The following is a 57,671-nucleotide window of genomic DNA, read 5'->3' on the forward strand; positions in this document are numbered from 1 at the left end:
GGTCAAAGGAATATGTGATCAACAAAACATTAGATATTGAAAACAATAAGATCCATTTAAAAAAACTATCGATTTATCCCACAAGGATGAGGCTAGACTTTCAAGATGATGAGGGAAACACTAATCTAATATTGAGTTTTAAAGATTTGGTTATCCTTGATCAACAAGGAGAAATATATGAAAGATTAGCCGATGATCCCTATGCAGCCATCTTTAAGGATGAATGGGAGAGTATGTTTTTTCAAAGCAACTATTATAAGGATACTCGAGAGCTCTATTTAGTCGGAAAAGGAATAAGCCTTATTGATAAAAAACATCAAAATATCAAGATTGATGTAAAAGCTAATAGACTGTTAAGTTCCCTTGATAAAAATATGAAATTCCTAGGAGCAGAGCAGGTAGAGAGCATTGATGAACCAATAAGACAAGAGGGAAACTTTGTAAGAGTAAAGTTTGCTATAAAAGATAAAGAAGGGTCTAGTGCAGAAAATGGACTAGGAATTTATGATAATAGCTTCCACCATCAAGGATATATATCGAAAATCTTCGAGCCAGAGCATTTTCCTGACAGAGAATATAACTATGAGCTAACCTTTACCTTTGAAGCATTAGAAAATGCTCAGGATGTATTAGAACTAAAAATCTGGGATTACCCTATAAACATTGAGGATGAATTTAGAATAAAAATCAAGTAAATATTATTAACTTGTGAGCTAGAGGGATAATCTTCTAGCTCTTTTCATGACCAATTAGCAACACCAAAAAACTAAATTAATATCGGAAAATTGAAGGAAAATTAATATAGATACAGAAATAAATAATAAATAAGGAAGTCATCTATAAAAAATGACTGAATACTAAAAAATAGGTTGAGAGATGATTATTAATAATAGTAAGGAGATGCATAAGTTTCTAAAACAGTTAGTGTAGATATGAAACTTTTATCTTTTGAATAGCAGGATAAAAACCTGTTTTTTTATCACAAAATGAAGGAGGTACAAACATGCCCTGGTGTCCAAAATGTAAATCAGAATATAGAAAAGATATAAAAAGGTGCGATCAATGTGATATAGATTTAGTGAAAAAGTTAGAAAATGAGGAGCAAGAATTAAATAAGGATAATAGTGAAGAATTATTGATATCCCTTAGTGATAGTATGACAGCTGATATGATAGAAGCTAAGCTAGAGGATAGTGGAATTCCCGTATTAAAAAAGCATAAAGGAACAGGAGGGTTTTTAAATATCTATATGGGCTCATCAAATTTAGGAGTGGATTTATATGTCCCTTCAAAATTTCTTGAAAAAGCAAAAGAAGTAATTCATTTAGAATTATCTTGAAAAACGTAAAAAATAGTCTTATAATATGAAATATAAAAACATATTCTGGGCACAAATAAATAGGCGATGGTGCTCGCCTTTAAACATTGCAATAGCGCAATTAATGGCTCCTACTTAGATCAAAGATGCTCTAAGTAGGAGTTTTTTTGGTAAAGCTAGGTAAAACCAGTAGAAAAATTAAAATACTATAGAAAGGGACGATGTTTATGGCACTTAGTTTAAGTATTGTTATCTTAGCAGGATTATCCTTAAATAAATTATTTGAAAAAATTAATATTCCAGGATTATTAGGTATGCTTTTATTGGGTATTTTAATTGGACCTCATGGGGTGAATATTCTCAGCCAGGATATTTTAAATATATCGTCGGATTTAAGAGAAATAGCTCTAATCATTATATTAATACGAGCGGGCCTTGGAATAAAAAAGGAAACCCTAAAGCAAGTAGGAATACCTGCTATTAAGATGAGTTGTATCCCTGGATTAGTAGAAGGATTTATCATTGCTTTTGCAGCCCATTATATTTTTGATATTTCGTTAATTGAGGGAGGTATATTGGGATTTATTGTTGCTGCTGTATCTCCTGCTGTAATCGTACCCTCTATGCTAGGATTTATCGAAGCAAGAAAAGGAGAAAAAAAGGGAATTCCCACCCTTATATTAGCTGGAGCATCTATTGATGATGTATTTGCCATCACTGTTTTTTCCAGCTTTTTAGGAATATATGGTGGGGAAAAAGTAAATATTGCCATGACCATATTCCGAATACCTCTCTCTATCTTATTGGGGATTGGTATTGGTATGGGTGCATCCCTTATTTTATTAAGGATATTTAGAAAATATTCTATAAGAGATACCAAGAAGGTTTTGATTATATTGGCAATATCCATTTTCATAACTAGATTTGAAACTGTAGTGAAGAATTTTGTGCCAATAGCTGGACTATTAGGGGTTATGACTGTAGGTTTTATCCTAGCTGAAAAAAATCAAGGAGTAGCGAAAAGATTATCTGAAAAATTCAATAAAATTTGGGTGTTTGCTGAATTATTACTATTTGTTCTAGTGGGCGCTCAAGTAAATATATATGTGGCATTGGATGCAGGGTTAAAAGGGATACTTCTTATAATTATAGGGCTTATAGGAAGAAGTATTGGTGTATTAATATCATTAGCAAGAACAAACCTCAATTGGCAAGAAAAACTATTTTGTATCATCGCCTATATACCTAAGGCTACAGTTCAGGCAGCTGTTGGCGCCGTCCCCTTGGCCGCGGGTGTAGAATCAGGTGAATTAATTTTAGCTCTTGCAGTATTAGCAATTATCATTACAGCACCCATAGGTGCAATGGGAGTGAGAGTAGCAGGAGAGAGATGGCTAAGTAGTTAAAGAAAAAGCAAATTAAAACAAAACTAACGACGAAAAGTTAACGGATAAGGCATTTTTGCGTTTAAAACATGCTTTTAATGTATCTTTTAAAGGATTTTAAATCCCAGTTATAGAATATTGTAGATTAGATTAAGAATGAATTTATAGCAGTAATAATGTTTATATTTTCTATCCAAGTAGTTAAATAGGATGTATTAAATTCTTATTAAGGAGGAATTGGAAATGAATAAGATTACGTGTATTTGTTTAGGTGTAAGAAGCATGGAAAAATCAATAAAGTTCTATAGAGATAAGTTAGGATTTCAAACAGATGAAAAAGGAAATAATCCTGATGTAGTGTTCTTTAATACACCTGGAACAAAATTTGAATTATTTCCTTTAGAATTGTTAGCAAAAGACATTAGTGAAGATAATCCCCCAAAAATAGCAAATAGCTTTGCTGGAATCACATTGGCATATAATGTTGAACAAAAAGAAGATGTGGATAAGATTATCGCGTTAGCTAGAAATGCTGGTGCAGAAATAGTTAAAGAACCCCAAGATGTCTTTTGGGGTGGGTATCATGCGTATTTTGCTGACTTGGATGGCTATTACTGGGAAGTCGCTTGGGGTCCGAATTTTAAATATGATACTAATGGTATGCTTGTTCTTTAACAGGGAAGTCTTATAAGAAATCCTAATCTATTCAAAAAGTTAAATAGAATTTAGTGTGCGTATGATTTCTCTTTTATGTCATAATAGGGAGATAATGGGGAATAAAGACGAATATTATATGAGGTGAACAGGAGTGAAAATTGAATCAATAAATCAATCTAATATTGAGATTGCTTCCATTGTGTTTTCTGAAAGCTGGAAGTATTCTCATAAAGGAATTGTTTCAGAGGAATTTTGTTTGAAATTTACTCCTGGACGGCAAAAAAATGTATTGCAACAACATATATTTAAGGGACATCATTGTTTTATTGGTTTTCATAACAAAAAGGCGGTGGGTGTACTCATTCTTGACTACGATACAAATGAATTAATTTCTATTTATATTTCGCCGGATTCACTGCATAAGGGCTATGGTAGCCAATTGATTTCTTTTGCTTTAGACAAACTAGATAGTGAACGAGAAATAAATCTGATTGTGATGAATGTCAATAAAAACGCCAGAAAATTTTATGAAAAAAATGGGTTCCAATTTTGCGGAAAAACAAAGATTTTATCTAGAGAAAAAAATTTAAGTGAATTAACCTATAGCTATCGAGGCCTATAAGTATAGGAGAAAAATATACAGGAATAAAATTTTTAAGAAAGGGGCTTTAGGCAGATACTTTTATCTTTTTATGGCAATAATTATAGCCATTATTGAGAATGAATATAGGTGAATAGAGAAAACTATTATACAATAGGCTACAAATGGTTAAAATGATTAAAGCAGGGTAAGAAACTTTAGACAAATAAAGTTTTATAATAAAATGGAATAGGGAATAAGATGAAGAAAGGAAAGATGAGAAATGCAACTAGAAGTAAATCAAATTTATCACGGTTTTACACTTTTAGAGGAGAAAGAAATAAAAGAGTTGAATGGAATAGGACGACTTTTTCATCATGAAAAAAGCGGTGCTCAATTATATCATATAGAGAATGAGGATGATAATAAAGTTTTTTCCATTAGTTTTAGAACACCCCCCCAAGATAGTACTGGAGTACCTCATATATTAGAACATTCTGTATTATGTGGTTCCAGAAAATTCCCAACAAAAGAACCTTTTGTAGAATTGGCTAAAGGCTCGTTAAACACTTTCTTAAATGCCATGACTTTTCCTGATAAGACCATGTATCCCATCGCCAGTAAGAATGATAAGGACTTTCTGAATTTGATGGATGTATATCTAGATGCTGTGCTCTATCCCAATATCTATAAAAAACCAGAAATTCTGAAACAAGAAGGATGGCATTATGAAATAGAGGATCCCCAAGATGAGATTACATATAAAGGGGTAGTTTATAATGAGATGAAGGGAGCTTTTTCTTCTCCTGAGTCTGTATTGTTTAGAAAAGTACAGGAAGCCTTGTTCCCTGATTCTCCTTATGGAGTAGAATCTGGTGGAGATCCTGAAGTTATCCCTGAACTCACTCAAGAACAGTTTTTAGCCTTCCATAAAAACTATTACCATCCATCGAATAGCTATATTTATTTATATGGAAATGGAGATATAGTAAAGCATTTACAGTTTATTAATGAGGAGTATTTAAAAGATTTTGACAAAATTCAAGTGGATTCAGAGATTCCTTTGCAAAAGCCCTTTGAACAACCTAAAGAGTTGACTATAGACTACCCAATATCTAGGGGAGAAAGAGAAGAGGATAAAACTTTTCTTAGCCTGAGTTTTGTAGTAGGCAACTCTACAGATGCGGAACTTTATTTAGCTTTTGAGATTCTAAATTATCTTCTTTTACAAAGTAATTCTGCACCTCTAAAAAGGGCTTTAATAGACGCTCAATTGGGAAAAGAGGTTATTGGATCCTATGATGGTAGTATATTGCAACCCATCTTCAATATTGTTATAAAAAACTCTAATGAAAGTATGAAAGAGAAATTTAAACAAGTCGTATTTGAAACCTTAGAAAAATTGGTTAAGGAAGGAATCGATAAAAAACTTATTGAAGCAGCCATTAATATTAATGAATTTCATTTAAGGGAAGCAGAAGAAGCAGGATATCCTAAGGGATTGATGTATGGGATTGAAATCATGGACAGTTGGTTATATGGGAAAAAACCTTCAATGCATTTAGAATATGAAGAAAATCTAAATAAGATTAAGAAAGCTTTACAAAATGATTATTTTGAAAAGATCATAGAGAAATATCTATTAAACAATGCTCATAGTGCTTTATTGGTGGTAAAACCTAAAAAAGGATTACTCGAGGAAAAGGAAAGAGAAGTACAGAAAAAGCTAGTTAAATATAAGGCGCAATTATCCAAAGAAGAAATTGAGCAATTAATTAATGAAACTAAGAAATTACGTGAAATGCAGACTACTCCAGATTCTAAGGAAAATCTAAATAGCATACCTCTTTTATCTTTAGAAGATATTGACACAGAACCTGAAGAATTGCCTCTAATAGAAACAAAGGAAAGAGATATTGATTTATTGATACATCCTTTATTTACTAATAGCATAGCCTATGTACACATGTATTTTGATCTTAGTTCTATACCAGAAAACTTATTACCTTATGCATCCTTACTTTCTCAGGTGTTGGGTAAGATAGATACGGAACAATATAGCTATGAAGATCTAAGTAATGAAATAAACATTCATACTGGGGGAATACAATATGGTCTTCAAGCCTTTGGGGAAAATGGAACAGATGACCAATATTACCCTAAATTCATAGTAAACTCTAAGGCCTTAGTAGACAAAATTCCAAAACTACATTCATTAATCAATGAAATGGTTACAAAGACAAAGTTTGAAGAGGATAAGAGATTAAAGGAGATTATCCAAGAGACTGTATCTAGGTTAGAAAGAAGAATTTTAAGCCAGGGTCATGCAGTAGTGGCCAACAGACTATATTCTTATTTCTCCCCCATAGGTAATTATTTAGAAAGATTACAGGGGATTGACTATTATCAATTTTTATGCGGGCTGGAAAGTGATTTTGAGGGTAAAAAATCAGAGATAAAAGAAAATCTGGCGAAAGTAGCTCAATTAATCTTTAATAAAAATCAATTGTTAATTAGCCTTACAACCGATGAAAAGGATGTGGAGAACTTTACAAAACACCTCCCTACCTTAATCAATAATTTAAGTAACAAGGAAAATAAGGCTGTCCAATATTCCTTTGCGTTATCGCCTAAAAATGAAGGGTTTATGACCTCCAGCGAAATCCAATATGTGGGCAAGGGATACAACTTTAAGAAATTAGGATATTCTTATCATGGCTCTTTGCAGGTACTTAAGACTATTGTGAGTTTAGACTATTTATGGAATACCATTAGAGTGCGGGGAGGAGCCTATGGAGCTTTCTTTAATATAGGCAGAGACGGCAATATGTTTTTAGGTTCCTATAGAGATCCAAATCTAATTGAAAGCTTACAGGCCTACGATGGCACGGCGGAATATCTGAAAAACTTTAGTACAGATGAAAGAGAAATGAGAAAATATATTATTGGTACCGTCAGTCGATTGGATACTCCCCTGACCAATGCCATGAAAGGCGAGGTGGCAACAGCCAGGTATATTAGACACATTTTCCACGAAGATATTCGAAAAGAAAGAGAAGAAGTGTTGGGCACTACAGATCAAGATATTAGAGATGCCTTTAAATTGGTAGGAGATGTCATGAAGGAAAATTACCTGTGTGTGCTGGGCAATGAAAATAAAATATCGGCTAATAAAGAAGTGTTTAAAGAGTTAGTTGATTTATTTAAATAACCTAAAAATAATAAAGGAATGGGAAAAAATTTTCCCATTCCTTTATTATTTGTTAAAATACAAAGAGAATATAGATACCCCAATTCAGTTAAGGAGGATTTTCATTGCCCTATACATACATGGTGAAATGTAGTGATGGTACATATTATACAGGCTGGACTACTGATGTTGATAAGAGAACCCAAACCCATAATCGTGGCAAAGGTGCCAAATATACCCGTAGCAAATTGCCAGTGGAGTTAGTTTATTATGAATGGCATGATACCCGAAGTTTAGCCCAGAAGCGAGAAGCAATAGTAAGAAAGCTTAGTAGAAAAAGGAAGGAAGAACTGATAAAAACATTCAATGAAGGGAAAAATATTCGTAAAAATAAGGATAAAGGAGTGTAGGATTTTATGCTCAAGGCATTGTTTTTAGATCGAGATGGTGTCATTAATGACAATAAAAAACATGTAAATCAACCACAGGATTTAATTATTTATCAGGAAGCCAAAGAAGCTCTAAGTCTAGCTTATCAATCTGGATTTATCCTATTTGTGGTGACCAATCAAGGAGGAATAGAAAGAGGATATTTTAAGCCTGAGGATTTAGAAAGAATCCATCAAAGATTGAAACAAGAGTTATTTCCCTATTGTAAAATAGAGGAGATCGTGTATTGCCCTGATTTTAATAAAGACTCTCCTTGCCGGAAGCCCAACCCTGGAATGATAGTAGATCTTTTGAATAGATATCCCATTGATAGTAGAGAAAGCTGGATGATTGGAGATAGAAATACAGATATATTAGCGGGAAAGATGGCAGGTTGTAAAACCGCTAAAATAGGAGCAGCTTTTAAAGAAGCTGATATCCAAGGAGAAAATTTATTGGAGGTGGTACGACAAATACTATCCTGCTAAAAAAATGGTGGTTTAACATGCAACTTTTATTGAAGTGGAGCTATTAATGTATAAGAGAATATTCTTGCGGGAAAATATTATGTTATGATAAATGGGCAAATAGAATGATAAAGGAACATTTTACTTGACCACAAAGGAGAGAAAAACTTGAAAAGAACAATAGGCATTATTTTATTACTCATATTTCTATTTGGTTTTACGGGTATAGAAGCTTTGGCAACAGAGGACAACCAGCCCTCAATAACCGTAAGTGCAGAAGGCGCAGTGTTAATAGAACAGGGAACTGGAGAGGTTTTATTCCAAAAAGAGATGGATAAGAAAATGTATCCTGCCAGTACCACCAAAATTATGACGGCTTTATTAGCTATTGAATACGGAGATTTGGATGAGGTAGTTACTCTGGGAAAAGAAGTAGAAAGTATTTCAGAAGATAGTAGTAGAGCTGATTTATTTGCAGGACAAAAATTACCATTATCCCAACTACTTTATGGACTCATGTTGCCCTCAGGTAATGATGCTGCTAATGCCATAGCTGTACATATTGCAAAAAAGACAAGTAACAATCCTTCTCTAACAGAAGAGCAAGCAATAAAAGAATTTGCACAACTTATGAATAAAAAAGTCAAGGAAATTGGGGCAGAACATACACATTTTGTCAATCCCCATGGCTATCATGATGAAGACCATTATACTACTCCCTTGGATATGGCGATGATTTCTAGGGAAGCTATGAAAAATCAAATTTTTAGAAAGATCGTGAAAACTCCTCAGCTTTTCTACAGGACCTCTAAGGACTTAGAAAATAATGAAGAGGAAGAAAGATCCTGGCAAAATAGCAATGAGTTAATTCAACAGGGAAGTAGGAATTTTTACCCCTATGCCCAGGGCATCAAAACCGGTAGAACTACGTCAGCTGGGAGATGTTTAGTATCATCGGCAGTAAAGGAGGACGTAAATGTTATCGCAGTCGTGTTTAAAAGTACTGAAGGTGATGTATGGGGTGATTCTACTAAATTATTATCCTACGGCATAGAAAATTTTAAACATCACGTCTTTGCCCAAAAAGAGGAGATCATTACAAAAGTCAAAATAAAAAATGCCCATCCTAAAGACCCAAAGGAAATGGAAATCATTACCGAAAAGGATATAAAAGGCTTAATAAAAAAAGAAGATATTCCAAAAGTTAATAAAAAGATAGAGTCGGAGGATAATCAAGAGATTCAATCTAGCAAATTCCAAGCTCCTATTGAAAAGGGTGAAAAGGTGGGGGAAATTACTTACTTTTTAGGGGATAAAGTAGTTGCCAAGGGAAATTTAGTGGCAAAGGAAAGTATAAGAAAAAAAGGTTTTTTCAAAGCCTATTGGTGGATATTTATCCTTGCTTTGCCTATTCTATTTATTATTATGAATAGAAATGCACAAGCCAAAAGGAGAAAAAACAGGGCACGAAGAAAAAAGTATAGATTTAATGGACAAAAAAGAAACTAGTGCAAATTGCCTAGCTTCTTTTTTGTCTTTATTATTTTGAATAATATTCTATAATCTTTGAATCAATGATCTCTATAGGAAGTTCATCCCTTAGAGGCAGTCTGGTTAGTCTGCCAGAAAAATTATCGATATCCTTATCAAGATAAGGTAAGAAAGTATTTGAATTTTTAAAATTATCCGCAAAAATATCGTTTTTTCTGGAAGATTCTTTTAGGGAAATGACATCTCCTACATTGACAGCCAAGGAAGGGCGGTCAATTTTCTGGCCGTTTACTAAGATATGTCCATGCACCACCATTTGTCTTGCCTGTCTCAAGGATGAGCCAAATCCTAATCTATATACCAGATTGTCTAATCTCATTTCTAACATTTGAGTCAATACTTCTCCGGGATTTTGACGAGATTTTAATGATTTATTTACATAAATTCTAAACTGTTTTTCTAATAACCCGTAGTATGTCTTTAGTTTTTGTTTTTCTAATAATTGTTCTCCGTATTCTGAGTGCTTATGTTTTTTTACCCCTCTGTTTAATGCCTTAGGGTGTCCGAAAACATCAACACCAAGATGTCTTGATAATTTAAATCTAGGACCCATAGGTCTAGCCAATAGTATTCCTCCTTAAAATAATGAAAGTTAAATATTGACGTGCCAGCTAGCCTATAAACTAGAATAACATAATTATCCCTAAATGTAAATGATAATTATTATCAAATAAAAAAGATTACATCAAATATCGAGTAAAGATCTTGATTTTACGAGGAAAAAACAGCAAGTCAATAGAGCATTTCAAAAAATTACCAAGATATTTTTTGAATAGATAATTTCTTAAAAATTAAAAAGTTTTTTCTTAGTATTTTGATTTTTTTCAATAGTGGTTATTTTTTCTTTAATAACCTCTATATCTTTTTGGATATTCGTAATGGTATCTATCACTTCTTTCAAAGATGTGGAGTTTTCTTCTATAGAATTCAAAGCATTTATTAGTTCATTTTGATTTTCTACTATATCATTTTTTAAATTCATTAATGGATCCTCTTCAATATTTTGAGTATTTATTTGTTCCTTTTGCTCTACTAAATTACTGTTCACCTGCTGTTCATTTTCTAAAAATGATGATGATATTTTATCCGTTATAGATTGTTCATTAAGATTCTCACCTAAATAGAAATAAATATGGTCATCATTAATACTACCATAACAATGATGGATTTTATTATGGATATTCGTAGAGGTAATATTACAAAAATGCTTAATTAGATGAATTGGACGGTCATTTAATGAAACTTCATTTTCTAAATTCCAATTTAATCCATAATTTTCTGAGACAAGGCAATGAATTTTATCCTCTCCAATACATACAATATATAATTTGTTATTTTTTTCAAACATAATAGGAGGATAGCTGGAATTTGTTATTTTAGGCAGATTGATTTCTGTCCAATGATATTTGCTTTGTCTCATAGGAGAGAGCTGTTTATAAGTAAGTAAGTAATCATTATCGTCTAAACTATACCAAAGAACATGAATATTATCCCGGGAATCAATAAATAAATAGGGAGAAATATTGTCTATTTCAGAAGATGAAATTTTAGCAGGGGCTTTCACCCATTCTTTATTGAAAATATTATAAAAAGTATAGTAGATATGGTTGGTAGTATATTCTTTTGCTCTATAGATTAAGAATATATTTCCAAACTTATCTTTATCCAGATAGAAAGGAGTGAAGTTTTTTCCAGAGAAAACACTAAGAATAGTTTTTTTTGACCAGTAAGTTGAATCTTTGGTTATATGCTCAATACTCCATAGATTGGTATTGATTATATTAGTAAAAGCGTAAAATATACTAATATGACTTTCATGTATAAATAAATTCAAATATTTATATCGATTAGATCGAGGGTCCAATTTTCTAACTACATTTTCCTCCCAGGTTTTATTTAAATATACAGCATAGATTAGTTCTCCACTATTAAGCAAGTAAAGCAGATGAAGTTTATTATTCTTATCAATATTTGCTGCAAAATCTGCTACATTACTCTTTACTATTTTAGTGTTGGTATAGTTATTATCTGTCTTTAATTCATTAAAAATTAAATTATGTTGTTTATCTACATAAAAGATAAAAGACTGGTTTAATGAATCTTGAATGTAGGTATATTCTTGAATGTTTTTATTCATGATAATCGCTCCTTTATTTAAAATAAAAATAATATCACAAAGATCTCTTTAATTCATAATATGAAAGTAGAAATAGATTTATTAAATAAAAGGAGTGAAAAAGATGGAAAGGGATATAAATTTTAATCGTGATGATTGTAAAATGGAATTCGATATGCATCACATTAAAGAAGTGGATTGTATTGTAGTTGATAAAGTCTATTCCCAATATCAGGACAGAGAGTGTTTTCCACAGTTAGAACTTGAAATAGAAAGTGGAACAATTGAATGCATAAAATTTGCACCAGGTTACATTGTACCAGGTACACTAATTAAAAGTGATATGCCTAATAAACCACATTTCAGTAGAGTTAGATTTGAATTAAGAATACCTTATGAAATATTCATGGCAGATGGAACAACGTTAAAAGGAAATTTACCAGATATATATAAAGATATTGTAATGTTTGTACCAGAGGCACGAGATGAATTTGAATTTAATATTGTTGTAGATACTAGCTCCAATATATTGGCTGAACCTATAATAGATAAATGTCAAGTTACTTTTGCGGTAGGGGTTTTCATCGTAATAAAAGTTGTTGGCAAAGTGCAACTTTTAGTGCCTACATTTGGATTCTGTCCAGAGCCACCACAAAGTGTAGACTTTAGTCAAGAAAACGCCTGTGATGATTTTGATGACCATTCTTTCCCATTATTTTTCCCGCTACAATACGGGGATTTATTTGGAGGTGAAAAATAAGAGGAGCTAGCAGCTCTTATTTTTTGCATTTTAAATCTTGTTTATGTTTAGCTATTTAAAACCATATCGTGAGAAGTAACGATTAAATTCAAAATAAATATTGATAATTTAGGTACCTAAATTATCAACATTAATATACTGCTAGTAGAGAATGCTTAATTTGTATTCTAAAACTCATATTCGTATAGATGGAAAGGAGAAGATAATAATGACTGTTTATTACCAACCTGGTTATCAAACAGATAATAAGAAAAATGATGAGAAATGTTTTTCTAGATGTCATAGACAGGATGATTGTTGTCGTAAAGTAGATTGCAGTCCTGATAAAGTTGTATTTAAATGTAATAATATTAGTGGGGCTAGCGGTATATCGGTTATAGCTATAGGAGATACGGTTATGCCTAGAAATGTAGCAACTGTGTCAGTACCAGATTTGTGTTGCTTTAAAAGACCATGTACGAAAATAGACTTTTCTGCTATTATTACTTTTTCCGCAGCTATTGCTGTTGGGACAACGATAACATTTAGAGTATTTAAACGTTGTGGTTCAGGTGACGAAATACAAATTCAATCCTTTGACTTTACTCAAGGCTTAGCACTTGCAGTAGGAAGTTCAATACCTGTAAGCTTTAGTATCTGTGATTGTGATGGTTGTTTTGACGACGATTGTTGTGTATATAGGGTAGCAGTAGAAGCTACAGCAACTGTAGCATTGGCAACAGCTATAAATGTCAACCAAGGAACAATTTCTGCTTTTGCTGCAGACCTTTGTTAATTGGGGTTTTTAAAATATAGCTTAAAGATTGGCAAATAAATCATATGAAAGGGGCTAAATATAGCCCCTTAAAATAATTTTTACATGTATTATTTAAATAGTGAAAAACCTTTTTTAGTATTTTCATTCTTTTCAATCGTTGTTATTTTCTCTTTTATCAACGCTGTATCTTTTTTTATACAAGCAACTGCATCTATAACTTCATTTAAAGACAAGGAATTTTCTTCGATAGAATTCAAAGCATTCATTAGCTGATTTTGATTTTCCAATAAGAAAGTTTTAAAATCTATTAATGGATCTGTTGCGGTATTTTTTTTGTTAAATTCGTTTTTTAGATTTTTAGTATCTTTCTGTAATTCACGAACCATGTTGGTGTATTCTAAGGTATGGGATTTTGGGCCGATATTTTCGCCTGTTTTTACTATTGTTTTTAAAAATTCAGGTTTGATTTGTATTGGATTATTTGAATTTTTAAAAACAGAGGAAGTGTTTTGTTGTTTGTTTAGGCTATTGTTCTCTTTATGTAATTTTAGAATCATTTCATCTAATGATTTCATATACACCTTTGCATGTTCACTAGGAGGATTTTCAAAGATTTTCTCATTTTGTATCTGAACAAGATCTGTTAAAAATATCTCCTCTTTTTTATTCGTATTAGAAATAAAGTTTAAGTCACTAGAATTGGATAAAGCGTTTTGTTGAAATTTTTTATAATCCTCTTGTTTCAAAAAAAAGGAAATGGGGCAGGTTCGACCATTTTGTGCATCGAATAAAATATAGAAAGCTTTATTATTAAAATTTTGCTTTTCAGATAAATATCTGTAAAGCTTATATTGAGATATATGGGCAAGAACTTTACAAGAGGGATCCCATGTTTTTCCCATATTATTAGATTGTATATAATATAGCTTTTGTTCTTCTATCCAGAAAAGGGTAAGTTTATTTTCCACTAACCCAAAAAAGGGACAATAAATTTTGTTGCTGCAAGAATAAACTTCTATTTTCCTTTCCCACTGAGTCTCATTTAAGGGTGAAGTATTTTTACTAAGATAATGAATACGGTATATTCCATCTGTTGACGAAATGTAGCAGAGATGTATTTTATTTTCTACGATCCAAATATTAGGGGAATTTCCTTTTTTAAAAGGCAGAATATTTTGAGTCCATAGATTAGCTTCTTCATGAAATTGGAATAATTGTAGTTGTCTTTCTTGCTCATTCCAGCATTTACAAATCAAATAGATATTTCCCTCATCATCTTGTATACTCACATTCGTATCTCTAATCGGTTTTGTAGTACTTTCAAAAAAAACAATTTGGTTCCAGTAATTATTTTCCCAGAATAGATCTATAAAGAACCATTTATTTGTTGCTTTTTGTATGCTGTATAAAATATGAGTCTTATCTTTGTGGATATGTAAAGAAAGTAACTGAAGGGAATCCTTGTAGTTTTCTAAATCAAATAGTTTTAATATATTCCATTTTGCTCCATTAAAAAAATAATATAGTATTTCTCCAGATTTTTTTCTAAGGACTAGATGGATATCATTTCCTTTCCCTATATCCAGCAAAAAATCTTCAGTACAATCAGTAGTGAGTATTGCTGAGTGTATTTTTTTATATTGGTTGTTATAAACTTCATATAAAATTTCGCTTCTAGATGTGTATTGAAAGATCCAAAGGTTTAGAAAATTATCAGTAATACAATAAGCTTTAGACTGATTGTTTAACATAATTACACCTACCTTATAGAATAAATATTATGGGCTTAGGTCAATAGTTCCACATGAAAAATTCCATATCTTAAGCAATAGGTTTTCCAAATTCATTTGGAGTGGGATATTCAATGTTGTTACTGACTTTCAAGATTGGTATCAAGAACGGTATCAGTATAAGTTTTTATCCATTAATTATGGGTTTATTACATATATATGTATATGTAATGAGAATATAATAATTATAAAATAATGTAAGCACCACATAATTCCCATTTTGCGTTAGGATGAGGACTATGTGATGCTTACATTATTTTTCACTGTTTATATTATTTCTATTTTCCAATAAACATTTGTGTAACGGTAATTCCTGATGTAGATTTGTTTTGTACAATACCAATTCCCATGTGAGTATAGTTGGGATTTAATATGTTTTGTCGATGGCCTTCAGAGTTCATTAGAGCTTGATGGGCCTTAAGCATGGTTGAATTTTTTGCTATATTTTCTCCAGCGGTTCTATATTTGATACCAAAGCTTTTCATCATATCAAAGGGGCTTCCATAGGTTGGTGAAGTATGGGAGAAATAATTTTTGTCTACCATATCTTGAGATTTAATTTCTGCTACCTTTGCTACCTCTGTATCCATTTGTAGTGGAGCAACACCAGCTTTTGCTCTTTCACTGTTTACATATTCTAACATCTTTAATTCTTCAGCATTAACTGTGTTATTGGTTCCCCCACTTACAGGTGGTTTTGGATCTGGTTTATTTGGTTGTTCAGGTGTTGTTGGTTGTTCAGGTTTTGGATCTGGTTTATTTGGTTGTTCAGGTGTTGTTGGTTGTTCAGGTTTTGGATCTGGTTTACTTGGTTGCTCAGGTGTTGTTGGTTGTTCGGGCTTTGGATCTGGCTTGCTTGGCTGTTCAGGTGTTGTTGGTTGTTCGGGCTTTGGATCTGGCTTGCTTGGCTGTTCAGGTGTTGTTGGTTGTTCGGGTTTTGGATCTGGCTTACTTGGTTGTTCAGGTGTTGTTGGATTGCTTGGTTGTACAGGTCTATTGATAAATCTATGATTTAAAAAGTAAAAAATATTATTTGTATCTAAAAAACCCTTATAACTTCCGATTGTTCCTGCACTTAGCTTTATTGGTTGTATATGGTTGTCTGATGTATTATTTCCAGAACTGAAATAAAAGATTTGTGCACTAGCCATAGGTGCAAATACCATAAGTCCGACCAAGGCTAACACTATTGTTGCTACTACTCTGTTTTTCATTTAGGTCACCGCTTTCTTTTAGTTTTTTATGTATCCAGGCTGCAATGTGTTACAGTTTAGATACAAAATATTTACATGTTTAATAATAACTTAAAACAATATAGTATTGCAAGGTTTTAGAAGAAGAATTAAGGTGGTAATTTTTGTTAGGAGGATAAGATTCTTATCATGAAAATAATGAGGTATTGTGGACAAATGTCAAATTAAACTTTCTAAATTTATTTCTTTCAATTGTCTATACTATATATAGATATAAATCATCCTCTTTAAAAGTATGAGGAACTAATTAATTATTTAACAGAAAATATTGACATATTAGATAGCCTGTGATATTCTTTATTTGAATTCCGACTTAACAGCTCGGGATTTAAGAAGGAGTTGGTGAAAGTGAAGCTTTCTACTAAAGGTAGATATGGAGTTACAGCAATGTTTGATTTAGCTGTAAGATATGGTCAAGGTCCTATATCTATAAAGGAAATTTCAGATAGACAATTAATTTCAGAACCGTATTTAGAACAACTTTTTGCCACTTTGAGAAAGGCAGGGTTGGTCAATAGTGTTAGGGGAGCCCAAGGAGGGTATTACTTGGCCCATGAACCTAAGAAGATTACTGTAGGAAATGTCATTCGAGTTCTGGAAGGACCCATTGCGCCTACTGAATGTGTTTTGGAAAAGGATCCCCGGGCTTGCACTAAATCAGACTTATGTGTGACTAGAGGAATATGGGAAGACATTCGCAATAGTATTAATAATGTAATTGATAACATAACATTGGCAGATTTAGTAGAAGATTATAAAAACAAACTTGATAAAGATGCCTACATGTACTATATTTGACAAAAATTGGGGTGAATGAAATGAAAAGAAGATATTTTGATTATTCAGCAACTACTCCAACCGATCCAAAGGTTTTGGAAGGAATGTTGCCCTATTTTACCGAAGGTTTTGGCAATCCTTCTAGCATTTATTCCTATGGAAGGGAAAATAAAAAGGTAGTGGAGAAAGCTAGAGAACAATTGGCAAAATTAATTGGTGCTGATTCGAAGGAAGTTTTTTTTACGGGTAGTGGATCAGAATCAGATAACTGGGCGATAAAGGGTATTGCTATGGCCTTAAAAGAAAAAGGGAACCATATTATTACCACAAAAATCGAACACCATGCAGTGTTACACGTTTGTGAGTATTTAGAAAAGCATGGTTTTGAAATTACTTATCTCCCAGTAGATCAATATGGTTTGATTGATCTGGAGGAATTGGAGAAGTCTATTACGGAGAAGACCATATTAATTAGCATAGTATTTGCTAATAATGAAATAGGCACTATCCAGCCTGTTAAAGAAATAGGAGAAATGGCTAAAAAACATGGGGTGTACTTCCATACAGATGGTGTACAAGCCTTGGGAAATATTGAAATTGATGTCCAAGATATGAATATTGATTTAATGTCTATGTCTTCCCATAAAATATATGGACCAAAAGGAATAGGGGCTCTATATATAAGGAAAGGTGTAAAGATTGATCCAATTATTCACGGTGGTGCTCAAGAGAGAAAAAGAAGAGCAGGAACAGAAAATGTACCCGGTATTGTAGGTTTTGGACTTGCAGCTGAGTTAGCTCTCGAAAATTTACAAAATCACATTGAAAGAACAATCCTTTTAAGGGATAAATTGATTAAAGGAATTATGGATAATATTGATTATGTCAAGTTAAATGGGCATCCTACAAAAAGGCTACCTGGAAACGTAAATATGAGTTTTGAATTCATTGAAGGAGAAGCATTATTGTTAAGTCTTGACATGGTGGGCATCTGTGGTTCAAGTGGGTCAGCCTGCACATCAGGTTCTTTGGATCCTTCCCATGTTCTTTTAGCCATTGGCTTGCCCCATGAAATTGCTCATGGTTCATTAAGATTGACCATTGGAAGATATACTGAAGAAGAGGATATTGAATATGTTCTTAAGGAACTGCCTATTATTATTGATAGGCTAAGAAGAATGTCTCCATTGTATGAAAAGGTAAAAGGGGGAGAATAATATGTATAGCGATAAAGTAATGGATCATTTTACAAATCCAAGAAATGTAGGAGAAATAAAAGAGGCAGATGGAGTTGGAGAAGTAGGCAATGCCAAATGTGGGGATATTATGAAAATGTACATCAAGGTAGAGGATAATGTTATTAAAGATGTAAAATTCAAAACCTTTGGATGTGGTGCAGCAATTGCCACCAGCAGTATTGCCACTGAATTAATTATAGGAAAGACCATTGAAGAAGCCCAACAATTGACTAACAGAGCAGTGGTAGAAGCATTAGATGGACTTCCACCTGCTAAAGTGCACTGTTCGGTTTTGGCGGAGGAAGCCATTAAAGCTGCTGTTAAAGATTATCAAGATAAAAAAGCTAAATAATAGAATTTTTATTCATCTATCAAAGAATAAGCGGCTCATTTTTAAAAGGCCGCTTCTCTTTTTTATTATTTTATGTTGTAAATAAGGATAGAAGGGTATTTATTGCTTTGAAACAGCATTTAGGGAGGAGGAGAAATTTGAAAAAAGCTAAGTCAATGATTCATTTACCCATTATTGTTTTAGAGAAAGGTAATGAGGTAAATAAAATAAAAGATATACTATTTAGTCAAAGTAAAAAAAAGGTGCTTGGTTTTTTGCTAGATGAAGGAGGCTGGTTTAAAGGGGCGAAAATTCTTTTGTTAAAGGACATACATAATATAGGTAAGGATGCTGTAATCATTAAAAATGAAGGGATAATTATGTCTTCTACAAAGATGCCAGAGGTGCAAAGTATTTTAGACGATGAATTTCATCCCTTTCATATGGAAGTAATCGATGATAGGGGAAATAAAATTGGCTTTATAGAAGATATCCTCTTTGATGTACAAAATGGAAAAATTCACAGTTTAGAAATAACTGAGGGGGTTTTTGACGATCTTATTCATGGCAGATTAAAAATTCCTGTATCTGAAGAGGTGGCTTTTGAAGAGAAAAGAATCATTGTATCAGCAAAGTATTTGCGGGGAATTGATAAAACAGGAGGAATAAAGAAATATTTTGATAAGAAAGATGGGAAGGAGGGCTAAAAAATGATATTTAAAAGAAGAACATGGCTTTTAGGACTCTTTTATGTAATTGTTTTTTTAATTTTATATTTCCTTTTGAAAATTAGAGCTCAATTATTTTCTATATTAAGTCCTTTTATTATAGCTATTGCCTTTGCCTATTTACTTAATCCTTTAGTCAATTTTGTGCAGAAAAAAGGTGTAGGGAGATTTTATAGTGTTTTATTGGTTTATTTATTATTTATTGGTTTAATTGTGATTTTGGGTTGGAGTGTAATTCCTACAATTGTAGATGAAACCAGCAAGCTGGTGTCTGATTTACCAGATTATGCAGAACAAGTTCAAAAAATTGTTAAGAATTTTAGAGAATCCAGTAAAAACCAATTGCCAGAAAGCATTAATAATATCATAAATCAAAATATAAATCGAATAGAAGATATTGCTATTCATTCTCTACAAAAAATATCCAGTATTGTTATCAATTTTTTTTCCCGATTTCTCAATATTATTATTGTACCTATCTTAGCCTTTTACTTTTTAAAGGATAAAGATGAATTTAAAAGAAGGATAACTTTACTTATTCCTCAAAAATGGAGAACAGAAATACTAGAAATTTCCACGAGTGTAGATAAAGTGTTGGGTAGCTATATTAGAGGACAAATTTTAGTGGCTACCTTTGTAGGGGGCAGTACAGCAATAGGTTTATATTTACTAGACGTTAAATATGCATTGGTAATCGGGCTGATTGCAGGAATTGTAGATGTTATCCCCTATTTTGGTCCTGTCATTGGAGCTGTTCCGGCTATGATTGTGGCTTTTATACAGCAACCTATTAAAGCTCTTTGGGTTTTAATATTAATTGCTATTATTCAGCAATTAGAAAGTGGAATTGTTTCTCCTAAGATTATTGGATCTAGTGTAGGGCTACATCCAGTGGCAATTATACTATCTCTATTCATTGGAGGGAGCTTTTTTGGAGTTGTGGGCATGATATTAGCCGTTCCCTTTACAGCAACCATAAAAGTAATTGGTACCCATTTGATGAATTATATTGTTGATTAGGGGAAAAATATTGACAAATAAAGTGTTCTTATATATAATCAAATCCAACTAAATCATACTAGAAAAAGCAAGGAAGAGAAGGAGTATTTTTACTGAATTCTCCCAGAGAAGAAACCCTCGGCTGAAAGGTTTCCAGATAGGTAAAAAGAAGCAGTCTTGGAGCTTTAAGATTGAAATTACAGTAGGTCTTAACGGAGGGCAACCGTTATTTGCATGAGGGATTGATTTAATTTAAATCAATAACTAGGGTGGTACCGCGAGAATGACTTTTCGTCCCTATTTGGGATGAGAAGTTTTTTTATTGTTATATATATTTTTTTATTTAAAGAGGAGGGTGTAAAATGCAAGCATTAGGTTTAAATGAAATTAGAGAAAGATTTTTGAGTTTTTTCGAGAAAAAACAGCATTTAAGGTTACCTAGCGCACCATTAGTGCCTAGAAATGATAATAGTTTATTATTAATTAACTCAGGAATGGCGCCTCTCAAGCCATACTTTATTGGAGAAGAAAAACCACCAAGTAAAAGAGTGGCTACTTGCCAGAAATGTATAAGAACCCCAGATATTGAAAGGGTAGGAAAAACCGCGAGACATGGAACTTTTTTTGAAATGCTTGGGAATTTTTCCTTTGGAGATTATTTTAAAGATGAGGCTACTCAATGGGCTTGGGAATTTATTACAAAGGAGCTAGAGATACCTGAGGATAGGCTGTGGGTAAGTATATATGAAAATGATGAGGAAACCTTTGATATATGGACTAAAAAAATAGGGGTCTCTCCTGATAAAATTGTAAGATTGGGCAAGGAGGATAATTTTTGGGAAATTGGACTAGGACCTTGTGGACCTTGTTCAGAGCTATATTATGATCGAGGTGAAGAAGCAGGCTGTGGTCAAGAGGATTGTGCTGTAGGCTGTGACTGTGACCGCTTTGTTGAGTTTTGGAATCTAGTATTTACACAATTTGATAAGGACGAGGAAGGCAATTATAATCCTTTGGCTCATCCTAATATTGATACAGGAATGGGTTTAGAACGTATGGCTGCCATTATGCAAGGGGTTGGCTCCCTATTTGAAGTAGATACTATAAGGCATGTATTGGACTATGTATGTTCTTTAGGCAATATTCAATATGGCCAAAATGATGCAGTGGATATGTCTATTAGAGTGATTACCGATCATATAAGAAGCGTTACCTTTATGGTGGGAGATGGAATTTTGCCTAGCAATGAGGGAAGGGGCTATGTACTTAGACGTTTATTGAGACGGGCTGCACGTCATGGCAAACTTTTGGGAATTAAAGAGCCTTTCCTTTATAAAGTATGTCAAAAGGTCATCGAAGTTTCCAAAGATGCTTACAGTGAATTAGGTGAAAAACAAGAGTCTATTGAAAAGATTATTTCTATTGAGGAAGCAAGATTCCAAGAAACTATAGACCAAGGGCTCCATCTATTAAAGGATCTTATCACACAAATGAAGCAAGAGGGAATCAAGGTAATTCCCGGTGCCCAGGCCTTCAGATTATATGATACCTATGGCTTTCCTTTGGATCTAACAAAAGAAATCCTTGAAGAAGAGGGAATGGAAGTTGAGGAAGAGAGTTTTCATGAGGAAATGGAAGGACAAAGGGAAAGAGCTAGAAAGGCAAGGGCAGAAAGTGATATTGTAAGTTGGAAAGAAGACCCTTTTATGCACCTTGATCAGAATATTTCTACAGAGTTTGTTGGCTATAGTCAATTAGAGGTTGAGGGAAAAATCCTAGCAATAGCAAAGCAAGAGGATCTTGTAGATCAGGTTGCCAAGGATGACCAGGTCATTATACTTTTAGATCAAACTTCTTTTTATGCTGAAAGTGGTGGCCAAGCAGGAGATAGGGGCATTATTCAAACAGAAACCGGTATAATCAGGATCGCAGATTGTAAAAAGGGGAATGGTGGAAAAATTCTTCACTTTGGAAAGGTATCCGAAGGAACCCTTGAGGTAGGGCAAATCGTTAAGGCCAAAGTAAATAAAGGATTAAGAATGGACACAGCCAGAAATCATACAACTACCCATATGCTGCACAAGGCTTTAAGAGAAGTATTAGGGGAGCATGTTGAACAAGCCGGTTCCTTGGTGACACCTGATAGGCTGCGTTTTGACTTCCAACACTATGAAGGTGTAACCCAGAGCCAATTGGAGAAAATAGAAGCGAGAGTTAATGAAATAATTTTGGAAAGCTTGCCTGTAGAGGTCCTTGAAACAGATATCACAACGGCAAAGGAAATGGGAGCAACAGCCCTATTTGGAGAAAAATATGGTGAAAAAGTGCGAGTAGTAAAAGTAGGGGACTTCAGTATCGAGCTTTGTGGAGGAACACATTTATCAAATTCTAGTCAGGCTGGTTTGTTTAAAATAACTAGTGAAGGTGGGGTAGCTGCCGGTGTACGTAGAATAGAGGCTTTAACGGGCAAAGGTGCTCTAAAATACTATCAAGATCATGAAACCATTTTAATAGAATCTGCCCATAGGGTGAAAGCTAAGCCTGATTATTTAATAGATAAGATTGAAGGTTTATTGAAAGAGTTAAAAGATAGAGAAAAAGAACTAGAAAAACTTCAAGCCAAAATGGCAGGCAATATAGTGGATGAGTTAATCAATACAAAAACGGAGATATCTGATATTCCTACAATCATTGCTCGACAGGATGAATTAGACATGGATGGATTGAGAAAACTAGGAGATCAACTAAAGGATAGAATAGGTTCAGGGTTAATTATTTTAGCTACATCAAAAAATGATAAGGTAAATTTCTTAGCTATGGCCACTAAGGATTTATTACCAAAGGGAATACATGCAGGAAAGTTAATTGGTCAAATAGCCAAGGTAGCCGGTGGTGGCGGCGGCGGGAGACCTGATATGGCGCAAGCCGGAGGGAAAGAAATAGATAAGATAGCTGAAGCTTTAGAAAAATCTAAAGATATTATTCTTCAACAATTAGAAAAGTAAAAGGATAAAGGCGTAATTTTACGCCTTTTCTGTTTTATTATGGAGGGATATGGAAATAATGAAATTGATATTGTCCATAGGACTTTATACAAAAAACCTAATAATATAGAAAAACTTTCTAATACATTATATAATAAGAGTGAAACTATAACTAAGGAGGCTTTATCTATGAGTAAAGAACAAGATTATACAATAAAATTCAATATGGAGCAGGATCAATCTCAAAGAGTTAGAGATGTCCTATCTGAGGTTTATCAAGCATTAAATGAGAAAGGATATAACTCTATAAATCAATTGGTGGGATATATCATTTCTGGTGATCCTACATATATTACTAGTCACAAAAATGCTCGTAGTCTTATTAGAAAAGTGGAAAGAGATGAATTGTTAGAAGAGTTACTGAAAAGATATTTAGAAGAGAAATAGGAGAGGATTTATTTGACAAATAGGTTTTTCAGAAGGATATTTATATCCATCATTTGTACCTTTCTCATGATAGCTGCCATGACTTCTCCAGCAGAAGCAGCTGAGAATAAACAGGTGGTTATGATTGTTATTAACCAGGTTAATTATAATGACCTACTAAAAATGGATGCTATGGAAAAAATAATTGAACATGGTGGAATTGGTCTTCTAAATACCCGTACCGCAGGAAGTACAATTACTCCAAAGGCTTATGCAACTATAGGGGCAGGAACTAGAGCCGAAGGCAATTGGATAACCTCCCAAGCCTATCCTGTAACACCTGAAAGTCAAAGTATTTATCACTTGAGGACGGGTAAAAAAGCTCCTGAAAATGGAATTGTAAATTTAGAAATCAATCGACTAATTGCCTATAACGAAGCAGGTGAATATGGGGCAGTAGCCGGTCAGTTGGGAACTCTTATTCAAGAGGCAGGACGTAAAACCGCAGTCTATGGAAATATGGACATAGGTGAGGAAAACAGAAGCCCCCATGTGCTCATTGCAATGGATCAATGGGGGAGAGTAGACAGGGGAATTGTTTCCCATGATGTCTTGATTGATGACATAAGCTACCCTGGAGGCATAAGAACAAATTATGCTAAAATATATGAAGAATTAGAAAAAAATCAGGATTCTCCTGGGCTCACTGTTATAGAAACAGGAGACATCACTCGGTTAGAAGAGGAAAAAGATAATCTTTCTCCGGATATGTTCGAACGCTATAAGGAGGACAGCCTCCAAGAAATGAATTTGTTTTTAGAGGATGTAAAAACTCTAGTGGAAAAGGAAAACAAATTATTAATCATCGTAACTCCTTTTTCCAATACAGAAGATATCAAAGAGGGGTATAAACTAACACCAATTGTTTTATTTGGTGAGGGCGTGGAAAAGGGGTTACTCACCTCTAGTACCACAAGAAGAACAGGAATTATCGGTAATGTAGATATTGCGCCTACTATTTTAGAGTACTTAGATATAGAAGAAAACCATATGGTAGGCAACCCTATAGGACAAGTTCCTGCTCATGATCATTTGGATTCCTTATTAAAACTAAATGATTATACTGTTGCCATCTCCAATAATAGACTACCTGTTCTGACTACCTTTGTCATCTATCAGATTGTGTTACTTATTATAGCTCTTATTATGATTTTATTTAAAGGGAAAATTAATTCTAAATTTTATCCCACCATTAAGAATTTGCTATTAAGTGGACTAGTCATTCCTGTAGTTTTACTTTTTTTACCTGTGCTAGGGATAAAAAGTCTACCCTATACCTTTATAGCCGTCATTGCAGTTACCGCTCTGATTAGTTGGATAACATACTATATTGGGAAAAGGTTTAATAACCCTATACTCCCCATTGTTTTGATCTCTCTTTTGATGACCATAGGACTTGTAGGAGATATCGTAATGGGTAGTCCGCTAATTCGCTCCTCCCTATTTGGATATGATCCAATTATAGGAGCCAGATATTACGGCATAGGAAATGAGTTTATGGGAGTATTGGTAGGAGCTGCTTTAGTACTTTTCTTAGGAGTAAAAGAATTATTTAATGTTCCTAAGGGGGGAGTCTTAGGGTTATTTGCCCTATTAATTATAGCTATAGGATATCCCCAATGGGGAGCTAATGTAGGAGGAACCCTGACAGCTACAGCTGCATCCGCTTTTATATTTCTCAGATTGTATAAGATTAAAATTAGCTGGAAACAAATTCTAATTGGCTTTATAGGTATGGCTGCAGCTGTAGCGATTATGGCAGTAATTGATACTTTTTTATTGGAGAACCAAAGTCATCTTGCTCGGGCAATACAATCCATAAAAGAAGGAGGAATTGTTACTGTCTTTATGATTATCTCTAGAAAAGTCTCTATGAACATAAGGCTTTTTAAGGTGACTATTTGGAGCAAAGTACTAGTTACTTCCCTTATTGTTTTTGCTATATTGTTTTATAAACCCTATGAAGAACTGAAAAAAGTTTTTGATAAATATCCTTATTTATCAATTGGTTGGTCTGGAATAGTGGTGGCCAGTATTACAGGATTTATGGTTAATGATTCTGGTGTTGTTGCAGCGGCGACCAGTTTAATCTATTTATCTTTTAGCCTATTATATATAATGTTACAAGAACCTCACAATAACTAGTTATTGTGAGGTTCTTCAAAGATTGTGAGGAGTAGAAATGGAATATAATGAATTAGGGAAAACAGGGATGAAGGTATCTAAGTTATGCTTTGGCGGCCTGACAGTAGGTCCTCTACAGGCCAATTTATCTCCGGAAGAAGGAGGGAAGATAATTGCTAGGGCAATGGAAGAAGGGGTCAATTTTATTGATACGGCAGATTTATATCATACCTATTTTCACATAAAAAAAGCTATGGAATATAGTAAAAAAGAATTAATTATATCAACAAAATCCTATGATTATGAGAAGTCAGGAGCAGAAAAGAACTTCCTAAAGGCACTAAATCAGCTAGGCAGAGACTATATCGATATTTTTATGCTCCATGAGCAAGAGAGTCTATTGACTATCCAAGGGCATTGGGAGGCTATGGAATATTTCATAGGGCAGAAGGATAAGGGAAACATCAGAGCAGTGGGAATATCTACCCATAGAGTAGAAGCAGTATATGCAGCTGCCGATATACCAGAGCTAGATATTATTCATCCTATTATTAATATCAATGGAATAGGTATAGACGATGGTAGTCGTGAAGATATGGAAGAGGCAATTGCCTATGCAAAGGGAAAAGGAAAAGGAATTTATGGTATGAAACCCCTAGGAGGGGGAAATTTGCTTCATAATATCGAAAAATGCTTTGATTATATACTAGGCTTAGACACCTTAGATTCTATTGCTGTGGGAATGCAAAGTGAGGAAGAGGTACTCTATAATGTACATCGTTTTAATGGACAAGCAATCCCTAGTTGGATAAAAAATAATATTGATAAGAAACCAAGAAAATTATTGGTGGATTTTTGGTGTGAGGGTTGCGGCAACTGTGAAAGAAAGTGTACCCATGATGCCATAAAAGTAGTAGATGGAAAAGCCCAAGTGGATAGAGAAAAATGTGTACTATGTGGTTATTGTGGAGCCTATTGTCCACAGTTTTGTATAAAAGTTATCTAGGGAGGAAGATATGATAAGAATACTAGGTTTGGATGTAGGGACAAAAACAATTGGGGTAGCCGTCAGTGATTTACTGGGTATTACGGCACAAGGAGTTACTACAATTTATAGAGAAAGTCTAGAAAAAGATCTAGACCAAATTAAAGATTATATTGATGAATATGATGTTAAAACTGTAGTTGTTGGACTACCAAAAAACATGAATGGTACCCTAGGTCCCCAAGGACAAAAAGTCCAAGATTTTACAAACTTTTTAAAAAAGAGGATTAAGCCTGATATCCTTTATTGGGATGAACGTTTAACCACTGTAGCTGCAGAGCGTACATTGATATCGGCAGATGTCAGTAGAAAAAAAAGAAAGCAAGTTATTGATAAACTTGCCGCTGTTTACATTCTTCAAAGTTATTTAGATTCTTTATCATAAAAATTTATTGACTTTGTGTATATTGACAGGAAGATTTTACTATAATAAAATACAGATACTAAAGAAATGGTGGTGAAGAAACGTGGAAAATCAGGATAATATCATTGCCCTAAAAGATGAAAATGGTAATGAAGTAGAATTTGAAGTCATTGCGACTTTGAATGTTAATGAAAATGATTATGCAATTCTACTGCCTTTAGAGGAAGAAGAGGAAGAGATAGCCTACATCTTTAGAATAGATAAAGATGATCATGGAGAAGAATTATTGGTACCAGTAGAGGACGATGAAGAATTTGAATTAGTGCAAGAGGCATATGAAAGTTTAATGGAAGATTAAGAAAAAGATAAAAAGGCATATCCTAGATATGCTTTTTCCCTTTATATATGAGAATAATAATAATAAGGAGGTTTTGAATCATGGGAGATAGAACAATGATGAAAAAAATGATTAGTGTGGATAAGGCATTGACAATGGATAGAGGGGAAGTCTATAAATTGTATAAAAATCATGCCAATAGTAGTTTAGCAAATTTACTTTCCCTATTGGATATGAATCGCAACTATGTTAGAGCGCAAGAATGTAAAGTTTGGGATGAAGATGGAAATGAATATCTGGATATCCTTGCAGGATATGGATCATTAAATCTAGGCCATAATCCCTTTGAAATCATAGAGGCACTAGAAAAAGTAAAAAACTTACCAAATATTCTGCAATCCACTACCCCCCCTATGGCCGCCGCCGCCGCTGCAAATTTGGCCCTTATTGCTCCTGGAAATTTAAGTGCAGTTTCATTTTGCAATAGTGGTGCCGAGGCAGTGGAAGGGGCAATAAAGCTTGCCAAAATCGCAACAGGGAAAGACAAAATAGCTTTTTGTCAACATTCTTTCCATGGCAAAACTATGGGAGCACTAGGAGTAATGGGAGAAGAAAAATATAGAAAACCTTTTGGTTCAACTATGCCCAATACCTATGGTGTGTCCTTTGGTAGCATAGAGGAATTGGAAAAAGTATTACAGTTTAAGGATGTAGCAGCCTTTATTCTTGAACCTATTCAGGGCGAAGGTGGTATAGTACTTCCACCAGAAGGATATTTGCAGGCGGTTAGAGATCTTTGTAACCAATATGATTGTCTTTTAATATTTGATGAAATACAGACTGGTCTAGGTAGGACAGGCAAAATGTTTGCCTGTGAACATTATAATGTGGTTCCAGATATAATGTGTATTGCCAAATCTCTAAGTGGTGGTATCATGCCTATTGGTGCAGTAATTACAACGGAAAACCTTTGGAAAAAAGCCTATGGAGGTATAGAAAATTGCCTTCTACACACTTCAACCTTTGGAGGCAATACTTGGTCTACCACTGCAGCTACTGCAACCATAGAAATGTTACTTTCCAAGGATATTATTGAGCAGGTAGAGGAAAAGGGGAAATATATATTAGATAAACTCTCTAAATTAAAAGAAGAGAACCCTATAATCAGGGATGTTAGGGGACTAGGCTTATTAATAGGGATTGAATTTGAGGAAAAGCAAAAAGGCATTACCAACAAAATAACCGGTGGAAAAATGAATCAGATATCTGAAAATTATATGGGCTCTATGATTGTTGGTGAGTTGTTAAATAAGCATAATATTATATCTGCCTATACTTTAAATAACCCAAATGTAGTGCGTTTTGAACCACCTCTTACGATTAGTTATGAAGATATTGACTATGCTCTTTCAGCTATTGAAAGTGTTTGTAAGGATAATGGATCCTTTTTAAAACTAGGATTGTCAACAGTAAAAACGGCAGCCAAATCCATAATACATCGTTAAGGAAAAGAGAAATGGAATTATTTGAAAACAACAGAGTAGAGGGAAAATTTATTAAAAGAGTAAATAGATTTATTGCTGAAGTGGAGATTAGCGGGGAAGTACATAAAGTACACGTTCCCAATACAGGAAGAATGAAAGAATTATTAACAGGAGGGGCAAGGGTATTGTTAAAATACCACCCAGCCCCTCATAAAAAGACAGCTTATAGTTTAATATCCGTGGAAAAAGACGGGATTCTAGTATGCATTGACTCTAGAATAGCAAATCAAATTTATTTTGAATATCTCTCTGATCATAAGGAAGACGATTTCCCCCGTATAGAGCAATTGAAAAGAGAAGTAGGTTATGGAAATAGTCGTTTTGATATAGGATTTATCCAGGACAAAAAAAGGGTGCTTATAGAAATAAAAAGTGTTAACCTGGTACAGGATTCTATAGCCCTTTTTCCTGATGCACCTACTACACGAGGAACCAAACATGTAAAAGAGTTGACAAGGGCTAAAAACCATGGTATTGAAACAGGAGTGGTATTCATTATACAGAGAAATGATGCTTCAAGCTTTATGCCCTATTGGGGAATGGATAAAGACTTTTCTAAAGCTCTTCAGGAGGCCTACCAACAAGGAGTATGGGTCAAAGCTTATCGATGCTTAGTACAAGAAAAGGATATAAAAATAGAGCAAGAAGTGTCTATTGATTTTAACAAAATGGATAATGCTTATTGACAAATAAATGAATATATTAAATCTCCCCGTTGATATATTTTTTATATATTATTGATAATGAAAATCAATATAGATGACTTAGTAGAGTAGCTATTTGTTATAAAAAATATGGAAATGCTTATAGTTTAGATATCCCTGGGGTTTATGGGGGATCTAAACTATTTTTATGAATTAAGTTGTTTAGTGTAGACCTTGTAAAGGTCGTAGCTTTTTCTTTTATTTATTTTTGTATATGTTTTATTGGGAATGGGAATATTTACAACAGGAGTTGATTTAAAAAGATAAATGAATGAAATAGTCTTCTTGACAGTTAATGGATAAAAGTGTAAACTAATAATTGAAAAGAGTTATTAAATGAAAAAGCAGGTGATTACTTGTTTGAATATAATGATATTAAAGAGGAGTTAAGAAAAAAAGGATATAAGTTAACGCCCCAAAGAAGAAATACATTAAATGTGATTTTAGAGCGGGACGGAGAACATCTTAGCACCGAAGAAATATATGAATATGTGAAAAAAGAATGTCCAGAAATTGGTTTGGCAACCGTATATAGAACATTACAATTATTTGAAGATATTGGTCTTCTTCATAAACATAATTTTGATGATGGCTGTAATCGTTATGAATTAGCAGATCCAAAGCAAGATCATCAACACCATCATCTCATATGTCTTTCCTGCGGCAAGGTAAGTGAAGTGGAAGGGGATTTGTTGGAAGAATTAGAACAAGAAATACAGACAAAAAAAGGATTTCAGATTACGAATCATACCTTAAAATTTTTTGGTTATTGCAAGGATTGCAAGAAAAAGCAATAATCCTGCAGATGGCTGCAGGATTATTTTTTATGATATAGTAAAGTTCGTCTTGCGAGTAGAGGATCAAACTTTCCTATATTACTAGAACGGCGCTAGCTGCTTTCTTGTGAAGTAGAAAAGTTCATTTTGCTCGTTAGAAACCAAATTTTTCTGTATCGCAAGGCTGAGGATGGCTGCTATCTAGTTAAAGGGGAGAGGATATTGCGTAAGATAAAGATTTTACATACGGCAGATTTGCATTTAGATAATGGATTTACAGCTTCTGCTCTTCCAAGGGATATCATTCAAGAGAGAAAAAAAGATTTATTAGAGATTTTTGATAAAATTATTGAAGTAGCCAAGGTGGAAAAGGTGGATCTATTGTTCATTGCGGGAGATTTATTTGAACAGCGCCTGGTAAAATTACAGACTATACAATATGTAAATTATCAGTTATCTACCCTTGAAAACACTCGGGTATTTATCTTACCAGGGAATCATGATCCTTATCATCTTGTATATTATTACAAAAGTTTTCCATGGAATTTTAATATTACTATTTTTACTCCAGAATATCAAAAGGTGCACTTAAAAGACATAGGGGTATGGATTCATGGAATGGGTTATGGTTATCAAGAAGAAAAAAGACCTCTCTTAGAAACGATACAATGTGAAGATACGGAAGAAATTAATATATTGCTGTTACATGGTAGTGATGTGACCAATAGTCCATCAAAACAGTCCAAGTATTTGCCTTTTAATGAAGATGATTTATACAATAGTGGCTTTGATTATATAGCCCTAGGACATTATCATAAATTTATGATATATAAAAATGCCTATGGAAACCCAATAGCTGCATATCCAGGAAGTCCGGAACCTCTTGGATTTGATGAAAAAGGAATGCATGGAATAATCTTAGGAGAGATTTCCAAAGGCCACAATATCATTAATGTCTTGCCAATGGCTAAAAGAAGTTATCACCAAATGGAAGTAAATATATCCGACTGTGCCCATATAGAGGAAATTAAAGAAAAAATAATACAGAAAATCAATCCCTTATCTCCCGAAATAAGCTTATTTCATATTGTACTAAAAGGTGATTTTACTTGGGAAAAGGGGTTAAATATAGAGTTTTTAAAGAAACAATTTTACCAACTATGTTATTATATTCAGATTGAAGATCAGACAGATCCTTCTTACGATGTAGATAGCCTGATTCATGAAAACACCTTAGTTTCAGCATATATTCTAGAAATACAAAGGGAATTAAGGGAAGAAAAGGATGAAAAAAGGAGAAAAATACTCAAGAAAGCACTTTCGATGGGTATTGAAGCTTTAAAAGGTGGGGGATATTAACCATGAAAATTCGTGCGGCACACATCCAAGGCTTTGGAAAGTTTATGGATGAGACCTTTAATTTTTCCCCAGGCCTTAATATTATTTTTGGGAATAATGAAGCAGGAAAAACTACTTTAAGAAATTTTCTTTTTCATATGCTCTATGGTCAAAAAAAATATGGAGTCAAGAAAAGAATATATTTGCCAGTTCAAGAATTATACTCTCCATGGAATCATTATACCTATCAAGGGATTTTGCGATATACCTTGGGCGATACTTCCTATAGTATTGAAAGAAATTTCCATAGCGATTTTGAAGAGGTGCGTGTCTTCAAGGAAGACAGGGGAGAAGATATTAGTACATTATTTCCTACAGATATACGCAAAGAATTGCAATTTATGAAGGAACAAATAGGATTAAGTGAGAGAGCATTTAAAAATACTGTTCTTATCGAACAAAATGAAATGGTAGGACTTTTATATCAAAATAAGGAGAATATCTTTGAGGAATTAGTAGGAAAAGTTGTCTATAGTATAGAGGGAGAGAAAGGTCAAAAGACCATTAGAGACATTATAGGAAGCCTTGAAAAGGATAAGAAGGAGATAGGTACTCCCAAAAATAAAAGAAGTCTTTTAGGCATCGCCTACGAAAATTTAAGGAAGATGGGCGAAAAAAAATATAATATAGAAAATGAAAGGGAAAGCTATTATCAAGACCAGGAATTCTTAATAGAAATAGTTGAACAAGAAAAAAGATTAGAAATAAAAGAACAAAAACTTTATTTAAATAAAGAGTATTTAGAAAGCCAAAACCTAAGAGATAAAATAAAAACTATTGAAGAAATTTTATATGAAAAACAGGAGTTAGAAAAATATATAAATAGAAACTTTCCCTTTAGTATTCAACAAAGTTCCTTAGAAAAAATTCAAAGAGAGAGGGAAAAAAATCACCACATCAATAGGAAATTCACCCTATTATGCGGGGCTTTTATAGGCATAGGAATTTTGTTTGCCCTATGGTGGTTGATATTCCCCTATCCAATACTACAACTCCCTTTAGTTTTGCTCAGTATCCTATTAGGTGCATGGGGTTTGCTAAGAAAAGAAAATCTGAATAAAAAATCAAAGGCATTATTTGAACAGTTGGATAAGGTAAATCAATATCAAGATGCTCTAAAGGAACTCCAACGCTTGCAAGAAAGACTAAAAGAAGAAACTAAGGAATATTCCTTCGAGGATTTAAAAAATAAGATGAAGGCCTTAGAAGTGAATAGGGAAACAAACTTTATTCCTTCATGTAGAGATTTATATTCTATAGAATTAGAACTAGAAGAAATTCAAAAGCAGAAGAAAGACTTATTGGAAGAAAGAGTCTACTTAGAGGTAAAGATTAAAAATTCCAAATGGAATCCTATGACATTGGAAGAGGTAGAAGAAGAAATATTTGCTATTGAAAAGAAGATTAAGGAAATGGAAGATAATATCCAGGCAATTGACATAACTATTTCAACTTTTGAAAAACTAGAAAATGATGAAAAGACGAGATGGCTACCCTCTATAACAAAACAAATCCAGGAAACCATCTATAAAATAACGAAAAAATATCATATTATTAAAATAGATGAACAATATAAAATAAAGACGGTAGATCCCTACAGTGGAAGACTCATTTCTATTGATGAGTTGAGTTGGGGAACCTTTTGTCAGTTTTATTTTGCCATGAGAATGAGTCTAGTACAGCTATTATCCCCAAAACCTATTTGTCTTCCTATGATTTTAGATGAACCATTTATCTATTTTGATGATGAACGATTTGAAGAAAGTATGAAATTATTAAAAGATCTATCTAAGCAGCATCAAATTATTATATTGACAAGCCAATATAGAGAAAAACAATATGTAGATCAAAACAATTATCAATATGAATATATTGAACTGAAATAAAGTGGTGAAACACCAATTTTATAAATAGACGTAAACTGAAAGGAGGTTTAGCTTTGGCTAACCAGAAAGAAAAATTAAAAGTAATACCCCTAGGAGGACTAGGTGAGATTGGAAAAAACATTACAATCTTTGAATACAAAAATGATATTATCATCGTGGATTGTGGTTTGAGTTTTCCCGATGAAGAAATGTATGGTATTGATTTGGTCATACCGGATTTCACTTATTTAATAAAAAATAAAAATAGGGTAAAAAGTGTAGTATTGACTCATGGACATGAAGACCATATTGGAGCATTACCCTACCTTTTAAAAGAGGTTAATGTGCCGGTTTACGGTACAAGGCTGACTTTAGGTCTTTTAGAAAATAAACTAAAAGAACATGGGTTATTAAGAAGTAGCGATTTAAGAATTGTGAAACCCAAAGATGAAGTTCAAATGGGAGGATTTAAAGTTGAATTTATTCGAACAGGACATAGTATTGCAGATAGCGTAGCTTTAGCAATAAAATGTGAAGTAGCAACAGTTGTACACACCGGTGATTTTAAAATAGATTATACACCTATAGATGAACAGGTGATTGACCTACACCGATTTGCAGAGTTGGGTCAGGAAGGGATTACTCTTCTTATTGCAGATAGCACCAATGTGGAAAGGCCCGGCTATTCTGTATCCGAAAGCACTGTAGGAAGAACATTTTTTGACTTGTTTCAGGGAGTGGATAGTAGAATCATTGTGGCAACCTTTGCATCGAATGTCCATCGGGTACAACAGGTAATCAATGCAGCTGTACATTATGGACGTAAAGTAGCAGTTAGTGGAAGGAGTATGGTCAATGTAGTCTCAGTAGCTTCAGAATTAGGTTATTTAAACATCCCTGAGGGTACCTTAATCGATGTAAATGACATAGGAAAATACGCAGAGAGTGAAATTGTCATTATCACAACCGGTAGTCAGGGAGAGCCAATGTCAGGGCTAAGTAGAATGTCCATTTCGGAACACAGAAAGATAGAAATCTCCAAAGGAGATCTTGTCATCATTTCTGCAACGCCCATACCTGGTAATGAAAAAACAGTTGCCCAAGTGATTAATCAATTGTTTAAATTAGGGGCTAATGTAGTGTATGAAAAATTAGCGGAAGTTCATGTATCAGGTCATGCCTGCCAAGAAGAATTAAAGCTTATTCATACATTGGTAAAACCAAAATTCTTTTTACCAGCCCATGGTGAATTCAGAATGTTAATGCAGCATGCTATGCTAGCTCAAAATTTGGGTATGCCTAAGGAAAATACCTTTGTCTCTGAAACGGGTGCAATACTAGAAATAGATCATGAATCTGCAAAAATAACTGGACGAATTCCTGCAGGGCAAACTCTAGTAGATGGCTTAGGTGTAGGAGATGTAGGCAATATCGTTCTTAGAGATCGTAAACATTTATCCCAAGACGGCTTGATTATTGTAGTGGTTACTTTAAATAAAGATAAGGGCGGAGTCGTGGCTGGACCAGATATTATATCCAGAGGTTTTGTGTATGTAAGAGAATCTGGTGACTTAATAGAAGAGGCCAAATCCGTTGTAAAAGATGCTTTATCAAAATGCCAGGAAAAACAAATTACTGAATGGTCTACAATAAAGAGTGCCATAAGAGATTCACTTCGTCAGTTCCTATATGAGCAAACCAAGAGAAAACCAATGATATTACCTATAATTATGGAAGTATAAAAAAATGAAAGCAGCCTGGCTGCTTTCATTTTTTATTAAGAAAAAATCCTGCATAGACTGTAGATTAAATCATCTTAAGGAGAAAAGAAAATTAAGTAATATAATATTAAGAACTTTAATTCACAGAATATGGTAATATTGTAGTAAGATGTAATGTCCATCAGCAGATAAATGTGGAATATTGCAAATAAACAGAAGGTTTAATATAAGGGGGAAAGCTTATGAACAAAATAGAGCAATGGTATGACGAAAAATATGATGAATGGGATAGACTAGAAAGGCATAAAGTTGAATTTGACATAACTAAAAGATATTTAGATGAATATATAACAGGTGAAAACTTAGAGATATTTGATATAGGAGGAGGTCCTGGTAGATATGCTATGTACTTAGCTGAAAAGGGACATAAGGTTTCTTTATTAGATTTATCCAAAAGAAATATTGAAGTAGCAAAAGAGAAGTCAGTAGAAAAAGGTATAATATTAGAAGATTATATCCATGGAAATGCTTTAGAACTAGATGAGTATGAGCAAAAATATGAAGTCATACTATTGATGGGTCCCTTATACCATTTAATAGATGAAAAGGATAGGAGAGCTTGTATCGAAGGAGCATTAAAACTATTAAAACCAAATGGCATTATAGTTGCTTCATTCATATCAAATTACGCACCTATACAAAACTACTTAAAAAACTTATATCCAATTGATTCTATTGATGAACTGCTTGTGTTTTTAGATGATGGAATAAGTGATGGCTATAAGGGATTTACACAAGCTTATTTTACTAGCCCAAAGGAAGCAAAGGAATTAATGAATCGTTTTGGGTTAAAAGAAATAATATTTGCTGGTGTTGAAAATATCCTTAATTATAAAGAAAAAGAAATCAATAGGTTGGAAGAAAAAGAGTATAAAAAATGGTTAGATATTTGTTATAAATTAAGTAAAGACAACAATGTAATCGGAACTAGTGAACACCTTTTATATATTGGACGAATATAAACCTATTTTGGATTTCATAAGTCACATATATCAAGGATTATGTGACGTGATAAAATAATTATAGGGGCAGTCTTGAAAAATTCCAACATAATAGTGGTATGAAGACGATTTTGGTGTGTTTTATAGACAACATGGGGAATTTATATAATGGTATAGTGGAAGTGTTAATAGAAAGGTTGAGATTGAAAGGAGTAAAAGTAAATGAAGGAAATAGTAATGTTAGATATTAAGTTTGAATATAAAAATGAAATACAAACCATTCATCCTGTTTTATTAATAGATAATAATGACATTATTTTAGTTGATTGTGGATATCCTAATTTTTTATCTTTACTAGAAGTTGAAATGAAGGCAAAGGGTATAAATCCTAGTTCATTGACGAAAGTATTGATTACCCATCATGATGATGATCACATGGGAGCATTATATGAAATTAAAGAAAAGTATCCACATATAAAGATAGTTTCAAGTGAAATAGAGAGTGAGTATATCTCGGGTAAAAGAAAATCACTTAGACTGTTACAAGCAGAGGAAATGTTAAAGTTTATGCCAGAAGCACAGAAACCATTTGGAATTGAATTCTGTGAAACTTTAAAAAAAGTTAAACCTGTCAATGTAGATATTACAGTTAAAGATGGAGATTATTTTGATTGGGCAGGAGGGTGTCAGGTAATATCTACTCCTGGGCATATGCCAGGCCATATTTCTCTATTTTTAACAGAGACTAATTCTATTGTAACAGGTGATGCAGCAGTTATAGAAGATGGTGAATTAGTAATTGCAAATCCACAATTTACACTTGACTTAAGTAGAGCCGAAAATTCATTAGAAAAGATTAAATCTATGAATGCAGATAATTATTATTGCTATCATGGAGGGAAATTAGTCAGAACCATAACTAAGTAATCTAATTCTAATCTACCTTAGAGCATAGTGGCAGATATTTTATTAAGGGAGAAAAATGTATGAGAAAGAATATTAAAACTAAAAAACAGGAGATTGTTGATTATTGGTTTTCTAGAGTTGATGAATGTGGTTTAAGTGTTGATGCTGCAGAAGCCCATGAGAGATGTTGGAGATGCGGATATAAAGTAGCACTTGAAAGATGTCACATCATACCAGATTCTTTAGGTGGAGAAGATACTCCTTCGAATTTAGTGTTGCTGTGCCATAGATGCCACATAGAGAATCCTAATGTTACTGACCCAGAAATAATGTGGGACTGGATTCGTGCATATGGAACACCTTTATATGATACATTTTGGATGTTACAGGGAATTAAAGAATATAAGACAATATATGGTATATCTTTTGAGGAAGATTTGAGAAAACAAAAAATAGGCAATATGGAAAGATTTAAAAGGTCATTTCAAGAAGAGATAGAAAAAACAACTTTTCATTATGGTCATCCTTACCTAAATGCCGCAACTATAGCAGGCGTTTTGAGAATAGTACTGAAAAAGCATATCAAATAGTATTGTGAAAATGATTATATTATCAATTTAGAAAAGAATAAATAACACATATTTTACGTATGTGCGTAGAAACGGGATGTCTACTTTAGAAAAGATGAAAATCATAATACTGAAAGCCGAACTATTTTAATGAGGTGATATCATGAGCAAATGGAAATTATATTGGGTGGCCTCGGACGGATTAGAAGATTGTTTTGTAGTTGCAAAAAATTCTAGAAGTGCTGGAAGAATTGAAAAAGATACGAATGGCTTTATTGATGAAGATATAGAAGTTACTAGAATCATGGATGTTCCCGATGAATATGAAGAAATTGCTAATAAAAAGTTTCGTAAGTGGTCAAAAGAGCAAAAATATAATGAACACTTGGATATTGATACTTTAATTGCATGGCCTTATTATGGAGAAGAATGGTTATTAGAAAAATTAGGTGTAGAGTACAGAACAATTGAAGAAGAACAAATCCTCATTAATGATTTTGTTATAACGTCTAGTCATATTTACTCAGTTGGACTTAAAGCGATGAAAGAAGTATATGAATTAACTGGTGAAAAATCTATTGATATATCAAATGTTAATTATGAAGAAATGAGAGAATCAATTGAACATATGCTTGGAGTTTGTATGACTACAATTCACAGAATAGAAAATTATATAACAAGTTCTTTTATTTTTGCTGTAGGTAATAAAAAGTATGGCAATTATACAATTAATGAGGCAACTCAGTTGTGGAGAGACAAACTTACTTTTGGGAAATTAATACAATTGATTGAAGAAAGATATGAAATTAATGAAGATGTTCGTAAATCATTGATTTTATTTTTAACACAAAGAAATAAGATTGCTCATGGTTTAACTAAAGATGAAAGATACGATATAGATACTATTTGGGGGCAAAAAGAAACGGCTGGATATTTAGCATTGTTTTTAAAAAATGCATGGATTTTAGAAGATATTTTTGAATCTGCATATATTACTACAATGTGTATTGGATTTCATCTTATGAAAGATGCAACAGAGAATCCAGAATTATTGAAGACTATTAGAAATTTTAAAAATGATCCTATTATAGCCGAAAGAATAAGTATTTTTGCTGAAGTATTTAAAATAAAAGATGACTCCTAATAGCCTATAGCTAGTATAGTATTTTTAAGATTACAATTTATTATAGTGATTAAAGTTGAAGTCTCACTTAGATTTGGGGTATATATACCTTGTGATTAAGATATGATTACCTTGCCACCAAGGGGATAATATCTACTTACGACATCATTATTGTCATCTCAAGGCACGTTGAGAGTATAATAAAGATGTTGTCCAGCAAACGTTGTTTTGGTGGCAGAATGATTATGCCTTAAACAAAATACAGTAACCAAGCGACGGTTTTGAAATCTAACAATCAAAGTCGTCGCTTCTCTTTGTTGAAAAAGGAGGTTGTGGTAGGCGTGATAAATGCGCCCTCTTCTTATTTTTTTGATTTGCATAAAGGCCTATATGAGTATATAATTAGTTCAGAACATAGGAAAATATAGGGGTGTGATAGATTGAACCAAATATATACGAAAAAAAAGAACAAAAAAACGCCTATCTTTGGCTCATGGATTACATTACTCATTTTAGTTGTAGTTATTATAGGAGGGGCAATCCTTTATTATCATAGCTTGATAGGCCCCGTAACCACCAACGGCGAGGAAAAAATAATAGAGATACCCCAAGGCTATTCTATGGAAAAAATTGCTACCCTATTGGAAAAGGAAGGTATAATAAAAAATAAATTTGCCTTTCAAGCAGCAGTATTTCTTGAGAACAAACGGGGTAAATTACAATCAGGAACTTATGCATTAAATAGTTCTGCCTCCACTAAGGAAATTATTCATAGGATTTCTAATGGAGAGGTGATTAGCCACTCAGTAAAAGTTACTATTCCCGAAGGCTATGAGTTATCAATGATTGCTGAGAGATTAGAAGAAAAAGGTCTTACAACAAAGGAAAAATTCTTGGAGGCCGCTCAGCAAATAGATCAATACAACTATTCTTTTTTGAAGGAAATTCCTAAGGATAGAAAACAACCTCTAGAGGGCTATCTATTTCCTGATACCTATGAATTTTCAAAAGATATCTCTGAGGAAAAGATTATTGAGACCATGTTAAATAGATTCAATAGAGCATTTAAGGATGAATATTATGAGCGAGCCCAAGAATTGGACATGTCTACAGACGATATTATTATCATGGCCTCTTTGGTAGAGAGAGAGGCACGGCAGGAGGAAGAAAGAGCTCTGATTGCAGGGGTGTATTATAATCGTCTAGAGATAAACATGTTGCTCCAATGTGATGCCACGGTACAATATGCTCTAGAAGATAGAAAGTCTAGATTACTCTATTCAGATTTAAAAATAGATTCTCCTTATAATACTTATAAGTATCCGGGTTTACCCATAGGCCCTATATCTTCTGTAGGAGAAGCTTCCCTAAAAGCCGCATTGTATCCAGAAAACAGTCCATATCTATATTATGTGGCTCAAAGTAATGGTAGTCATATTTTTAGTAAAACTTTGGATGAGCATAACCGTGCTAAACAGCAAGTTGCAAATTCTAAAAAATCTAATGAATAAAAGGAATACGTGGGGGAAATTACCACGTATTCCTTTTGTCCAAGATTAGAGGATATAATTACCGTAAGATTTAAAGGAGTGATTAAGTGAACAATATTAATCAAGATTATATAGAAAAATATATTGGTGAACTTCTGCCAAGGCCTATTCCTTTTATTCAGGAATTAGAAGAATATGCTCAGAAACATAATGTTCCCATTGTCCAGCCCGAAGTAGCTCAACTCTTAACGCTTATACTAAAGATTCAAAAATCTAAAAATATACTAGAGGTGGGGACAGCTATTGGATACTCAGCCATAGTCTTTTCAAAGGCCATGGGGGAGGATAGCCATATCCTTACTATTGAAAGAGATCCAGAAATGGTTTCTTTGGCAAAGGAGAATATAAAAAAATCTGGCTTAGAAGATAAGATAGAAGTTTTAGAAGGACAGGCAGAGGATATTTTCCCTAAAATAGATGGAGCCTTTGATTGTATTTTTTTGGATGCTGCTAAAGGGCACTATATGGATTTCATATCTAAAAGTCTAAAATTATTAAAAAAAGATGGACTATTAATTTCTGATAATGTACTATTTAGAGGTATGGTGGCAACAGATGCTTTGGTTAAACGTAGAAAGATTACTATCGTAAAGCGCATGAGAAAATATTTAGAATATATTTCTAATCATCCCCAGCTTCATACCAGTATTATTCCTATTGGAGATGGGGTAGCATTGAGTATAAAAAAGGAGTGAGATAAATGAAGGTGCCAGAATTATTAGCCCCAGCGGGCAATCTAGAAAAACTAAAAATAGCTCTGACCTATGGTGCTGATGCAGTATACTTAGCAGGCAAGGCTTATGGTTTAAGAGCAGCAGCAGGTAATTTTTCCTTAGAAGAAATGGAAGAAGGAGTACGCTTTGCTCATGAAAGAGGAAAAAAAGTATATGTCACATTAAACATTATTCCCCATAATGGAGATTTAAAGGGCTTAGACCAATATATTCAAAATATTGATAGAATAGGTGTGGATGCTGTAATTGTTGCAGATCCTGGTATTTTGACGATTGTAAAGGAGAATGCTCCAGGCTTATCAGTAGCCCTTAGCACCCAAGCCAATAACACCAATTGGAAAAGTGCCATCTTTTGGCATAATGCTGGAGTAAATAGAATTGTCCTAGCTCGAGAATTGTCATTAAAAGAAATTAAAACCATAGTAGAAAATACTCCAGATACCCTGGAAATTGAGGGCTTTATTCATGGAGCTATGTGCATCTCTTATTCAGGAAGGTGTTTATTAAGTAACTATATGGCTAACAGGGATTCAAACAGGGGAGCATGTGCACACCCTTGCCGCTGGCAATATCATTTGGTGGAAGAAAAAAGACCAGGTGAATACTACCCAGTATATGAAGATGAAAGAGGAACTTATATCTTTAATTCCAAAGATCTATGTATGATTGAACATATTCCCGACCTTATTAATGCTGGAATAACCAGCTTTAAAATTGAAGGTAGAATGAAAAGTTTATACTACGTTGCTACAGTAGTGTCTATTTATAGAAAAGCTATTGATGCTTATATCAAAGATCCAGAGACCTTTGAATTTGATCCTACATGGTTAGAAGAATTAGCTAAGGCAAGTCATAGGGAATATACTACGGGTTTTTACTTTACTAGACCTGGTGATAAAGAGCAACTGTATGAAACCAGCACCTATATTCGAAACTATGATTTTGCTGGTTTGGTAATAGATTATAATGAGGATACTGGTGTTGCTACTATCGAGCAAAGAAATAGAATGGAAATTGGAGATCAGATTGAGGTAATGGGGCCCTATAGAGACTTTTTCTCTCAAGAAATTACAGAAATGACGGATGAAGAAAATAATCCCATTGACTCCGCTCCTCATGCTCAACAGATCATAAAAATCAAAATGGACCATCCGGTAAAACCATTGGATATCCTTAGAAAACAAAAAGAGAAAATCTAATTTTAATGGAGCATAACCTCTCTGTATGTGGTAAATAATATACCTATACCATACAGGGGGGGTTTTTATGTTGATGAAAAATTATTTCAACAATAGAGTAAAATTTTTAGGACTCATGCTTAGTATTTTTATGTTTGTTTTAATAGGTAGGCTTTATAATTTATCCATAATGCATAGTGCAGATTATACTTCTAGGGTAGAACGTCAATTACAAAGAGAGATGGAAATATATTATCCTAGGGGGAAGATCTTAGATCGCAATAGCATACCATTTACAGGGAAAAACTTTATAAGGGAAGACCTAACTCTCCCTTCTAATATAGAAAAAGATATTCTGGCTTCCCATGTTATAGGGCAATTGCAATATCAATATAAAAATAATACCGTAAATGGATTAAAGGGTGTATCAGGAATTCAAAAACTATTTGATCAGGAGCTCAATGGAGGACTCCCAATAAAAATTACTCAATACAAAGATGGATGGGGTCAAAAAATATCTGAGGATAATTATTATGTATATGGTGATCATGTAAACCAAGGAAAAAATGTTAGACTAACATTGGATTATCATATTCAAAAAAACATCGAAGAGGCTATGGAATCTTTTTTGAAAGATAATCATTCTATAGAGCAAAACAATAAGTTACCTGGAATAGCCATAACGGTAATGGATATTGAAAATGGCGAAGTATTAGGTATGGCATCCATGGGGGACCAGAACAACAAATCATTACATTCTTTTCCTGTAGGATCGGTTTTAAAAACCCTTGTGGCTGCTAAAGCTTTGGAAGAAGGTGTAGTAGATTTGGAGGAGGAGTTTATATGTAACGGCACTATTATGATTGAAGGGATAGAAAAACATTGTCATAAGACTGAGGGGCATGGAAATATTACCTTTAAAGAAGCCTTTGCTCAGTCTTGTAACTCGGTATTTTTTGAAGTAGCCCACAGACTTACTGAATATAATCCCAATGGCACTATTAAAGGAAATAAAATAATAGATTTAGCTAAAGAATTTGGATTTTCCCCCTATAGTGAAAAAAAGAAAGATTCTTTTGTACTGGCGGATAAATACTCCTGCAATACTTTACCCGATAGCATAACCGGGCAAATGGATATCTTTAATTTGGCCTTAGGTCAGGGGGTCATAGAGGCGAATCCTCTTATGACCACTAAAATAATGGCTACCATTGCTAATGAAGGTATATTTAATGAACCCACAATGTTAATGGATGTATCAGATTCAGAGGGGGAAGTCATTAAGTCCTTTGAAAAGGCAGAAGGCAAAAAAATATTTGAAGAGGATATTAATAGACAATTACAAACCCTATTAGAAGAAGTATCTATTTCAGGAACTGCTAAAAATTATAATCTTGTAGAACTTGGTGGAATAGCAGGGAAAACTGGAACTGCACAAGGGGGTCAAATACAACCACATTCATGGTTTGCAGGATATTTCCCTGTAGGTAAACCAAAGTATGCAATGACTGTATTTATCGAAAATGGTGGCAGTGGTAGTCAAGTAGCTGTTCCCCTTTTTCAAGAAGCAGCAGAGAAAATTTTAAAATTGGGACAGAGAAATTAAAATAATATAGGCACAATATACCCTCCAGTAACATACTATTATAATGACATAATATTTTGGGGGTGTATTTTTATGTTGCCAGCTGCATTTGTTGGTATTGCAACATTATTAAATAATCTGTATTTCCTAATTGGCTATGTAAGCAATAGTAATTCTTTTCCCCAGCCTTTATCACGGGAGGACGAAAGAAAATATCTTCTCCTTTATCATCAAGGAGATGAAAAAGCAAGAAATATTCTAGTAGAACACAATTTACGTTTAGTTGCACACATTGTAAAAAAATACCATAACATTGGTAAGGATATTGATGATCTTATCTCTATTGGTACAATTGGACTTATTAAAGGAATATCCACTTATAACATGGATAAAGGAACAAAACTAGCCACTTATGCTGCACGATGTATAGAAAATGAAATTCTTATGACCATAAGGTCTGAACAAAAAATTAAAAATGAGATATCTTTACAAGACCCCATAGGAATAGATAAAGAGGGCAATGAAATTACACTGATAGATATTCTTGGAAGTGACTCTGATCAAGTATTTGATTTAGTAGAATTAAAAATTGAGGCTGCCAAATTGTATAAGCTTATGGAGAAAGTTCTAAAACATAGAGAAAAAATTATTCTAGAAATGAGATATGGCTTAATCAATGGTGTAAATAAAACCCAGAGAGAAATAGCAAAGATGCTTGGTATTTCAAGATCATATGTATCAAGAATTGAAAAAAGAGCTATAAAAAAATTAAGTAAAGAATTTTTAGCAAGCAGCTGTCGTTGAGGCAGCTGCTTATTTTGTGAAATATGCTATAATAAAGAAAAAATAGGAAGTGATAATTTGTTGGCGAATTTAAAACCTAATATGATGTTAGATTCCATTTTTCAATTGGATTTTCAAGATTTAAAAAGCAGAAATATAAAAGGTTTATTGGTGGATTTAGATAATACCTTAGTAGAATGGGATAAAAAAAAAGCGGATGAAAGACTTATACAATGGTTTTATCAAGTAAAGGAAGAAGGATTTTCTATATGTATTATTTCCAACAACACAGAGGATAGGGTAGTGGAGTTTAAAGAAGATTTGGATTTGCCTGCTATACACAAGGCCCTAAAACCACTTACAAGGGCATTTCGCAAGGGTGTGAAAATCCTAGGACTTAAAAAAGAACAAGTAGCCGTTATAGGAGATCAAATTTTTACCGATGTATTGGGAGGCAATCGAGCAGGATTATTTACCATATTAGTAAAACCAATAGGCAATCAGGAGTTTTGGTGGACCACTTTTGTAAGGCGAATAGAAAAAAGATTATTAAAAAGATTGCTTAATCCTGAGGAAGTAATTATCAGAACAAACGAGGATAAATAAAGATAAAAATAGATTATACAAGAGAATAAAAATAGGCAAGGATGAATGAGTGTGAAAACCCTCAAAAAAGAGCATTGAATTCTTTTATTTTAGAGGATTTATAGGAGATTTGTAGAAATGTTACTAATAAAAATCTTAAATTAATAATTTTCGTAGAGGGGGGTGATAGCGATGGTCAATAAAAAGAAAATTGGAGATTTATTAATAGAAAGTGGAAAGCTCACAAAAGTCCAATTAAATAGGGTATTAGATATCCAAAGAAAAAACGGAAAAAAACTAGGAACTATTCTTGTTGAGGAGAGGATTATTAACGAGGAGGATGTTCTAAAGACTATAGAAATCCAAATGGGATTAAATCGGGTGGACTTTAGTTCTGTATTTATTGATGAAAGGGCAGTCAAGACCATTCCTTATATACTAGGGAAGAGACATCATGTTATCCCTATTTATTTTAAAGGTGACCATTCCTTAGTGGTGGCTATGAATGATCCTTTAGATCTTATTGCCCTAGATGATTTGCAATTAGTAACAGGGAAGAGCATTGTACCTGTTATTGCCAGTAGCAATGAAATTAGTAGATTACTTGAAAAATATTTTAATAAAGAAGATGCCCAAAAAGCTGCTAAGGAATTTAGTGAGGATTCTGCTTTAATCAGGGAAGAAAATTTAGAGCAACAGGTTTATAATGAAGTAAATAATGCGCCGGTGGTACGTTTGGTGAATTCCATTATTGAGCAAGGTGTTAGGAATAATGCCAGTGATATACATATAGAGGCCTTTGAGGATAGAGTTAGGATAAGAATGAGAGTGGATGGGGTTTTACATGAAATAATGAAGGTGGATAAACGCACCCACAATGCTATAGTTAGTCGATTGAAGATAATAAGTGATTTAAATATTGCAGAGAAACGGCTGCCACAGGATGGTGCTGTAGTTGTCCATGTGGATAATAGAGATATTGATTTAAGAATTTCAGTTTTACCCACTATTTTTGGCGAGAAGATAGTGATTAGAATTTTAGACCAAATGCAGTTCTTTATCTCCAAGGATAATTTAGGCTTTACTCCAAAAGAACTAGAACTGGTGGAAAAAATGATTAAAAGCCCCAAGGGGATTATATTGGTTACTGGACCCACAGGGAGTGGGAAATCCTCTACTCTTTATACCCTACTCAAGGAACTAAATACAGAGACTGATAACATTGTTACTGTCGAAGATCCAGTGGAATATAAGTTGGATGGAGTAAATCAAATACAGGTCAATCCAAAGGCAGGATTAACTTTTGTCACATCTTTAAGATCTATATTAAGACAAGATCCAGATATTATTATGATTGGGGAAATAAGAGACGTAGAAACTGCTGAAATAGCTATTCGGGCTTCTATTACAGGGCATCTCGTTTTAAGTACCATCCATACCAATGATGCCATATCTACGATTAATAGGTTAATAGATATGGGGATTCCCCCCTATTTGATTTCAACATCTTTGACGGGCGTTATATCTCAACGATTGGTAAGGAAAGTGTGTACAAAATGCAAAACATCATATTTAGCTTCAGAGATGGAAAAGGAAATCTTAAATATTCCCAAGGAAGAAAATTTTACCTTGTATAAGGGGAAAGGTTGCGGTGTTTGTAATTATACAGGTTATAAGGGTAGAATTGCTATACATGAGGTGCTAAAAATAGGAAAAGATCATAGAGAGATGATTGTTGGAAGAAAAAGTGGCGATTACTTAAGGGACTTTTCTATAGAACAGGGAATGGTAACCCTGGCTCAAAATGCAATTCAATTAGTAACACAAGGATTAACCACTGTTGAAGAAGTGGTTAAAATTGTATTCTTAGAGGATTAGGGGGAAGGAATTTGGAAATTCTTCAATTATTGGAAAGCACAATAAATCAAAAGGCTTCTGATTTACATATCACCACAGGAGTTCCTCCTGTTATGCGTATTGATGGCGCTTTAAAAAGAATAGGAGAAAATAGACTTACCCCCGAAAACACCATGAAAAGTATCGATGCAATAATGAATGATACACAAAAAAAACAATTGGAAAAACTGGGACAGGTAGATTTTTCCTATTCATTGCATGGTGTAGGGCGTTTTAGAGTAAATGCCTATCGACAAAGGGGAAGTTATGCCATTGCTTTTCGACTCATTCCCACCAGCATACCAACTTTGGAACAATTAAATCTACCTCAAGGTTTAGGGGATTTGACTGAAAGGAATAGAGGGCTAATTTTAGTGACGGGTCCTACAGGGAGTGGGAAATCTACCACTTTGGCTGCATTAATTGATATGATTAACCACAATAAAAGCAAACATATCTTAACACTAGAGGATCCTATAGAATATTTACACCGACATAAAAGCAGTATTGTAAATCAGCGCGAGATTGGACAGGATTTTTATAGTTATCCTGAGGCCTTAAGGGCGGCCCTGCGCCAGGATCCCGATGTGATCCTTATTGGAGAAATGAGGGATTTAGAAACCATATCGATAGCCTTGACTGCCGCAGAGACGGGACACCTTGTGTTATCAACCTTACATACTATAGGCGCTGCCAAAACCATGGACAGAATAATTGATGCGTTTCCACCCCACCAACAACAGCAGATAAAAATCCAATTGTCTACGGTTATTCAAGGGGTAATCTCCCAACAGCTGTTAAAAAGGAAAAATCAATCGGGTAGGGTTGCAGCTTTGGAAGTGATGAAGGCTACTCCTGCTATTCGAAATATTATTAGAGAAGGCAAAACCTTTCAAATACAATCCTCTATTCAAACTGGTGGACGAGCAGGAATGATTACCATGGATAATTATCTTACAAACTTGTATAACCAAGGACAAATAAGTAAAGAAGATGCGATATTATATTCAATCGATCAAGAAACCATGAAAAATAGATTTCGCATTTAGTAAGGAGGATGAACAAAATTCCCAAGTTTGAATATGTAGCTAAAGACAATAGGGGCAAAACCAATGAAGGGGTTTTAGAAGCAGCCACTTTAAAGGATGCCGCATTTATATTGAGAAATAATAGTTTCTATCCTATTGAAATAACACCTCAGAATATAAATAAATCCAAAGAATTATTTGCACGCAAGGAAATCAAGACCAGGGATCTGGCTATATTTTGCAGACAGTTTGCCACTACCTTAAAATCGGGGATCCCTGTGGTGGATAGTTTGGATATTATTCATAAACAAATAGAAAATAAGAAACTTGCAAAAATCATTGCAGAGGTATATGAATATATACAAAAGGGTTATCCAGTATCAGAGGCCCTGGCTGACCATCCAAAGGCATTTCCTCCACTGCTGGTGAATATGGTGGAGACAGGAGAGATTAGCGGTACTCTGGATGTGGTGATGGAGAGAATGGCAATCCATTATGAAAAAGAGAATAAAACACACCAGAAAATACAAGCTGCTATAACTTATCCTATAGTAGTATTTGTGGTGGCCATACTGGTAGTGGTATTTCTTTTGACCTTTGTCATGCCTACCTTTGTAGGAATGTTTGACAACATGGGAGCGGAATTACCCTTAGCTACCAGGGTACTCATGTTTATAAGCAGTGGGTTAAGTAGATTTTGGTACATTTTCGGTTTGCTCATCCTCTTTTCACAGTATATATTGCATAAATACATGAAGACTCCCCAAGGAAAATATAATATAGACAAACTTTTACTGAAAATACCTATTTGGGGCAAGGTACAAAACAAAGTTATTGTATCCCGTTTTACCCGTACTATGAGTGTATTGCTAAGTAGTGGAGTTGATTTATTGCAAGCTCTAGATATCGTCAAACGGGTCATTGATAATGAGTTTATCCATAAAAAAATATGTGATATAGAAGAAGGCGTAAGTAGGGGGATAAGCTTAGCAGAACTCATCAGAAATACCTATATATTCCCACCCATGGTATATCAAATGATTAAAGTAGGAGAGGATTCAGGCAGTTTAGATTTTGTATTGGAAAAAACAGCAAATTTTTATGATGATGAGGTGGAGACAGCCATTAGTCAAATGACTACCATGATTGAGCCCATAATCATAGTATTTTTAGGGGGAATTGTAGGGTTTATGGTTTTAGCCATGCTTCTTCCCATGTTTGATATGTATAGTGCCATTGGATAAAAAATAATAAAGACGACCAAGGACATATATGGAAAAAAACTTGATTATCTTCTATAGAGGAAGTAGAATTAAGTTGAATAATTTCACCATAAGAATTGAATAAGGGGGTACATAGAATGTTGAAAATTCGTAAAATGATGCAAAGACAGCAAGGTTTTACACTGATAGAACTTATTGTGGTTTTGGCTATATTGGGGGTGTTAGCTGCCTTAATTGTGCCTAAATTTACAAATACTACGAGTAAGGCTAAGGAAGTAGCTGTAGAGACCACCGTAAAAACTTTACAAAGTGCTGTGGAGTTATATTATTTGGATAATGATTCATATCCTAAGAGTATTTCTGATTTAGAGGAAGAATATATCGATGAAAACCCTAATAGCTCTGAAAATATTGAGAAATTTGGTGGCAAATTTGATATAAATAGTGAAGGGAAAGTTACTTTTACCAAAACTGAAGAGAGCAGTGGACAGTCGGAGTAATAGAATGAAGAAATATTTTACACATTTATAGATAAAAACTGCAAGAATGCTCTTGCAGTTTTTTTATAGGAGGAATATATGGTTTTACTTATTTTTATTTTGGGACTTATCATAGGAAGCTTTTTAAATGTATGTATTTATCGGATCCCTTTAGGCAAGTCCATAGCGTATCCACCATCAATCTGTGGGCATTGTCACACCAGACTTAAACCTTTAGATCTATTTCCTGTAATAAGTTGGATGTTTTTAAGAGGAAAATGTCGCTATTGTGGCGAATCCATAGATATTAGATATCCTTTTGTAGAACTATTTACAGGAATATTATTTTCTTTAACCTACTGGAAATATTCAATGCATTTTATACTTATTCCTTATCTTCTTGTAACGGCAGCTCTTATAGCAATCACTTTTATTGATATACACCATCACATCATACCCAATAGTATTAATTTATTTATTTTTGCAACTTTTTTTGTTTTCAATTTTTCCCTTAATTTTATCCCATGGAAAAATGCATTTTTAGGAGCATTAATAGGGGGAGGATTTTTGTTTATCCTTTTTCTTTTCACCGGTGGAGCGGGTATGGGTATGGGGGATGTGAAACTTGCTGGAGTTTTGGGTTTATATTTAGGCTGGACAAACATTATTTTGCTTCTTCTTTTGTCCTTTGTTTTAGGAGGCTTTTTCGGAATGCTACTTTTGGCTTTAAAAATCAAAAGTAGAAAAGATGCAATATCCTTTGGACCTTGGATAGCTATGGCTGCATTTATAACACTGCTCTTTGGCAATGACATAATAAGGTGGTATGTAAACTTATTATAAGGAGAACAAAACTGTGAAAAAGGAAAGCAGGGGCTTTACTCTTATTGAACTAATTGTCGTTTTTGCTATTCTGAGCATTGTCCTATCCATAGTGGCTGTGGGCATACCTACCTACCAGCGTTTTATAGATAAAAGTCAATTAAAAAATGAGACTAGGGCTATTTTGCAATCCATATTAAAAGCTCGGACAGAAGCCATTATGGACGGATATACTAGAAGAATCTATATTAATGATCAATCGGGTAGAATCTATATTAAAAGACTTTATTATCCTGGAGATCCCCCTGCGGAATACAGGGATCTAGCCCCGGGGATAAAAATCACCAGCAATACCTACCTAGGAAATTTAAACTTAGATTTAAAACCCATAGGTACAGTCAACGTAGGGGGCCATATTACTCTTAGGAGTCCTAAAGGGCAATACATGACTATTGTCGTGCAGATAGGCACAGGGAGGATATATATGAAAGAGGGAATGATTGATGATTAGGGAAAGAGGGGAAAATGGTGGATTTACCCTATTAGAAGTCTTGGTCTCTATTGCCTTAATTGGCATTACGGCAGTGGCCCTTATGGGTCTATTTACTGTTTCTCTCAATAACAATTTAGCCTCTAGGAAAAGTATAGAACATACTGTGTATATCAAAAACATCATGGAAGAATTGAAGCAGGAATTTACTGCTCTACCTCCGGGTAGCCGAGATATGCATAAATTAGTCCATAAAGCCAATGAAATACAAGCCCACTATCCCAAAAGCAATATAACTATAGGGCAAAAACATGAGGGGAAAAAGTTATATATTATCACAATAGAAATTATTGAAGCCAACAGAGGGGAGGGAGATAAACTTGTTTCCTATATTTACCTCCCTTAAAGTAAAGGCAAAAAAAGTAATCCGAAATGAAATGGGCATTACCCTCATTGAACTGCTTATAGTGCTAGCCCTATTAGGGTTAATAGGAGGGGGAGTGAAGGCTATGTTTTTTACCAGTATCCGCTCCTATGATGCAGCCAATGAGCAGATAGATAGTTATTCCAGTGGTCGATGGACATTTATGTTGATAGAACGTCAGATAAAGAGTTCTGATAAAATTTATCTTAAAAATAATATCGTGTATATACAAGACAAAGAAACTCCAAAGTATTATAATTATTATACTTTGGAAAATAAAAAAATAATGAAACATAAGGTATATGAGGAAAATTTAAGAACAATAGGTTCAGGTAGTACTTCCCAGTTAGCAGATAACATCAAGGAATTTGAGTTGAATCATATTGAAGAAAATGTGTTCCATATTAAGATTATTTCCCAAGTAAAGGATAAGGTCTTGGAATTATCTTCTAGGATTCGTGTGGGATCAAATATTATTGAGAGGTAAGGGGAATGGTTATGCAAAGATTAGCAGACCAATCAGGGGGTATATTGGTATTTACTCTTTTAACAATCACCATATTATCCATACTGGGTTTAGCTCTTTTACCCCTTACAGCTATTGAATATAAAAGCTCTTCCAATTTTTCTACCTTTGAGAAAGCATATTTTTTAGCAGAAGCTGGAGTGGAAGAGACCTTAGCAGAGCTGGAATATAATTGGAATTATAGGAATGAAGGAGAGCGATGGATTAGCTTGGATGATGGGGAGTACAAGGTAAAAATTCAAGGAAGTGGAATGGAGCGTACTATTAAATCTTGGGGTAAGGTGGAAAACATTGTAAGAGCAATTGAGACAAAGGTACAAAGACCTACCCATAGGATAAATCTTCAAAAGTTAAAGGATTATGCGATTTTATCCCAAGGAGACATACATATAGAGGAACTAGGCAATATTTATTCAGAAGAGGGTTATGAAAAAGCTATTTTAGGAAGTTGGGGAAATTTGTATTTTGAATCGGCCCAAGAAGATGGGAAGGCAGACCTGCACATAAAAGGTGAGATTATTCCAAGTTATCCTACAGATCATAACAAAAATATCAATTACCCTAAGAACTTTCCCCCATCTTCCAAGGAGTTAATGGATTTGTCCAATTTTAATATAGAGCAATATATTTCATGGCTAAAAAGGAATTTTGGTGAGGGTCCTGAAAATTCATCGGGTGTCAATAGGGTAGTAGAATTCAAACCAGTTACTTCAAAGGAGGAGAATTTAGAGCTAGATGAGCATCAGATTTCTTCCCCTAGGGAGGATCAAATCATAATAATAAAGAATTATGATAGTGTAACACTAGGAGGACAATTTAATGGATTAATTATTGTTGATCAAGTCGATAATTTAAAGATTAAAAACAAGTCTATTATTAATGGAATGCTGATTTTTACTGGTAATGAGCTAAAAATCACTGAATTTCAAGTAGCGGGTGGTAGCAGTACCATTAATGGGAGCATGATGTGTTTAAATTCTTATATACAAAACGAAAATTGGAAGTTGAAATTAAACCATAATCCTTCCATATTAGCAAAATTAAATGAGTATTTACCTCAAAATTTTGAAAGTAGTGGACAGGGAAAAGGCCTATCAATACATGTTATCCATTGGAAAGAAATAGATAGCCAGGAAGAAAACTAGTCTAGGCTAGAAAGGTGTGGGAGGATAAAAATGAGGAAAACAAACCAAAGCATGGTATTTGATATAGGATCTAAAAATATAAAGGCAGTGATAGGGACGAGTAAGAACCATCAAATAGAAATATATGACTATGAAATTATACCCATTCCTGAAGATTCAGTTTTTGATGGACGTATATTACATAAAACCAAAGTTGCTGAATCTATTGAAGGTTTTCATAGAAAGAAGGGAAAAAGAAAGCATAAGATCATGGTGTCTATTTCCTCCAGCATGACCATATTGCGTAATTTTGATCTTCCTAAAATGGAAGAAGAGGAATTAAAAGAGGCCATCAGATATGAGATGGAACATCTTCTGCCAGAACCTATGGAAAATTATATTGTAGATTTTACGGTGCTAGACGAATACCTTAAGGATATTGAGGATGGAGATAAAGTTCCTATGGTAAAGGTACAGACCGCTGCCTTACCTAGAGCTATTATTATGACTTATATCAATACCTTTGAAAAGGCAGGTCTAAAAATAGATGCAATAGATATACAATGCAATGGTATAGGGAAATTATTCGGCGGGAGAAAAAAATTTATTAAAGATTTCCAAGATGAGGAAACCATAGATAAAAATATAGGAATTATTGATATAGGTCATCAAAATACCACTATTACCATTATAGAATTTGGGAAGGTTTTTCTTTATCGTGTAATAGATAAAGGGGGAAAGGATATTAACCGTATCGTTGCAGATACCCTTGGAATAGATGAGAGAGCTGCCGAGGAATGGAAATCCAATACAAGATTTCTTGATGAAGAGTTCTATAAAGACACACCCCTACCTTTAAAACAGTATTTACAGGATTTACTTATGGAAGTACAGAGGGTTATAGATTTCTCTATATCCAGAAGCACTCAAAAGACATTAGATCGTATTTATTTAATCGGAGGGGGAGCAAAAATACAAAATATTGCTCATTATTTTCAGGAAAACTTAAGAATTGCTACTATTTTAGGCAATAATTACAGAAATATATCTGTAAATGGAAGTGAGACCTCTTTTTCTGAAGATTTATTATACCTATCCAATATTCTTGGAATTTTGTTGAGAAAGGAGTAGATAAGTATGAAAGAAATGAATCTGCTCCCTAAAGAATGTCTCGATGTTAGAGAACAAAAGAAAAAAAGAAAGTTGTATATAGGAGGGGTCACTACATTTATTTTTCTTTTGATGGTCACATACGGTGGTATGTTTTATATGAATTATAAGCTAAATAAAGATATCATTAATATTAATTCAGAAATTCAAGAGTTACAGGCCTTTAAAGAAATTCAGTCTCAGGTTATTTTTGATAAGGAAATACTGCAAAGAAGAAAATCTATATTGAGGAAATTAGAGGTTGAAAGTAAAGATCACTATGCATTTTTTGTTGCATTAAAAAATACTGTGCCTGATGAAATTACTTTAGAAAGCATTAGCCATCCTACTGGAAATCATTATAATTTAACAGCTAAGGCTACAAAGCCAGATAAAATAGCAGATTTTATGATAAATTTGGCAAAGATAAAAGGTGTAAAAGATGTTATGCTTGACCATGTGCAGTACGGAGAGAGTATGGGTGAGGAGAAAAGACAAAGTACAAGTAAATTTTCCATTAACTTCACCTATCAGTTTGGAGGAGATCACAATGAATCTAAGTAAAAGAGAAAAAGTTTTGTTATGTCTCCTCACATTTGTAGTTGTTATAGGAAGTTATATCAATTTTCTAATTCTCCCTAAGCTGGAGGCAATAAAGGAAACGAAAACCACTCTAAAAGAAAAAACAATAGAATTAAATAGTTTACAACAGGCTAGAAAATCGGATAGTCTTAATAAGACGGAGAAACAATTACAAGAGGAAATAGATAAAGTGGAAGAGGCAATCCCAAGTCAAATAAAAATTCCTAGGGTATATTTAGATATTCTATCCATAGTGGAAAAGACAGGAGTACAGCAGGAAAGTCTGAATATGCAAACGGCCTCACTAGAAGGTGAAACTTCTCAAGAAGGGGAGGAAGCAAAGCAAAATATTCAGGATAAATCTGAGCAATTACTCATCATACCCATTGTTCATAAAATCAGGGGGACCTATGGGGAAATCGAAGACTATATTGATTCCATACAAAAATGTGGAAGAAAAATAGATATTATTGAATATGAAATAATTAATTCTAAAGAGGATAAGAATAATCATCAATTATCGGCTTCCTTTATGTTAAAAGCCTATGGATTAGTAAAACAAGGACAGAATTATTCAGAGTTTGTGGATTATAAGTTTTTGAAGGATAATTATGGAAGACCAAATCCTTTTCAGCCTAATTCCACAGCAAAAGATAATGATGCTCAAGATGTTGAAGAACAAGAATAATTTATAAAATAAGGTTGAAGAATATATGCATATGAAAAGATGTGAATAAAATGAAAAGCAACATTTCGCTTATAGGATTTATGGGCACCGGGAAAAGTGCTATCGGTAGGAATATAGCTAGAGAATTAGGATATAAATTCCTTGATACAGATAGATATATCGAGGAATTTATGGGCATGACCATAGCAGAGATTTTTACCACAATGGGGGAAAAATCCTTTAGGGAATTAGAAAATCAAATGTTAAAAAAAATAATAACGAAAAAGAACTGTGTAATTGCCACCGGTGGGGGTATTGTACTGTCAAAGGAAAATAGAGACTTGCTGAAACATACTACCTTTGTAGTATGTCTAAAGGCCACATCAAAAACAATATATTATAGAACCAAAAGAAAGAGCAATAGACCTTTGTTGGGTACTCAAAAGCCATTAAAAAAGATAAATGAATTGCTTAAACAAAGAAAGGGATTATATGATTTTGGAGATATAACTCTCTATACAGACAATTTCAAAATAAATGAATTAACAAAAATGATCATTCATCAATATAATAGATATTCAATAAAAGACAAGACAAAAAATAAAAGTAATGAAAAGGAGTAGATATGAAGATAAAGTTTGGTCCTGCTGGAAACTCTGAGTCCTTTTATAATGAAGGCTATAAATCCTCCGTGGATATGCCTAAGTGGTTAGAAAATAAAGGATTAGGTGCCTATGAGTATTCCTGTACAAAGGGGATAAGATTTAAAGAAGAAACAGGTAGAAAAATCGGTGAACAAGTAAAAAAACATAATATATTTTTAAGTATACACGCTCCTTATTATATAAATTTAGGGAATCCAGACCCTGAAATGAGAGAAAAATCAAAAAAGTATATTCTTGATTCTTTAGTAGCAGCTAAATGGACGGGAGCAAAAAGGGTGGTTTTCCATCCAGGTTCCAGAGGAAAGCTAACAAGAGAAAAGGCTTTTCAAATTGCAAAGAATACTTTTCAAGAAGTGCTAGATTTAGTTTATAAAAATAATCTAGAGGACATTACTCTTTGCCCTGAAACCATGGGAAAAAGAAATCAACTCGGGACCCTAGAGGAAATATTGGAGCTATGTCAATTAGAGGATAATATAATTCCCACCATTGACTTTGGACACATTCATGCTCGTAATGGAGGAAGTTTAAATCACAAACAAGATTTTGATGATACAATAGATATGATTGAGAATGGTATAGGCATAGAAAGAACCAAAGCCATACATATTCATTTTAGTCGTATTGAATTTACTGATGCAGGGGAAAAAAGACATTGGACATATCAGGATAATCAATTTGGTCCCGACTTTGATCCTTTGGCGGAGGTAATTATTGAAAGGGATATGCATCCTATAATCATTTGTGAATCCAAAGGAACAATGGCAGAAGATGCTCTTACCTTCAAGAAAATATATAGAGACGTAAAAGCCAAAAAGAAAAATAATAAAAATTCTACTAATAATTTATAAAATATGGTAATATATTAATGAATTTTTATATTGAGGATGATTCTAATGAAGAAGATT

General features: G+C 33.6%; 57 protein-coding genes, 1 riboswitch and 1 other annotated feature (2 of these 59 running past the window's edge). Of the genes, 53 read left to right on the top strand and 4 right to left on the bottom strand.

Annotation, left to right across the window (positions count from 1 at the left end; all coding sequences use genetic code 11):
* The 9 genes from NSA47_RS02875 to NSA47_RS02915 all read left to right on the top strand — a co-directional run.
* Positions 1 to 695: the end of a DUF4179 domain-containing protein gene (locus NSA47_RS02875; RefSeq protein ID WP_257529394.1), read on the top strand. 742 nt of this gene lie to the left of the window's left edge; only the last 695 of its 1,437 coding nucleotides appear in the window; its start codon lies off the left edge, out of view; it ends in the stop codon at positions 693 to 695.
* A gap of 308 nt (positions 696 to 1,003) precedes the next feature.
* Positions 1,004 to 1,339 carry a putative signal transducing protein gene (locus NSA47_RS02880; protein WP_257529395.1) on the top strand — a complete coding sequence of 112 codons (336 nt, stop codon included), beginning with the start codon at positions 1,004 to 1,006 and terminating at the stop codon, positions 1,337 to 1,339.
* A 53-nt stretch (positions 1,340 to 1,392) separates the two neighbouring features.
* Positions 1,393 to 1,459, top strand: a riboswitch (Fluoride riboswitch).
* An 86-nt stretch (positions 1,460 to 1,545) separates the two neighbouring features.
* Positions 1,546 to 2,724, top strand: a complete 1,179-nt coding sequence (locus tag NSA47_RS02885) for a cation:proton antiporter domain-containing protein (protein ID WP_257529396.1) — start codon at positions 1,546 to 1,548, stop codon at positions 2,722 to 2,724.
* Positions 2,725 to 2,946: 222 nt separating this feature from the next.
* Positions 2,947 to 3,378, top strand: a complete 432-nt coding sequence (locus NSA47_RS02890; RefSeq protein WP_257529397.1) for a VOC family protein — start codon at positions 2,947 to 2,949, stop codon at positions 3,376 to 3,378.
* Between the two features lie 133 nt (positions 3,379 to 3,511).
* Complete coding sequence (locus NSA47_RS02895) at positions 3,512 to 3,982, top strand: GNAT family N-acetyltransferase (protein WP_257529398.1); 471 nt, start codon at positions 3,512 to 3,514, stop codon at positions 3,980 to 3,982.
* 241 nt (positions 3,983 to 4,223) lie between these two features.
* Positions 4,224 to 7,151: an insulinase family protein gene (locus NSA47_RS02900; protein WP_257529399.1), complete on the top strand. Its 2,928-nt coding sequence runs from the start codon at positions 4,224 to 4,226 to the stop codon at positions 7,149 to 7,151.
* A 104-nt stretch (positions 7,152 to 7,255) separates the two neighbouring features.
* Positions 7,256 to 7,540, top strand: a complete 285-nt coding sequence (locus tag NSA47_RS02905; protein ID WP_257529400.1) for a GIY-YIG nuclease family protein — start codon at positions 7,256 to 7,258, stop codon at positions 7,538 to 7,540.
* A gap of 6 nt (positions 7,541 to 7,546) precedes the next feature.
* On the top strand, positions 7,547 to 8,047 hold the full coding sequence (locus NSA47_RS02910) for a D-glycero-alpha-D-manno-heptose-1,7-bisphosphate 7-phosphatase (protein ID WP_257529401.1): 501 nt from the start codon (positions 7,547 to 7,549) through the stop codon (positions 8,045 to 8,047).
* Between the two features lie 147 nt (positions 8,048 to 8,194).
* Entirely contained in the window at positions 8,195 to 9,535 is a 1,341-nt protein-coding gene (locus tag NSA47_RS02915; RefSeq protein ID WP_257529402.1) for a D-alanyl-D-alanine carboxypeptidase family protein, read from the top strand.
* A gap of 31 nt (positions 9,536 to 9,566) precedes the next feature.
* Here NSA47_RS02915 and rpsD read toward each other — a convergent pair whose 3' ends face one another.
* Positions 9,567 to 10,142: a 30S ribosomal protein S4 gene (gene rpsD, locus NSA47_RS02920; RefSeq protein WP_257529403.1), complete on the bottom strand. Its 576-nt coding sequence runs from the start codon at positions 10,140 to 10,142 to the stop codon at positions 9,567 to 9,569.
* A gap of 219 nt (positions 10,143 to 10,361) precedes the next feature.
* Positions 10,362 to 11,714, bottom strand: a complete 1,353-nt coding sequence (locus NSA47_RS02925) for a hypothetical protein (protein WP_257529404.1) — start codon at positions 11,712 to 11,714, stop codon at positions 10,362 to 10,364.
* 103 nt (positions 11,715 to 11,817) lie between these two features.
* On the opposite strand from NSA47_RS02925, the gene NSA47_RS02930 reads away from it, so the two are divergent.
* On the top strand, positions 11,818 to 12,453 hold the full coding sequence (locus tag NSA47_RS02930; RefSeq protein WP_257529405.1) for a hypothetical protein: 636 nt from the start codon (positions 11,818 to 11,820) through the stop codon (positions 12,451 to 12,453).
* Between the two features lie 208 nt (positions 12,454 to 12,661).
* On the top strand, positions 12,662 to 13,228 hold the full coding sequence (locus NSA47_RS02935; RefSeq protein WP_257529406.1) for a DUF4489 domain-containing protein: 567 nt from the start codon (positions 12,662 to 12,664) through the stop codon (positions 13,226 to 13,228).
* Positions 13,229 to 13,317: 89 nt separating this feature from the next.
* On the opposite strand, the gene NSA47_RS02940 is transcribed toward NSA47_RS02935, so the two are convergent.
* A complete protein-coding gene (locus NSA47_RS02940) occupies positions 13,318 to 14,961 on the bottom strand; it encodes a hypothetical protein (RefSeq protein WP_257529407.1) in 1,644 nt (547 codons plus the stop codon).
* 317 nt (positions 14,962 to 15,278) lie between these two features.
* Positions 15,279 to 16,214, bottom strand: coding sequence for a CAP domain-containing protein (locus NSA47_RS02945; protein WP_257529408.1), 936 nt, complete (start codon positions 16,212 to 16,214; stop codon positions 15,279 to 15,281).
* Between the two features lie 387 nt (positions 16,215 to 16,601).
* On the opposite strand from NSA47_RS02945, the gene NSA47_RS02950 reads away from it, so the two are divergent.
* The 42 genes from NSA47_RS02950 to aroQ form a co-directional block, all read left to right on the top strand.
* Positions 16,602 to 17,051 (top strand): RrF2 family transcriptional regulator, encoded by a 450-nt coding sequence (locus NSA47_RS02950; RefSeq protein ID WP_257529409.1) that lies wholly within the window; start codon positions 16,602 to 16,604, stop codon positions 17,049 to 17,051.
* 20 nt (positions 17,052 to 17,071) lie between these two features.
* A complete protein-coding gene (nifS, locus tag NSA47_RS02955) occupies positions 17,072 to 18,247 on the top strand; it encodes a cysteine desulfurase NifS (RefSeq protein WP_257529410.1) in 1,176 nt (391 codons plus the stop codon).
* A gap of 1 nt (position 18,248) precedes the next feature.
* Positions 18,249 to 18,620: a Fe-S cluster assembly scaffold protein NifU gene (gene nifU / locus NSA47_RS02960; RefSeq protein ID WP_257529411.1), complete on the top strand. Its 372-nt coding sequence runs from the start codon at positions 18,249 to 18,251 to the stop codon at positions 18,618 to 18,620.
* 137 nt (positions 18,621 to 18,757) lie between these two features.
* Entirely contained in the window at positions 18,758 to 19,306 is a 549-nt protein-coding gene (locus NSA47_RS02965) for a PRC-barrel domain-containing protein (RefSeq protein ID WP_257529412.1), read from the top strand.
* 3 nt (positions 19,307 to 19,309) lie between these two features.
* On the top strand, positions 19,310 to 20,347 hold the full coding sequence (locus tag NSA47_RS02970; protein ID WP_257529413.1) for an AI-2E family transporter: 1,038 nt from the start codon (positions 19,310 to 19,312) through the stop codon (positions 20,345 to 20,347).
* 61 nt (positions 20,348 to 20,408) lie between these two features.
* Positions 20,409 to 20,628, top strand: a binding site (T-box leader).
* A gap of 60 nt (positions 20,629 to 20,688) precedes the next feature.
* A complete protein-coding gene (gene alaS / locus NSA47_RS02975) occupies positions 20,689 to 23,331 on the top strand; it encodes an alanine--tRNA ligase (RefSeq protein ID WP_257529414.1) in 2,643 nt (880 codons plus the stop codon).
* Positions 23,332 to 23,499: 168 nt separating this feature from the next.
* Positions 23,500 to 23,757: an IreB family regulatory phosphoprotein gene (locus NSA47_RS02980; protein WP_257529415.1), complete on the top strand. Its 258-nt coding sequence runs from the start codon at positions 23,500 to 23,502 to the stop codon at positions 23,755 to 23,757.
* A 12-nt stretch (positions 23,758 to 23,769) separates the two neighbouring features.
* Entirely contained in the window at positions 23,770 to 25,941 is a 2,172-nt protein-coding gene (locus NSA47_RS02985) for a hypothetical protein (RefSeq protein WP_257529416.1), read from the top strand.
* Between the two features lie 37 nt (positions 25,942 to 25,978).
* Complete coding sequence (locus NSA47_RS02990; RefSeq protein WP_257529417.1) at positions 25,979 to 26,926, top strand: aldo/keto reductase; 948 nt, start codon at positions 25,979 to 25,981, stop codon at positions 26,924 to 26,926.
* A 13-nt stretch (positions 26,927 to 26,939) separates the two neighbouring features.
* Positions 26,940 to 27,350, top strand: coding sequence for a Holliday junction resolvase RuvX (gene ruvX / locus NSA47_RS02995; RefSeq protein ID WP_257529686.1), 411 nt, complete (start codon positions 26,940 to 26,942; stop codon positions 27,348 to 27,350).
* Between the two features lie 82 nt (positions 27,351 to 27,432).
* Positions 27,433 to 27,687, top strand: a complete 255-nt coding sequence (locus NSA47_RS03000; RefSeq protein ID WP_257529418.1) for a DUF1292 domain-containing protein — start codon at positions 27,433 to 27,435, stop codon at positions 27,685 to 27,687.
* Between the two features lie 80 nt (positions 27,688 to 27,767).
* The gene (locus NSA47_RS03005) at positions 27,768 to 29,171 is read left to right on the top strand and encodes an aspartate aminotransferase family protein (protein WP_257529419.1); all 1,404 of its coding nucleotides are present in this window, start codon (positions 27,768 to 27,770) and stop codon (positions 29,169 to 29,171) included.
* An 11-nt stretch (positions 29,172 to 29,182) separates the two neighbouring features.
* On the top strand, positions 29,183 to 29,896 hold the full coding sequence (sfsA, locus tag NSA47_RS03010) for a DNA/RNA nuclease SfsA (protein ID WP_257529420.1): 714 nt from the start codon (positions 29,183 to 29,185) through the stop codon (positions 29,894 to 29,896).
* A 374-nt stretch (positions 29,897 to 30,270) separates the two neighbouring features.
* A complete protein-coding gene (locus NSA47_RS03015; protein ID WP_257529421.1) occupies positions 30,271 to 30,711 on the top strand; it encodes a Fur family transcriptional regulator in 441 nt (146 codons plus the stop codon).
* A 201-nt stretch (positions 30,712 to 30,912) separates the two neighbouring features.
* Positions 30,913 to 32,049, top strand: a complete 1,137-nt coding sequence (locus tag NSA47_RS03020) for a metallophosphoesterase family protein (RefSeq protein ID WP_257529422.1) — start codon at positions 30,913 to 30,915, stop codon at positions 32,047 to 32,049.
* 2 nt (positions 32,050 to 32,051) lie between these two features.
* Positions 32,052 to 33,974 carry an ATP-binding protein gene (locus NSA47_RS03025; RefSeq protein WP_257529423.1) on the top strand — a complete coding sequence of 641 codons (1,923 nt, stop codon included), beginning with the start codon at positions 32,052 to 32,054 and terminating at the stop codon, positions 33,972 to 33,974.
* Between the two features lie 53 nt (positions 33,975 to 34,027).
* On the top strand, positions 34,028 to 35,695 hold the full coding sequence (locus NSA47_RS03030) for a ribonuclease J (RefSeq protein WP_257529424.1): 1,668 nt from the start codon (positions 34,028 to 34,030) through the stop codon (positions 35,693 to 35,695).
* Positions 35,696 to 35,916: 221 nt separating this feature from the next.
* Positions 35,917 to 36,696, top strand: a complete 780-nt coding sequence (locus NSA47_RS03035; protein ID WP_257529425.1) for a class I SAM-dependent methyltransferase — start codon at positions 35,917 to 35,919, stop codon at positions 36,694 to 36,696.
* 201 nt (positions 36,697 to 36,897) lie between these two features.
* A complete protein-coding gene (locus NSA47_RS03040; RefSeq protein ID WP_257529426.1) occupies positions 36,898 to 37,602 on the top strand; it encodes an MBL fold metallo-hydrolase in 705 nt (234 codons plus the stop codon).
* A gap of 59 nt (positions 37,603 to 37,661) precedes the next feature.
* Positions 37,662 to 38,171, top strand: a complete 510-nt coding sequence (locus NSA47_RS03045) for an HNH endonuclease (RefSeq protein ID WP_257529427.1) — start codon at positions 37,662 to 37,664, stop codon at positions 38,169 to 38,171.
* A gap of 142 nt (positions 38,172 to 38,313) precedes the next feature.
* Positions 38,314 to 39,294 (top strand): hypothetical protein, encoded by a 981-nt coding sequence (locus tag NSA47_RS03050; protein ID WP_257529428.1) that lies wholly within the window; start codon positions 38,314 to 38,316, stop codon positions 39,292 to 39,294.
* Positions 39,295 to 39,713: 419 nt separating this feature from the next.
* Positions 39,714 to 40,784 (top strand): endolytic transglycosylase MltG, encoded by a 1,071-nt coding sequence (mltG, locus tag NSA47_RS03055; RefSeq protein WP_257529429.1) that lies wholly within the window; start codon positions 39,714 to 39,716, stop codon positions 40,782 to 40,784.
* An 86-nt stretch (positions 40,785 to 40,870) separates the two neighbouring features.
* A complete protein-coding gene (locus NSA47_RS03060) occupies positions 40,871 to 41,518 on the top strand; it encodes an O-methyltransferase (RefSeq protein WP_257529430.1) in 648 nt (215 codons plus the stop codon).
* A 5-nt stretch (positions 41,519 to 41,523) separates the two neighbouring features.
* Positions 41,524 to 42,756: a peptidase U32 family protein gene (locus NSA47_RS03065; RefSeq protein WP_257529431.1), complete on the top strand. Its 1,233-nt coding sequence runs from the start codon at positions 41,524 to 41,526 to the stop codon at positions 42,754 to 42,756.
* Between the two features lie 67 nt (positions 42,757 to 42,823).
* Positions 42,824 to 44,341, top strand: a complete 1,518-nt coding sequence (locus NSA47_RS03070) for a peptidoglycan D,D-transpeptidase FtsI family protein (RefSeq protein ID WP_257529432.1) — start codon at positions 42,824 to 42,826, stop codon at positions 44,339 to 44,341.
* Between the two features lie 72 nt (positions 44,342 to 44,413).
* A complete protein-coding gene (gene sigK / locus NSA47_RS03075) occupies positions 44,414 to 45,124 on the top strand; it encodes an RNA polymerase sporulation sigma factor SigK (protein ID WP_257529433.1) in 711 nt (236 codons plus the stop codon).
* A 60-nt stretch (positions 45,125 to 45,184) separates the two neighbouring features.
* Positions 45,185 to 45,709, top strand: a complete 525-nt coding sequence (locus NSA47_RS03080) for a YqeG family HAD IIIA-type phosphatase (protein ID WP_257529434.1) — start codon at positions 45,185 to 45,187, stop codon at positions 45,707 to 45,709.
* A gap of 171 nt (positions 45,710 to 45,880) precedes the next feature.
* On the top strand, positions 45,881 to 47,566 hold the full coding sequence (locus NSA47_RS03085; protein ID WP_257529435.1) for a GspE/PulE family protein: 1,686 nt from the start codon (positions 45,881 to 45,883) through the stop codon (positions 47,564 to 47,566).
* An 11-nt stretch (positions 47,567 to 47,577) separates the two neighbouring features.
* Positions 47,578 to 48,633 carry a type IV pilus twitching motility protein PilT gene (locus NSA47_RS03090; protein WP_257529436.1) on the top strand — a complete coding sequence of 352 codons (1,056 nt, stop codon included), beginning with the start codon at positions 47,578 to 47,580 and terminating at the stop codon, positions 48,631 to 48,633.
* Between the two features lie 8 nt (positions 48,634 to 48,641).
* Positions 48,642 to 49,856: a type II secretion system F family protein gene (locus NSA47_RS03095; RefSeq protein WP_257529437.1), complete on the top strand. Its 1,215-nt coding sequence runs from the start codon at positions 48,642 to 48,644 to the stop codon at positions 49,854 to 49,856.
* A 116-nt stretch (positions 49,857 to 49,972) separates the two neighbouring features.
* Positions 49,973 to 50,335: a competence type IV pilus major pilin ComGC gene (locus tag NSA47_RS03100; protein WP_257529438.1), complete on the top strand. Its 363-nt coding sequence runs from the start codon at positions 49,973 to 49,975 to the stop codon at positions 50,333 to 50,335.
* A gap of 78 nt (positions 50,336 to 50,413) precedes the next feature.
* Positions 50,414 to 51,157 carry a prepilin peptidase gene (locus NSA47_RS03105; protein ID WP_257529439.1) on the top strand — a complete coding sequence of 248 codons (744 nt, stop codon included), beginning with the start codon at positions 50,414 to 50,416 and terminating at the stop codon, positions 51,155 to 51,157.
* A gap of 13 nt (positions 51,158 to 51,170) precedes the next feature.
* Positions 51,171 to 51,647, top strand: coding sequence for a prepilin-type N-terminal cleavage/methylation domain-containing protein (locus NSA47_RS03110; RefSeq protein WP_257529440.1), 477 nt, complete (start codon positions 51,171 to 51,173; stop codon positions 51,645 to 51,647).
* On the top strand, positions 51,640 to 52,032 hold the full coding sequence (locus NSA47_RS03115) for a type IV pilus modification PilV family protein (protein ID WP_257529441.1): 393 nt from the start codon (positions 51,640 to 51,642) through the stop codon (positions 52,030 to 52,032). Before NSA47_RS03110 ends, NSA47_RS03115 begins: the two co-directional genes overlap by 8 nt.
* Entirely contained in the window at positions 52,007 to 52,537 is a 531-nt protein-coding gene (locus tag NSA47_RS03120; RefSeq protein WP_257529442.1) for a hypothetical protein, read from the top strand. Before NSA47_RS03115 ends, NSA47_RS03120 begins: the two co-directional genes overlap by 26 nt.
* A gap of 11 nt (positions 52,538 to 52,548) precedes the next feature.
* Entirely contained in the window at positions 52,549 to 53,721 is a 1,173-nt protein-coding gene (locus NSA47_RS03125; RefSeq protein WP_257529443.1) for a pilus assembly PilX N-terminal domain-containing protein, read from the top strand.
* 30 nt (positions 53,722 to 53,751) lie between these two features.
* On the top strand, positions 53,752 to 54,831 hold the full coding sequence (gene pilM, locus NSA47_RS03130) for a type IV pilus assembly protein PilM (protein WP_257529444.1): 1,080 nt from the start codon (positions 53,752 to 53,754) through the stop codon (positions 54,829 to 54,831).
* Between the two features lie 6 nt (positions 54,832 to 54,837).
* Positions 54,838 to 55,413, top strand: coding sequence for a PilN domain-containing protein (locus NSA47_RS03135; protein ID WP_257529445.1), 576 nt, complete (start codon positions 54,838 to 54,840; stop codon positions 55,411 to 55,413).
* Positions 55,400 to 56,119, top strand: coding sequence for a type 4a pilus biogenesis protein PilO (locus NSA47_RS03140; protein WP_257529446.1), 720 nt, complete (start codon positions 55,400 to 55,402; stop codon positions 56,117 to 56,119). Before NSA47_RS03135 ends, NSA47_RS03140 begins: the two co-directional genes overlap by 14 nt.
* A 50-nt stretch (positions 56,120 to 56,169) precedes the next feature.
* A complete protein-coding gene (locus tag NSA47_RS03145; protein ID WP_257529447.1) occupies positions 56,170 to 56,721 on the top strand; it encodes a shikimate kinase in 552 nt (183 codons plus the stop codon).
* Between the two features lie 2 nt (positions 56,722 to 56,723).
* Positions 56,724 to 57,614 (top strand): TIM barrel protein, encoded by an 891-nt coding sequence (locus NSA47_RS03150; RefSeq protein WP_257529448.1) that lies wholly within the window; start codon positions 56,724 to 56,726, stop codon positions 57,612 to 57,614.
* 45 nt (positions 57,615 to 57,659) lie between these two features.
* Positions 57,660 to 57,671: the 5' portion of a type II 3-dehydroquinate dehydratase gene (gene aroQ, locus NSA47_RS03155; RefSeq protein WP_257529449.1), read on the top strand. The gene runs 417 nt beyond the window's last position; only the first 12 of its 429 coding nucleotides appear in the window; it begins with the start codon at positions 57,660 to 57,662; the stop codon falls past the right edge of the window.

This window comes from Irregularibacter muris (genome assembly GCF_024622505.1).
GTDB classification, from domain to species: domain Bacteria; phylum Bacillota; class Clostridia; order Eubacteriales; family Garciellaceae; genus Irregularibacter; species Irregularibacter muris.

Bases quoted from the DNA above. Each gene is read 5' to 3' on its own strand.
- NSA47_RS03070 (WP_257529432.1), top strand. From the start codon at position 42,824: ATGTTGATGAAAAATTATTTCAACAATAGAGTAAAATTTTTAGGACTC.
- NSA47_RS03125 (WP_257529443.1), top strand. From the start codon at position 52,549: ATGCAAAGATTAGCAGACCAATCAGGGGGTATATTGGTATTTACTCTT.
- NSA47_RS02970 (WP_257529413.1), top strand. From the start codon at position 19,310: ATGATATTTAAAAGAAGAACATGGCTTTTAGGACTCTTTTATGTAATT.
- nifU (WP_257529411.1), top strand. From the start codon at position 18,249: ATGTATAGCGATAAAGTAATGGATCATTTTACAAATCCAAGAAATGTA.
- sigK (WP_257529433.1), top strand. From the start codon at position 44,414: ATGTTGCCAGCTGCATTTGTTGGTATTGCAACATTATTAAATAATCTG.
- NSA47_RS03140 (WP_257529446.1), top strand. From the start codon at position 55,400: ATGAATCTAAGTAAAAGAGAAAAAGTTTTGTTATGTCTCCTCACATTT.
- NSA47_RS03045 (WP_257529427.1), top strand. From the start codon at position 37,662: ATGAGAAAGAATATTAAAACTAAAAAACAGGAGATTGTTGATTATTGG.
- NSA47_RS02880 (WP_257529395.1), top strand. From the start codon at position 1,004: ATGCCCTGGTGTCCAAAATGTAAATCAGAATATAGAAAAGATATAAAA.
- NSA47_RS03085 (WP_257529435.1), top strand. From the start codon at position 45,881: ATGGTCAATAAAAAGAAAATTGGAGATTTATTAATAGAAAGTGGAAAG.
- NSA47_RS03040 (WP_257529426.1), top strand. From the start codon at position 36,898: ATGAAGGAAATAGTAATGTTAGATATTAAGTTTGAATATAAAAATGAA.
- NSA47_RS02890 (WP_257529397.1), top strand. From the start codon at position 2,947: ATGAATAAGATTACGTGTATTTGTTTAGGTGTAAGAAGCATGGAAAAA.
- NSA47_RS02935 (WP_257529406.1), top strand. From the start codon at position 12,662: ATGACTGTTTATTACCAACCTGGTTATCAAACAGATAATAAGAAAAAT.
- NSA47_RS03035 (WP_257529425.1), top strand. From the start codon at position 35,917: ATGAACAAAATAGAGCAATGGTATGACGAAAAATATGATGAATGGGAT.
- NSA47_RS02940 (WP_257529407.1), bottom strand. From the start codon at position 14,961: ATGTTAAACAATCAGTCTAAAGCTTATTGTATTACTGATAATTTTCTA.
- NSA47_RS02945 (WP_257529408.1), bottom strand. From the start codon at position 16,214: ATGAAAAACAGAGTAGTAGCAACAATAGTGTTAGCCTTGGTCGGACTT.
- NSA47_RS02900 (WP_257529399.1), top strand. From the start codon at position 4,224: ATGCAACTAGAAGTAAATCAAATTTATCACGGTTTTACACTTTTAGAG.
- pilM (WP_257529444.1), top strand. From the start codon at position 53,752: ATGAGGAAAACAAACCAAAGCATGGTATTTGATATAGGATCTAAAAAT.
- NSA47_RS03065 (WP_257529431.1), top strand. From the start codon at position 41,524: ATGAAGGTGCCAGAATTATTAGCCCCAGCGGGCAATCTAGAAAAACTA.
- NSA47_RS02990 (WP_257529417.1), top strand. From the start codon at position 25,979: ATGGAATATAATGAATTAGGGAAAACAGGGATGAAGGTATCTAAGTTA.
- NSA47_RS03145 (WP_257529447.1), top strand. From the start codon at position 56,170: ATGAAAAGCAACATTTCGCTTATAGGATTTATGGGCACCGGGAAAAGT.
- NSA47_RS03105 (WP_257529439.1), top strand. From the start codon at position 50,414: ATGGTTTTACTTATTTTTATTTTGGGACTTATCATAGGAAGCTTTTTA.
- NSA47_RS03025 (WP_257529423.1), top strand. From the start codon at position 32,052: ATGAAAATTCGTGCGGCACACATCCAAGGCTTTGGAAAGTTTATGGAT.
- NSA47_RS02980 (WP_257529415.1), top strand. From the start codon at position 23,500: ATGAGTAAAGAACAAGATTATACAATAAAATTCAATATGGAGCAGGAT.
- NSA47_RS03115 (WP_257529441.1), top strand. From the start codon at position 51,640: ATGATTAGGGAAAGAGGGGAAAATGGTGGATTTACCCTATTAGAAGTC.
- NSA47_RS03050 (WP_257529428.1), top strand. From the start codon at position 38,314: ATGAGCAAATGGAAATTATATTGGGTGGCCTCGGACGGATTAGAAGAT.
- NSA47_RS02885 (WP_257529396.1), top strand. From the start codon at position 1,546: ATGGCACTTAGTTTAAGTATTGTTATCTTAGCAGGATTATCCTTAAAT.
- NSA47_RS02910 (WP_257529401.1), top strand. From the start codon at position 7,547: ATGCTCAAGGCATTGTTTTTAGATCGAGATGGTGTCATTAATGACAAT.
- NSA47_RS03135 (WP_257529445.1), top strand. From the start codon at position 54,838: ATGAAAGAAATGAATCTGCTCCCTAAAGAATGTCTCGATGTTAGAGAA.
- NSA47_RS02925 (WP_257529404.1), bottom strand. From the start codon at position 11,714: ATGAATAAAAACATTCAAGAATATACCTACATTCAAGATTCATTAAAC.
- alaS (WP_257529414.1), top strand. From the start codon at position 20,689: ATGCAAGCATTAGGTTTAAATGAAATTAGAGAAAGATTTTTGAGTTTT.
- NSA47_RS03005 (WP_257529419.1), top strand. From the start codon at position 27,768: ATGGGAGATAGAACAATGATGAAAAAAATGATTAGTGTGGATAAGGCA.
- sfsA (WP_257529420.1), top strand. From the start codon at position 29,183: ATGGAATTATTTGAAAACAACAGAGTAGAGGGAAAATTTATTAAAAGA.
- NSA47_RS03100 (WP_257529438.1), top strand. From the start codon at position 49,973: ATGTTGAAAATTCGTAAAATGATGCAAAGACAGCAAGGTTTTACACTG.
- NSA47_RS03095 (WP_257529437.1), top strand. From the start codon at position 48,642: ATGAACAAAATTCCCAAGTTTGAATATGTAGCTAAAGACAATAGGGGC.
- nifS (WP_257529410.1), top strand. From the start codon at position 17,072: ATGAAAAGAAGATATTTTGATTATTCAGCAACTACTCCAACCGATCCA.
- NSA47_RS02930 (WP_257529405.1), top strand. From the start codon at position 11,818: ATGGAAAGGGATATAAATTTTAATCGTGATGATTGTAAAATGGAATTC.
- NSA47_RS03150 (WP_257529448.1), top strand. From the start codon at position 56,724: ATGAAGATAAAGTTTGGTCCTGCTGGAAACTCTGAGTCCTTTTATAAT.